This is a genomic window from Rufibacter radiotolerans (assembly GCF_001078055.1).
Taxonomy (GTDB): domain Bacteria; phylum Bacteroidota; class Bacteroidia; order Cytophagales; family Hymenobacteraceae; genus Nibribacter; species Nibribacter radiotolerans.
Window position 1 is genome coordinate 4367468 of the sequence record NZ_CP010777.1, and the last position, 57671, is coordinate 4425138.

At 50.3% G+C, this 57671-nt stretch carries 44 protein-coding genes (2 of these 44 running past the window's edge); 16 read left to right on the plus strand and 28 right to left on the minus strand.

All coding sequences use genetic code 11. The features are described from left to right. On the minus strand, positions 1–180 hold the 5' portion of the coding sequence (locus TH63_RS17760) for a carboxymuconolactone decarboxylase family protein (RefSeq protein WP_048922127.1). The gene continues 171 nt to the left of window position 1, outside the view; 180 of the gene's 351 nt are visible here — the first part of the coding sequence; the start codon lies at positions 178–180; its stop codon lies beyond the left edge, outside the window. Between the two features lie 67 nt (positions 181–247). On the opposite strand from TH63_RS17760, the gene TH63_RS17765 reads away from it, so the two are divergent. Next, positions 248–961 carry a ComF family protein gene (locus TH63_RS17765; protein WP_048922128.1) on the plus strand — a complete coding sequence of 238 codons (714 nt, stop codon included), beginning with the start codon at positions 248–250 and terminating at the stop codon, positions 959–961. Positions 962–1052: 91 nt separating this feature from the next. Here the strand turns inward: TH63_RS17765 and gldJ are convergent, their stop codons facing one another. Continuing rightward, complete coding sequence (gene gldJ / locus TH63_RS17770; protein ID WP_048922129.1) at positions 1053–2240, minus strand: gliding motility lipoprotein GldJ; 1188 nt, start codon at positions 2238–2240, stop codon at positions 1053–1055. Positions 2241–2312: 72 nt separating this feature from the next. After that, positions 2313–3389 carry a PorP/SprF family type IX secretion system membrane protein gene (locus TH63_RS17775; RefSeq protein ID WP_082161780.1) on the minus strand — a complete coding sequence of 359 codons (1077 nt, stop codon included), beginning with the start codon at positions 3387–3389 and terminating at the stop codon, positions 2313–2315. A gap of 45 nt (positions 3390–3434) precedes the next feature. Between TH63_RS17775 and TH63_RS17780 the strand changes: the two genes are divergently transcribed. Together TH63_RS17780 and TH63_RS17785 are read left to right on the plus strand one after the other, a co-directional pair. Continuing rightward, a complete protein-coding gene (locus tag TH63_RS17780) occupies positions 3435–6452 on the plus strand; it encodes an AsmA family protein (RefSeq protein WP_048922131.1) in 3018 nt (1005 codons plus the stop codon). Between the two features lie 134 nt (positions 6453–6586). Beyond that, on the plus strand, positions 6587–7378 hold the full coding sequence (locus tag TH63_RS17785; RefSeq protein ID WP_231583503.1) for a DUF4382 domain-containing protein: 792 nt from the start codon (positions 6587–6589) through the stop codon (positions 7376–7378). 123 nt (positions 7379–7501) lie between these two features. Here the strand turns inward: TH63_RS17785 and TH63_RS17790 are convergent, their stop codons facing one another. The 3 genes from TH63_RS17790 to TH63_RS17800 form a co-directional block, all read right to left on the minus strand. Then, complete coding sequence (locus TH63_RS17790) at positions 7502–7987, minus strand: DinB family protein (protein ID WP_048922956.1); 486 nt, start codon at positions 7985–7987, stop codon at positions 7502–7504. Positions 7988–8067: 80 nt separating this feature from the next. Next, positions 8068–8457, minus strand: a complete 390-nt coding sequence (locus TH63_RS17795; RefSeq protein ID WP_048922132.1) for a diacylglycerol kinase family protein — start codon at positions 8455–8457, stop codon at positions 8068–8070. A gap of 292 nt (positions 8458–8749) precedes the next feature. Further along, positions 8750–9862 (minus strand): acyltransferase family protein, encoded by a 1113-nt coding sequence (locus TH63_RS17800; protein WP_048922133.1) that lies wholly within the window; start codon positions 9860–9862, stop codon positions 8750–8752. 646 nt (positions 9863–10508) lie between these two features. On the opposite strand from TH63_RS17800, the gene TH63_RS17805 reads away from it, so the two are divergent. The 6 genes from TH63_RS17805 to TH63_RS17830 all read left to right on the plus strand — a co-directional run bounded on the left by TH63_RS17805 (position 10509) and on the right by TH63_RS17830 (position 21946). After that, entirely contained in the window at positions 10509–13574 is a 3066-nt protein-coding gene (locus TH63_RS17805; RefSeq protein ID WP_231583504.1) for a SusC/RagA family TonB-linked outer membrane protein, read from the plus strand. 11 nt (positions 13575–13585) lie between these two features. After that, positions 13586–15181: a SusD/RagB family nutrient-binding outer membrane lipoprotein gene (locus TH63_RS17810; protein ID WP_076606532.1), complete on the plus strand. Its 1596-nt coding sequence runs from the start codon at positions 13586–13588 to the stop codon at positions 15179–15181. 11 nt (positions 15182–15192) lie between these two features. Then, positions 15193–16053 (plus strand): DUF4397 domain-containing protein, encoded by an 861-nt coding sequence (locus tag TH63_RS17815; protein ID WP_076606533.1) that lies wholly within the window; start codon positions 15193–15195, stop codon positions 16051–16053. A 511-nt stretch (positions 16054–16564) separates the two neighbouring features. Then, positions 16565–19612 carry a SusC/RagA family TonB-linked outer membrane protein gene (locus TH63_RS17820; protein ID WP_048922136.1) on the plus strand — a complete coding sequence of 1016 codons (3048 nt, stop codon included), beginning with the start codon at positions 16565–16567 and terminating at the stop codon, positions 19610–19612. A 14-nt stretch (positions 19613–19626) separates the two neighbouring features. Beyond that, positions 19627–21189, plus strand: a complete 1563-nt coding sequence (locus tag TH63_RS17825) for a SusD/RagB family nutrient-binding outer membrane lipoprotein (protein ID WP_048922137.1) — start codon at positions 19627–19629, stop codon at positions 21187–21189. 82 nt (positions 21190–21271) lie between these two features. Next, positions 21272–21946, plus strand: a complete 675-nt coding sequence (locus tag TH63_RS17830; protein WP_048922138.1) for a peptidoglycan recognition protein family protein — start codon at positions 21272–21274, stop codon at positions 21944–21946. A gap of 129 nt (positions 21947–22075) precedes the next feature. Here TH63_RS17830 and fumC read toward each other — a convergent pair whose 3' ends face one another. The 4 genes from fumC to TH63_RS20425 form a co-directional block, all read right to left on the minus strand. Continuing rightward, the gene (fumC, locus tag TH63_RS17835) at positions 22076–23473 is read right to left on the minus strand and encodes a class II fumarate hydratase (protein WP_048922139.1); all 1398 of its coding nucleotides are present in this window, start codon (positions 23471–23473) and stop codon (positions 22076–22078) included. Positions 23474–23839: 366 nt separating this feature from the next. Beyond that, a complete protein-coding gene (locus tag TH63_RS17840) occupies positions 23840–25384 on the minus strand; it encodes a glycoside hydrolase family 10 protein (protein ID WP_048922140.1) in 1545 nt (514 codons plus the stop codon). A gap of 141 nt (positions 25385–25525) precedes the next feature. Further along, a complete protein-coding gene (locus TH63_RS17845; RefSeq protein WP_053093846.1) occupies positions 25526–26233 on the minus strand; it encodes a M15 family metallopeptidase in 708 nt (235 codons plus the stop codon). Continuing rightward, positions 26230–26394 (minus strand): hypothetical protein, encoded by a 165-nt coding sequence (locus TH63_RS20425; protein WP_156180698.1) that lies wholly within the window; start codon positions 26392–26394, stop codon positions 26230–26232. Before TH63_RS20425 ends, TH63_RS17845 begins: the two co-directional genes overlap by 4 nt. Positions 26395–26770: 376 nt before the next feature. Here TH63_RS20425 and TH63_RS17850 point away from each other — a divergent pair, with 376 nt between their 5' ends. From TH63_RS17850 to TH63_RS17865, 4 genes are all read left to right on the plus strand, one after another. Further along, positions 26771–29644 (plus strand): M16 family metallopeptidase, encoded by a 2874-nt coding sequence (locus TH63_RS17850; protein ID WP_231583505.1) that lies wholly within the window; start codon positions 26771–26773, stop codon positions 29642–29644. 242 nt (positions 29645–29886) lie between these two features. Beyond that, positions 29887–30588, plus strand: a complete 702-nt coding sequence (locus tag TH63_RS17855; protein WP_048922141.1) for a hypothetical protein — start codon at positions 29887–29889, stop codon at positions 30586–30588. Positions 30589–30679: 91 nt separating this feature from the next. Then, the gene (locus TH63_RS17860) at positions 30680–30997 is read left to right on the plus strand and encodes a thioredoxin family protein (protein WP_048922142.1); all 318 of its coding nucleotides are present in this window, start codon (positions 30680–30682) and stop codon (positions 30995–30997) included. A gap of 7 nt (positions 30998–31004) precedes the next feature. After that, a complete protein-coding gene (locus tag TH63_RS17865) occupies positions 31005–31247 on the plus strand; it encodes a DUF6952 family protein (RefSeq protein WP_048922143.1) in 243 nt (80 codons plus the stop codon). 76 nt (positions 31248–31323) lie between these two features. Here TH63_RS17865 and TH63_RS17870 read toward each other — a convergent pair whose 3' ends face one another. The 5 genes from TH63_RS17870 to TH63_RS17890 all read right to left on the minus strand — a co-directional run bounded on the left by TH63_RS17870 (position 31324) and on the right by TH63_RS17890 (position 36462). Continuing rightward, positions 31324–31932, minus strand: coding sequence for a TetR/AcrR family transcriptional regulator (locus tag TH63_RS17870; protein WP_076606689.1), 609 nt, complete (start codon positions 31930–31932; stop codon positions 31324–31326). A gap of 321 nt (positions 31933–32253) precedes the next feature. Continuing rightward, positions 32254–33714 carry a hypothetical protein gene (locus TH63_RS17875; RefSeq protein WP_156180700.1) on the minus strand — a complete coding sequence of 487 codons (1461 nt, stop codon included), beginning with the start codon at positions 33712–33714 and terminating at the stop codon, positions 32254–32256. Between the two features lie 28 nt (positions 33715–33742). Further along, on the minus strand, positions 33743–34408 hold the full coding sequence (locus TH63_RS17880) for a carotenoid biosynthesis protein (protein WP_048922146.1): 666 nt from the start codon (positions 34406–34408) through the stop codon (positions 33743–33745). After that, positions 34405–35892, minus strand: coding sequence for a 1-hydroxycarotenoid 3,4-desaturase CrtD (gene crtD / locus TH63_RS17885; protein ID WP_048922147.1), 1488 nt, complete (start codon positions 35890–35892; stop codon positions 34405–34407). The genes TH63_RS17880 and crtD overlap by 4 nt, the downstream gene beginning before the upstream one ends. A gap of 126 nt (positions 35893–36018) precedes the next feature. Continuing rightward, entirely contained in the window at positions 36019–36462 is a 444-nt protein-coding gene (locus TH63_RS17890) for an SRPBCC family protein (protein WP_048922148.1), read from the minus strand. Between the two features lie 97 nt (positions 36463–36559). Here TH63_RS17890 and TH63_RS17895 point away from each other — a divergent pair, with 97 nt between their 5' ends. Both TH63_RS17895 and TH63_RS17900 read left to right on the plus strand, forming a co-directional pair. After that, a complete protein-coding gene (locus tag TH63_RS17895; protein ID WP_048922149.1) occupies positions 36560–37294 on the plus strand; it encodes a hypothetical protein in 735 nt (244 codons plus the stop codon). Between the two features lie 137 nt (positions 37295–37431). Next, positions 37432–38061 (plus strand): DUF2939 domain-containing protein, encoded by a 630-nt coding sequence (locus tag TH63_RS17900; RefSeq protein ID WP_048922150.1) that lies wholly within the window; start codon positions 37432–37434, stop codon positions 38059–38061. Positions 38062–38400: 339 nt separating this feature from the next. Here the strand turns inward: TH63_RS17900 and rlmF are convergent, their stop codons facing one another. From rlmF to TH63_RS17940, 8 genes are all read right to left on the minus strand, one after another. Then, the gene (gene rlmF / locus TH63_RS17905) at positions 38401–39378 is read right to left on the minus strand and encodes a 23S rRNA (adenine(1618)-N(6))-methyltransferase RlmF (RefSeq protein ID WP_048922151.1); all 978 of its coding nucleotides are present in this window, start codon (positions 39376–39378) and stop codon (positions 38401–38403) included. A 33-nt stretch (positions 39379–39411) separates the two neighbouring features. Continuing rightward, positions 39412–39651, minus strand: a complete 240-nt coding sequence (locus tag TH63_RS17910) for a PLDc N-terminal domain-containing protein (RefSeq protein ID WP_048922152.1) — start codon at positions 39649–39651, stop codon at positions 39412–39414. 135 nt (positions 39652–39786) lie between these two features. Further along, positions 39787–40170: a DUF2255 family protein gene (locus tag TH63_RS17915; RefSeq protein ID WP_048922153.1), complete on the minus strand. Its 384-nt coding sequence runs from the start codon at positions 40168–40170 to the stop codon at positions 39787–39789. Positions 40171–40278: 108 nt separating this feature from the next. After that, positions 40279–40710: a hypothetical protein gene (locus TH63_RS17920; RefSeq protein ID WP_048922154.1), complete on the minus strand. Its 432-nt coding sequence runs from the start codon at positions 40708–40710 to the stop codon at positions 40279–40281. Between the two features lie 204 nt (positions 40711–40914). Continuing rightward, positions 40915–43854, minus strand: coding sequence for a DEAD/DEAH box helicase (locus tag TH63_RS17925; RefSeq protein ID WP_048922155.1), 2940 nt, complete (start codon positions 43852–43854; stop codon positions 40915–40917). A gap of 278 nt (positions 43855–44132) precedes the next feature. Next, on the minus strand, positions 44133–45356 hold the full coding sequence (locus TH63_RS17930; RefSeq protein WP_048922156.1) for an ABC transporter permease: 1224 nt from the start codon (positions 45354–45356) through the stop codon (positions 44133–44135). Positions 45357–45605: 249 nt separating this feature from the next. Next, positions 45606–46418, minus strand: coding sequence for a class I SAM-dependent methyltransferase (locus tag TH63_RS17935; protein WP_048922157.1), 813 nt, complete (start codon positions 46416–46418; stop codon positions 45606–45608). A 36-nt stretch (positions 46419–46454) separates the two neighbouring features. Further along, a complete protein-coding gene (locus TH63_RS17940) occupies positions 46455–46925 on the minus strand; it encodes a ribosome-binding factor A (protein WP_076606534.1) in 471 nt (156 codons plus the stop codon). 117 nt (positions 46926–47042) lie between these two features. On the opposite strand from TH63_RS17940, the gene TH63_RS17945 reads away from it, so the two are divergent. Further along, positions 47043–48431: a hypothetical protein gene (locus tag TH63_RS17945; protein ID WP_197088591.1), complete on the plus strand. Its 1389-nt coding sequence runs from the start codon at positions 47043–47045 to the stop codon at positions 48429–48431. Between the two features lie 181 nt (positions 48432–48612). Here TH63_RS17945 and rpiB read toward each other — a convergent pair whose 3' ends face one another. The 5 genes from rpiB to TH63_RS17970 all read right to left on the minus strand — a co-directional run. Next, a complete protein-coding gene (gene rpiB, locus TH63_RS17950; protein WP_048922159.1) occupies positions 48613–49041 on the minus strand; it encodes a ribose 5-phosphate isomerase B in 429 nt (142 codons plus the stop codon). 11 nt (positions 49042–49052) lie between these two features. Further along, positions 49053–49907 (minus strand): twin-arginine translocase subunit TatC, encoded by an 855-nt coding sequence (gene tatC, locus TH63_RS17955; protein WP_048922160.1) that lies wholly within the window; start codon positions 49905–49907, stop codon positions 49053–49055. A 126-nt stretch (positions 49908–50033) separates the two neighbouring features. Continuing rightward, a complete protein-coding gene (gene glyA, locus TH63_RS17960; protein ID WP_048922161.1) occupies positions 50034–51308 on the minus strand; it encodes a serine hydroxymethyltransferase in 1275 nt (424 codons plus the stop codon). A 174-nt stretch (positions 51309–51482) separates the two neighbouring features. Further along, positions 51483–53900: a T9SS type A sorting domain-containing protein gene (locus TH63_RS17965; protein ID WP_082161781.1), complete on the minus strand. Its 2418-nt coding sequence runs from the start codon at positions 53898–53900 to the stop codon at positions 51483–51485. 570 nt (positions 53901–54470) lie between these two features. Further along, positions 54471–57671, minus strand: the 3' portion of a protein-coding gene (locus tag TH63_RS17970) for an IPT/TIG domain-containing protein (protein WP_082161782.1). Its footprint extends 342 nt past the window's final position; only the last 3201 of its 3543 coding nucleotides appear in the window; its start codon lies off the right edge, out of view — the gene reads right to left on this strand; the stop codon is at positions 54471–54473.

The following is a 57671-nucleotide window of genomic DNA, read 5'->3' on the forward strand; positions in this document are numbered from 1 at the left end:
ACAGCGCAGTACCATAGAACAGGCCAGGCCTAGCATTTCCTTGGTTTTTACGTCTATGGCTCCGTCTGCGTAGGCATTGGTGTCCAGGTTGAAAAAGCGTTTGATTACTTTATTATCCGCGGCCATGATCTTCTCGTTCATGCGGGTGCGGTAGTCGTTGAATTCTTTTACTTGGCTCATTGTTGTGCGAAATTAAATGGGCTCCTGTGCCCTACTGTAAAGTTACACCAAAATCAGCAAGAGTGCTATGCCCCCAGTGCAGATGACCCTCCGTACGCTCCTCCATGACTTTCTGGCCTTGCTATATCCCGAGGATTGCCGGGCCTGTGCCGGGGAACTGGCCATGGGCGAAGAGGTTATCTGCAGCCATTGCCGCATCAAACTGCCTTATACCGATTTTCATACGGCACCTTTCGATAACGCCCTGCATCCGGTTTTCTGGGGAAGAGTGCCTGTGCAAGCAGCAGGAGCATACCTTAAGTTTCAGGAGAAGGGCCGTGTGCAGCGGCTTCTGCACCAATTGAAATACAGGGGCCAGGAAGAGGTGGGCGAAGTATTGGGCCGGTGGTATGGCGCCCTGATGCAGAACCAACCGGACTATAAAGGCATTGAGGTAGTAGTGCCGGTGCCACTACATAAAAGCAAACTGAAACAGAGAGGCTACAACCAGGTGGCAGCTTTCTCAAGGGAGTTGGCGACAGCCTTGTCTGTTCCAGTAGCGGAAGATGCTCTGCAGAAGAATAGGAACAGCCTTACCCAAACCAAGAAAGACCGGCAGGCCCGATGGGAAGCCATGCAACAGCTGTATAGTATATATAATAAGGAGTCAATCCAGGGCAAGCACGTGCTGCTGGTGGATGATGTGATCACTACCGGGGCTACGCTGGAGGCCTGCGCTTCCCTCCTATTGCAGAATGGAGCCAGTGCTGTAAGCATTGCGGCTATTGCCTATACTTTATAAAGCCTATACTTTATAAAATCATCAACACCCTATAAAACAAAAAGGGCCGGTTACTAACCGGCCCTTTTTACTTATGCTTTAGAAACTGTTCTTATTTGTTGGAGCCAGTGTTAATCATGGCGCAACGGAAACCGATAGTAGAGGTAGCAGAATCCTGCTCCATGAATCTACGGGTACCAGGAGACAACCAGTAAGCCACATCTTTCCAGGAACCACCTTTGTATACACGAACGGTGTTGGTGATCAAGGACTGGAAGCCAGCTACGTCATACATTGAAGAGTCATCCAACACGCCGTTTCTACGAACCGGGTTCAGATCTTCCACGTCCTGGAAGGAAAGCGGACGGTACACGTCTTGTACCCACTCGTTCACGTTACCTGCCATGTTGTACAGACCGAAGTCATTTGGTGGGTAAGCGTACACATACTCGGTGATCATAGCACCGTCATTCAAAGAACCGGCAATACCGGCGTAGTCACCACGGCCACGTTTGAAGTTAGCCAGGAACTGACCTTGGTTCTTACCGTATGGATTACGCACCTGGTGGCCGTCCCATGGGTAGATACGCTTGTTGGTTTGGTTTTCTTCTTCGCTCAATTGGGTACCAATCAAGGCCTGGGCAGCATATTCCCACTCAGCTTCTGTTGGGAGACGGTAGTTGGGCAGAATGGCGCCAGACTCAATAGGAGGCGTAGCGCCTTCGGCTAAGTCACCTTTGTATTTGGAGGCAAGGCCTTTGTTTACCATGGCCGTCCGCCATGTACAATAATCCTGGGCCTGCAACCAGCTTACGCCTACTACTGGGTAGTACCGGAAACCTGGATAACGCAGGTAATAGCTTACGTAAGGGTCATTGAAAGATAGTTCACGCTCCCACACGGTGGTGTCAGGTAACGCTTTGGCATAGATCTCTTCAGAAGAGTCTTTCCGGATGTAGTGCAGGTACTCCAGCCAGTGAATGTTGGCTACCTCTGCCTCGTCCATGTAGAAAGACGCAATAGTAACAGTACGCTCAATGTTATCACGGGTCATGGCCACATCTTCTTCAGAAGAGCCAAGGGTTGTTCTACCACCTTCAATAAAGACCAGACCTGGTCCTTCAGGTACGTCGCTGTAGTCTGCTACCGCAAAGCCTCCCTCTTCTTCATCAAACTCAATTCCGGTGGCAGTACTTTTGTTGCCCGGGTCTTGGCTGGTGGGACGTTTGTTCTTGGAGCAGGAGGAAAACACGATCATCCCCGCGGCCAACACATACATTAATTGTTTAGACAGCTTCATAAAATTGGTAACTACCAGATAAATTGTATTCTTAGATCAAATATACCTTTTAACACGCAATATTATAGAAAATTAGAACGCTGGGCAAGCAATCCGATTGTATTTTTTATCGGAACCTGACCTTTTAAAAATCTTCTCGTAATCCACTTTCTCAAAGGAAAGGACCAGCTCGTGCGTAGGGCCTAAGGCCACCGGGTTTTCAGACACCGGGTGCCGGTACCCATACCCAATTTTAAATCCTTTATGTGTAACGCCTGCTACCCCCTGAATAGTACTTGCCAGGGGCGTATTTTTTGTGCCCGGTAGCATGGTGGCGCCCACGCCTACAGTAAAGGGAGTGAAATTGGCGTAAATACTTGCATCCAGGCGTTTAAAGGCACGTTGGTGAATATACGAAAGGGTAGGCACAAAGCTAATCTCCTCAAATTTATTTTCTGAAAAATAGCTTTTCAGGTAAAACCGGTAGCCCGTCTGCAGTTGGAAAGTAGGGGCCACGGTGCTGGTGGAAGCTTCACCTACAGTAGGGTTATTTAATTGAAAGCCAGAGAGCCCCACCCAGAATTGACGGGTAAAAAGAAGCAGACCGGCCCCTAACGTGAGGTACTGCTTTCTTTCAAAGCTAAAATTCTCTGTAGTAGGCTGAGTAACAGTGCCATCGGGTCCTAACTGGTCCTCAAACACAAGATGGCTTAGCCCTGGTTTCTCAGCACCATACCCTACCTGCAGGCCGGCACTCAAATCCAGTTTTTGTTTTAATTTTGTATGGTAGGCATAAAGGGCGTTGGCCTGCACTTTCTGGTACCCGTTGCCCGGTGCTTTGTCTGATAGAAACGTAGCCCCCACCGCATTCTTGTTTTCCAGGAAACGGTACTCGCCGCTCACCCATTGTGTGCTGAACCCCGAACTGACGCCGGTCCATTGGGAGCGGTGCCCGGCTATGACGCTGTAATCAGACAATAAACCTGTAAAAGCGGGGTTAAGGAAAAGACGGTGGGCATATGGCAATGCGCTGGCTCCTTCCTGCGCCCGGGCCGCCATTGAGCCCATACAAAGCACAGCCGTCAGCGCAACCAGACGGACGCTACTTAGAATAGTACAGCAAAAGAGACGGCACATTAATTGCAGAAGCATGACCAAGCGCATAATCATTTGAAAATGCCTAAACTTACAACCTGAAAATACATCATTACCAATATGAGGAAATTAATTATAGGTCTGGCAGTATTTGTAGTAGTGTTGCTAGCCGCCGCTGCCCTGGTTCCTATCTTCTTCAAAGATAAGATCAAAGGCCGGTTAGATAAAGAGATTGCCAAAAGCGTGAACGCTCGGGTTATATACGAGACAGATAACGTAAGCCTGTCCCTTTTTCGCACATTCCCAGATCTGGCCCTGAGCGTGAAAGACCTCACCATTGTGGGCAAAGACTCTTTTGAACGCGATACCCTGGCCTACCTGCCGGACTTCAGCCTGGGCCTGGACCTGATGAGCGTGATTACCGGCGACCAGATGAAAATCAAGTCGGTGCAGATGGACGAGCCGCGCCTGAAACTGCTGGTGCTCAAAAGCGGGAAAGCCAACTGGGATATTTTCATTCCAGACTCTCTGGCCGCCGCCCAGGACCAGGACACCACCGATTTCAAAATGGGGATCAAGGAGTGGAAAATCAACCAGGGCCAGATCATCTACCAGGACCTGAGCATTCCTTTCGGCATAGCCGCCAATAACGTAGACCACACCGGTAGCGGCGACCTGGCCAAGGATATCTTTGACATGACCACCAAAACCCAGGCCGAGCGCTTTACCATGACCTATGACGGGGTCAACTACCTGGAGAACAAGAAGCTGGACGCCGACGTGACCATGGCCATGGACCTGAACAAGTATCTCTACACCTTTAAAGACAACAATTTCCGGCTGAATGATTTCGCCTTCGGGATGGCAGGTTCGGTGGGCATGCATACGGAGGATATCAACCTGGACCTGACTTTCAAAGCCCTGGAGACCGATTTCAAAAATATCTTCTCCCTGGTACCGGGGGTTTTCACTGAGCAGTATAAAGACGTGAAGACCGACGGAAAGGTAGCCTTTAACGGATACGTGAAAGGGGTGTACAATGAAACCACCATGCCTGGTTTTGGGGTAGACCTTAAAGTGAACAACGGTACGTTCCAGTACCCAGACCTGCCCCAGGCCGCCCGCAACATCAATATTGACATGAGCGTGAAAAACACCGATGGCAATATGGACCACACCTTTATAGATGTGCGCAAGATGCACCTGGACCTGGGCAAGAACCCGGTAGACGGACGTGTGGTGATTGACGGGTTGGACCCGATGAAAATTGACGGTAACCTGAAAGCCAAGCTGGACCTGGCCGAGGTGACCAAGGTGTTCCCGCTGGAAGGAACTACCCTGCGCGGGCTGCTGGACGTAGACGCTCAGGCCAAGGGTGTTTACTTTGAGAAACACATGCCCATGGTGACTGCCAAGCTCAACCTGACCAATGGGTACGTGAAGTCCTCTCAATTTCCGGCCCCGCTGGAGCAGGTGACCGTGATTGGCAACGTGAGCAACCGCACCGGTAACGCAGCTGACACCGATATCCAGATCTCCCGGTTTAAGATGCTCCTGGACAAAGAGCCGCTGGAAGGCCGCGTTTCCATCAAGAACCTGGCGCAGCCCCAGTTTGACGCTGATATCAAAGGAGTGCTGGACCTGACCAAACTCACTAAGATCTTCCCTATTGAAGGCACTACCCTTAGCGGTCGCCTGAACGGGAACATTCTGGCCAAAGGCAAGATGACCGATGTAGACGCTGGCCGTTACGGCAACGTACAGGCCAGCGGCACGGTCCAGATTGCCAACCTCAACTACAAGAGCACTGACCTGCCGCAGGGCATGAAGATCAACTCGGCCAAGGCTACCTTCAACAATGAGCAGGTAGCGTTGCAGCAACTGAACGGGTTCCTGGGCAAAAGCGATGTGCAGATGAACGGTACCGTCTCTAATTACATGGGCTACCTGTTCTCTGAGAACCAGCCCCTGCGCGGAAACTTCACCCTGAACTCCATCAACTTCAATGTAAACGAATGGATGGTAGACGAGCATACGGGCCAAACCGTGCCGTCTTCTACCAAGGAGGCGCAAGGCGTAGTGCAGATTCCGGCTAACCTGGACATGGTGTTAATAACCCAGGCCGGTACCGTGCTCTATGATAACCTCAAGCTCCAGAACCTGAAAGGCAAAGTGACGCTTAAAGACCAGATAGCCAGGTTAGAGAACGTTACCTTCAACACGCTGGGCGGGAAGTTCTCAACCACCGGCTCTTATGATTCAAGAGACCTTATTCACCCTAAATTCTCCTTTGGGTTAGACATTGAGAACCTTGATTTCCAGAATGCCTTTAGTGCTTTCAACACCATTCAGAAGATAGCGCCCATTGCCCAACTACTCAAAGGCGAGTTCTCTACCAAGTTTAACCTAACTGGTGAACTAGGCAGCGACATGATGCCCGTCATGAGCACCCTTACCGGGAAAGGCATGATTGAGGTGGTAGAGGCAGTGGTCGCGAACGTGAAAGCCCTGAGCAAGATCAGCCAGCTGACCAGCCTGAACGAGGTGCAGAACTTCTCCATCAAGAACCGGGGTTTCGCGGCCGAGGTGGTGGGTGGTAACCTGGTGGTGAAACCGTTTGACTTCACGGTGAAGGATATCAAAATGACCGTGGGCGGCACCAATAACCTGAGCGGGAAGATAGACTACGTGGTGGCTCTGGATGTCCCCTCTGGCAAGGTAGGGAATGCCCTGGCTAGCAAGCTTACCAGTCTCTCTGGCGTGCAGAACCTGAAAGGCCTGGAGCGGGTAACCCTGAACCTAGGCGTAACCGGAAACTACAATGACCCGGCCGTGGCCCTGAAAGGCAGCAGCCTGAAGGCCGAGGCCTCTAACCTGGTAAAGGAAGTGGTAAGCTCCAAGCTGGAAAGCGTGAAAGAGAAATATAACATTACCACGCCCACCAACAAAGACAGTATCAAGGCCGAACTAGTGAAACGCCAGCAGGAAATGGAACTGAAAGCCCGCCAGGAACTGGACAAGAAACGTGTGGAGGCCGAGCAGAAGCTGAGAGAGGAAGCCAAGTCCAGACTGAACAGGTTGCTTACTCCCCGCAAACCGGTAGCCATCCCTCCGGCAGACACCACCAAGCAGCAATAGCATTTTAGAAAGTTGTTTTAGGCCCGTTTTAAGAAAATGAGGCCTAAAACAACTTTTTATATACTAACCTGGTAGCTGCACGTTAAAGGTCTGCTACAGAGAAGTAGCCTCATCAATCCCCTTATTTTTTAACTATGAGAAAGAGTGTATTCTTTGCCATGATGTGCCTGTCCGTACTTGGTTTTACGGCTTGTTCAGAAGAAAACGATCCCTCCGGCACTTCCCGTATGGAAGTAAGATTGACAGACGCCCCCGGCGACTATGATGAAGTGAACATTGACATTAAGTCTGTGCAGGTGCACAGAGACGCCAATGATGACGGTACTGGCTGGACCACTCTTGAAACCATTAGACCAGGCGTGTACAACCTGCTTGACTTCGCCAATGGCCGCGACACGCTGTTAGCCAGCTCTACCCTGCCGGCCGGTCGTATTTCCCAGATCAGATTGGTATTAGGAACAAACAACACCCTTAAATTGAAAGGCAGTAACACTCTGGTTCCGCTTACTACCCCCAGCGGGCAAACCTCTGGCGTGAAGCTGCAGATAAATGCTGACCTTCAGCCAGACGTGACCTACGTGATGCTGCTTGACTTTGACGCCGCCAAATCGGTGGTGCCAAGAGGCAATAGCGGTGCTTATAACCTGAAACCGGTGATCAGAACCCTTACCCAGGCCGTGGCCGGGGGAATTAGAGGTACTGTTACCCCCGCTGCTGCCAAGCCAGGTATTTTCGTGATCTCTGCGGCCAATGACACCATTGGTGGTTTTGCAGATGACGCCGGAAATTACCTGATCAAAGGCATTCCGGCCGGTACCTACAAAGTGCAGTACAGCACCGTGGCTCCTTACAAAAACAAAGAAGTGACCGGTGTAGTAGTGACCAATGACCGTATCACTGATATCCCGGCGGTAAACCTGAACTAAGGAATACCCAGCTTACTTTATTAAAAAGAGAGGAGACCTATAATGGGTCTCCTCTCTTTTTTTGTGCTAATGTCTAAATCTGTTTTAGAGCCGTTTTCAGGAAAACAGGCCTGAAACGCAAACTTACAGTTCCAGGTCCTGGCCGTACTGAATGCGCACGTAGGTCACATAGTCAGAGTTGATGGGCTCATGGCCGGCCAGTCTCAACTCCCGTGATACCTGTCCACGGTGGTAGGTGGCGTGGTTAATAGCATGGGTGAGGATATCCTGCACCTTGGTAGAGTAGGCTTTGCCTTGGGTGTTAGTGTAGTCAATGGTACGGGCCAGTTCTGCGGCATCTGCGTTGGCGTACAGTTCCACCAGTTTAGGAGAAGTCTGCGCATGCAATTGGTGCAGCTCTTCCAGCGAGTGCACCTGCAGCACTGTTACCGGGCTTTTTGTGCCGGTAATCCGCGCAATCCAGATGGCTTGGGCATTGAGTAAATGGCTGAACATGAGCTGGGCGTAATCTGGCAGCTCTCCTTCAATACGGTCCAGGCTTTTAAGGATGCGTGTGTTGGCCCAAACGTTATATTCGGTAAGGTTCTTAAGTACGTCTGTAGTAGTCATGGTAAGAAAAAAGATAAACAAAGAGGCAAGTGCCTCAGAAACCGGGCAAAAGTACTAAACCTGCCGGTTAGAACGAATGTTTACGATGACTTTAAGAGAAGGGTCCAGAGATAAGGAAAGAAAACCAGAGCTCCTATAAGCGCAGCCGTGATCGCGGCCACCAGTACCGCGCCGGCCGCAATGTCTTTTACCTTGCCCGCCAAGGGGTGCCGGCCCGGCGACACCAGGTTCACTAACACCTCCAGGGCTGTGTTGAAAAGCTCTGCCGTCCAGACCAGCCCGATGGCGAAAATGATGAAGGCCCACTCTATGCGCGAAATGCCCAGGAAAAAGCCCACCGCCACCGCCACCACCGCCGACAAGACATGCCACTGCAAGTTCTCCTCAGACCTGAACGCCGAGGCCATTCCCTGCAGGGCGTACCCGAAACTGTTCAACCGTCTTCTGATATAGGTAGGTTTCCTTTCCATTTGGCAGGTAATACACAATACATCTACTTGGTGTCCATCTGAAGCCTAAAGATGAGATTTTACAGGCGTTTTCAAAAACCCAGACCAACCAGGATTACGCCGTCTTGGCTTCTCCTCAAGTAAGAATCAGCTCTCCCTGCTGCCTGCTGTTGGGTGGTCAGGCCAAACCCAGAAAAGTGACTCTATCAACCAGTTTTCCTTAAAAACCAGTTTCGGGCGTTTAGGGGCCGTTTTTCGTAAACCAGCCCTAAACGCCCGAAAGGTAAATGGATGCTTCCTTTCCGCTGCAGGCTTATACTTTAATGATGATGTTCTTTCTGTACATCACATACAGAATAACCATCCAGAAGAAAATCCAGGTGAGGGCCCAGGCCAGGGAAGCGTTGTACGGCGAAAGCCAGGTGGTGTAAAAGGCATTGTACAGATAGGTTTTGCTGTCTACCTCGCCGCCGGGGGTGTCTACCTTGATCATGCCCATAATACGCGGGATAAGCCCAGACAGGAAAAAGACGGTGATAGCGTTCACGCCATAGACCAGGAACGGAGTAGTGAGTTTCCGGTAGCCTTTCACGTCAATCAGCCAGTAGCACAAGCCCAGCCCCAGCATAGCCAGACCACCGGAATACAGCACATAGGAGCTGGTCCAGAGGCTTTTGTTGATGGGGAAGTGCAGGTCCCAGATAAGACCCAGACACGTACAGATCACACCCCACACCATCAGCCAGGCGATTTTATTGCCGGGTTCGTCTTTCCGTTTCAGCCATTGGCCTACCTGCACGCCTAATAGCGCAGTCACAACAGCGGGTAACGTGCTGAGAATGCCTTCCGGGTCCCAGACCTTGGTTTGGCTCCAAAGGTGACCGGGCAGCAGGGTATTATCCAGCCACGCGGCCAGGTTGGTGGTGGGTTGCAGGTTGGCCTGGCCAATGCCAGACACCGGGGCATACATCATTACCAGCCAATAGCCCACCAGTAATACCGCCATGATCAACAGCTGCATGCGCTTTTCGGTTTTTAAAAAGATAATGGCCGCCAGAATGAATACCACCCCAATGCGCTGCAACACCCCCGGTATACGCACGGTCTCAAACGCAAACTTAGGGAACAGTGACAGGAACAGACCCAGGGCAAACAGGGTAAGCCCCCGCCTTACAATTCTGAGCAAGGTCTTGTTGTGCGTCTCGGGGTGCAGTTTGCTACTAGCTAAGGCATAGGCAATAGATACCCCTACTATAAATAAGAAGAAAGGAAATACCAGGTCGGTGGGGGTGCACCCGTTCCAGGCGGCGTGCTTAAGCGGAGCGTAGATCTTTCCCCAGTTGCCCGGGTTGTTCACCAGAATCATGGCCAGGACCGTAATGCCCCTGAACACATCCAGAGACCTTAGCCGGGTGTTAGCAACCATTCCAGAAGGTTCTTCAGTGAGTATTTCTTTTGTAGCAGGTGAAGAGATTTGCACGGCTTATAGAGTAAGAAGTGAGGAAGTCAGTGAGGCAATGTTACTTTAAAAAAAGCTGACGGAGTACATAAGTTTTCTTTTAGGAAATCGGCCCTTAAAACAAGTGTAAATTATACGCGAATAATAAAGTGGCATTAAAAAACACCAAACAGTAAAACATTTTTAAACTATTAAAGGATAGTAATTAAAAATATTAAATAACTCTTGTTTTCGTTAAACAGCTTCTCTATATTTTCCACTTCGAACTTCCCACAAAAGGGAAATATTACCAATAAGAATAGCGCTTGCGACAGAGTGAAGTTGCTGATTTTTATTGAAAAATTTAACAAGATTCTGATTGTCACTTTAAAAAAGCTTAAAAAGTTGAGCTCAATACTCAATTTTTTTACTGATTCCTTATTTTACCTTTCTGACTTACCTGAAATAGCATTAACTTGCAGTACTTTACACCTACTCTAACTCCTTTAAAAATAAGTGCCTATGTAGTAGAATTGGCTTCTGATTCAAAACAGACAAATCAACCAACAAAAATCCATTCCAGTACCCTAAATCCTTTTTTATGAAAATAATGTTACGGCTAATGTTATTTGTCTTGAGCTTATCCATAGCTCAGGCAGGTTTTGCCCAAAGCAAGACAATTACCGGGAGGGTGACTTCTTCCGATGACGGCTCAGCCATGCCTGGCGTGAGCGTGGTAGTGAAAGGTACCACCATAGGTTCTTCCACAGACGGAAACGGTCGTTATTCTATCCAGGCCCCGGTGGGCGGTGTGTTGGTGTACAGTTTCATAGGAACTGTTTCCCAGGAAAAAACCGTGGGTGACAACAACAATATAGACGTAGTGCTGAGAACAGACTCCAAGGCCCTGGATGAGGTGGTAGTAACCGCCTTGGGTATTCAGGAGGAGAAAAAGTCTCTTGGTTATGCTATTACTGAGGTAAAGGGTTCTACCGTAGCCCAAACCCAGCGCGAAAACTTTGTGAACGCATTGGCAGGTCGTGTGGCAGGGGTTGAAGTAAACTCTACTTCTGGTTTACCTGGTTCTTCTACTTCTATTGTGATTAGAGGGCAAAGCTCTTTGAGCGGCAGCAGCCAACCTTTGTTTGTAGTAGACGGGTTGCCTATCAGCAATGACGTTACCTCCACTGGTACATTTGCAACAGCCGGTGTTTCTGGTAAATCTTTTGAGAACCGGGGTATTGACTTTACCAACCGTGCGGCAGACATCAACCCAGAAGATATAGAGTCTATTACCGTATTGAAAGGACCAGAAGCCTCTGCTCTTTATGGTATTGAAGCAGCATCTGGTGCTATTGTGGTTACCACTAAGCGTGGCAAGGCAGGACAAGGCAAAATCAACTATTCCTTCAACTCCAGAATTAGCTCTATCACTAAGTTGCCAGAGCGCCAGAAGGTATTCAACAGAGGTGTAAACGGCTATACCTCAGAAGGCGAAGAGACCCTTACCTATTTTGGGGCCCCTTATCCAGAAGGTACTCAATTTTATGATAACGTAAGCAAGTTCTTCCAGACTGCCTTCCAGCAAAAACACAACCTAACCTTCACCGGTGGTAGTGAGAAAACCACTTACCGTGTATCTGGTGCCTATACTAACTCAGAGGGGTATATTCCTAATACCGGGCTAGACCAGATAAACCTAAACTCTTCCATTACTACAGACCTCAATAAGTACATCTCTACCGATGTGTCTTTTGACTATACCCGGGCTGACAATGACAAGGCCTTTACAGGAGTGAACGGTGCTTTCCTGCACTTGCTGCTGTGGCCTATGGATGATGATGCCAGCGTGTACCTAAACCCAGACGGTACCAGAAGAGATTATGCCACATTTGCCAACGGCGTGGAGAACCCCTTCTTTAACGTAAACAAGAACATCCTTAACACCTTAACTGACAGATACAGAACCAACGTACAGATGTCTGTTAAGCCAGCTGCCGGTTTAAGGTTTGTCTTACAAGGTGGTGTAGATTATTACACAGAGAAAACGACTATTGTGCGCCATCCTGAGTCTAACACCGGTAAATCATATGGTGGTCTCTTTGACCAGGTATTATCTACTACCAGAAACCTTACAGTACAGTACTATGGTCAATACACCAAGCGTTTCTTTGGTGACAAGTTTGGCATAGACCTGAAGGCAGGTAGCATGGTACGTGATAACAACCGCTTTAGCGCTGCTGCCTCTGGTGAGAGATTTCAGGCCCCTGGGGTTTACTCCATTAACAACACCCTGCTTACCTCACAAAGAGCTTTCAACAACCTTAACCAGTACCGCAATTTAGGGGTATTTGGTAGCGTGGGCCTAAGCTATGATGACATTGTGTACCTTACCGTAACTGGCCGTAATGACTGGAGCTCTACTCTTCCTGTAGAAAATAACTCCTTCTTCTACCCTTCTGCCGCGATGAGCTTTGTCTTCACAGAGTTGACTCCACTTGCCTCTATCAAAAATATCTTGTCTTATGGTAAGCTAAGAGCTTCCATTGCCCAGGTGGGTAAAGATGCCAGACCATATAGCATCCGTCCGTTTTATGAAAACGCGCTTACTACTGGTGGTGGTTACAGATATGGTTTCACCGGGCCAAGTTTGAACCTACGCCCAGAAATGACCACCTCCTATGAGTTTGGTACTGAAATGAAGTTCTTCAATGACCGCTTTGGTATTGACGCTACCTACTTCAGTAAAACTTCTGTTGACCAGATTGTGCAGAACCTTCGCCTGAGCTATGCAACGGGCTTCGTGTTAATGACCTTCAACGCTGGTGAGATCAAGAATGAGGGTGTTGAATTACAAATGAATGCCACTCCCCTGCAGATGGATAATTTCACCTGGGATGTTTCTGCCAACTATACCAAATTCTGGAATGAGTTAGTGAAACTGCCTGGTGATGTGACAGAGTTCTACAACTCAGATACCTGGTTGTATGGTAACGTGAGAGCAGGTTCAAGAGTAGGCGGACCTTTGTCTACCTTCACAGGCTATGATTACTTCAGAAACAAAAACGGAGAACTTTTGATCAACCCAACTACTGGTTTACCCACCGTAAATACTGCTGAGTGGGTAGTGGTAGGAGACAAAAACCCTGATTTCACTGTAGGTTTGACCAACACGTTCTCTTACAAGAACATTGGTTTGAACTTCCTGCTTGACTTTAGAGTAGGCGGTGACGTTTACAATGCCACTGAGCATTATATGGTTACCCGTGGCTTAAGCCCAAGAACACTTAGCCGTGACCAAACCAGAATTGTAGAAGGTGTATTGCAAGACGGTCTGGAGAACACAGACAACCCAACCAGAAACAATCTCCCTATTGATGTGTCACGTAATTCCTCTTACTGGAGCTCTATCTACAACTTCAATACTTTTATTGAGAAGGACATTAACTGGATGCGCCTGAGAGACGTGACCTTGAGCTATCGTCTGCCTTCTACCTTATTAAAAAGAGCAGGGTTTGTAAAAGACCTGAGCCTTTCAGTAACTGGTACAGATCTATTCATATTAACTAATTATTCTGGTCTTGACCCAATTGGAGCAGGTACTTCTGCCGCAACTGGTGGTGCAGGTGGTGGTGGAATTGACTACGGTAATTTCCCTACGCCAAGAGGATGGAATTTTACTTTAAGAGCAGGATTTTAATTTAAGCTACCATGAGAAAAATATTATATGCCACGCTTATAGCAGCCAGTGTGTTTACCACCTCTGGCTGTGAGAACTGGTTGGATGTAAATACCAACCCTAATGGCCCTGATCAATTACTTCCCTCAGAGTTGTATTTACCGCAAATCCAGTCTGAACTGGTCATAGGTATGCAATGGGATGGTAGATATGCCGGCCAATATACCCAAGGTTGGACTTCTACTGGCGTAGACAATACCTTTGATCTACATGGTCACCCTGCCTCCTCAGATTCTTATTCCCAACTTTGGCGGGCAGTATACTTTAGTATGGGCTATAACCTATCAGATATGATAGCGAGCGCTGAAAAAGATGGAAAGTATGATTTTGTAGGAGTAGGTCATATTATGCGCGCCTTAGGGTGGCAGGTATTGACAGATTACCATGGTGAAATCATTGTTTCACAGGCCTTTGACCCAGCTAAAAGAACCTTTGACTATGACTCGCAGGAGTTTGTGTATGGTGAGATTAAACGCTTACTGGAAGAAGGGATCAAAAACCTGGAGCGCACAGATGGGGTGCAACCTTCTGGTTTGAGCAAAGGAGACTTGATCTATGCTGGAGATAAGGAAAAGTGGAAGAAGTTTGCGTACGGTTTACTGGCTATTAACGCACACCGTCTTTCCAACAAAAGCAGCTATGACCCTAACGTAGTGCTTAACTACCTGTCAAAGGCTTTTGGTCCAGACAATACCTTCCCAGATGCCCTGATTACCTTTGCCGGTACCACCACAGCTGACGCCAACTGGTACGGACCTCTCAGAAACAACCTTGGAACCTTAAGACAGAGCAAGTTTATCCTTAACCTGTTGAATGGAAGCAATCCTGCCTTAGATACAACGGTACCCGATCCGGTTATTACAGGGGAAACCTTAAATGACCCGCGCATTACTGCCATGATGGCTCCTGCCACTGACGCCGCTTATAGAGGATTGGAGCCTGGAAAAGGAACTACCTCAGCCGGTGGGGCCGCCCCCAAAACCTTCTGGAATACAACGTCAGGCAATACGGTGGTACCCGGAAGCTTACCTGTCTACCACTTTGGAAATGACATGAAGCACCCGGTATTAACAGAAGCGCTCCTGAGATTTGTACAGGCAGAAGCCGAGCTTAAAAAAGCAGGTACTCCTACGCAGGCTGCCTTAGATGCCTACAAGAAAGGCATAGAGTCCCATATGACCTATGCCCGTCAGTTTGCCGCAGACAAGACGGTTTTCGATCAGAGAAAAGCCTTATATTTAACAGATCCTGCTGTAGTTCCTGCCGCACCTGCTGGTCTTACCCTTTCTAAAATTCTGCTTCAGAAGTACATTGCTACCTGGGGCTGGGGCTTTGGTTTCTTAGAGACATGGTCAGATTTGAGAAAGTACCACTACAGTAGCAGTGTCTACACTGGTTTTATGTTACCGGCAACCTTAGACATTGTTAACAATGGCAATCCGGCTTACAGAGCCAGACCAAGGTATAACTCAGAGTATATGTGGAACAGAGCAGCCCTTGATAAAATAGGTGGTAATGACCCAGCTTACCATACATTTGAAACGTGGTTTAGCAAGCCTGGCCAATAATCAGAAAAGACATGAAAAACATACTTCATAGAACATTAGTACTTCTGGCTACGGTTTTCATGCTGGGAGCCTGTGAGAAGAATGAACTTCCAGAAATCACAAACCCGTATGATGCAAGCAAAGAAGCAAAGGTGAAATTCTTCTTCCATGTGGAAGGCGCCCCTGCGGCGGCCTTTTATATGAATGATACAAAAGTAACGGCTATTGCCCCGTTAACCAGTGGTTCTACCGCAGGCCAGCCCCGTGGACAAGTGTTTGGCACCATCTATCCTAACAACAACTACGCAGAGATACCAGCTGGTAAATTCAATATGCGGGTTGTTGATGTAGGGGCCTCAGCAACCTCCGGTAAGTTAGTAGACTTGGTAACTAAGGAGGTGACTTTAGAGCCAAATACCTACTATTCAGCCTACTTTGTAGGCGTTCCGGCAACGGGTACAACAGCCGCCACCTATGAAATTCATGTAGCTAAGGACAACCAGCCACCTTTAGATTATGACAAAGTGTGGTGGAGATTTGTGCATACCATGGCAGGCACTCCGGCAGGTTTCAAGGTAGATGCCTACGCGGTAAAAGCCAAGATAGCAGCCACTGCCACCAAGCCTGAAGTTCCTGCGGTCATCATTCCCCTGGGCATGAACCTGGAATTTAAACAGCAAGGTGACTATGTACAACTGCCGGCAGTAGGTACCTGGGTTTTCAAAGTTTTCCAATCTGGTACTACGTACAATCCAGAAACCAGCACGCCATTTATTTCTCATTCCCTGGGAATAACCAGTTCTTTATATGGACGGGTGTACACCACGCAAATAAGAGGTACTTATAGTGCTACTGTTAAAACCGGTAAGATTGACTACTGGAGAGAAAGGTAAGATCCCTCCGCTTTAAGAAAAGGAGCTTCTTTAGGAAGCTCCTTTTCTTTTACCCTTCAAAACAGAAAGGCCCTTCTGCAGATGCAGAAGGGCCTTTCTGTTTTGAGGCCGTTTTGGCCAAAACAGGCCGGAAACGGAAGATAGCACCTTTTCAGGTGGCTCTTTTTAAATTGCAAGATTCACGTTTTCCAAGCGCTTGAATAATAACCAGTTTAATAATAGTTATCATTAAAGAAAGGAAGTGTCAAGGAGGAGAAAGATAGTGAAAGGAATGCTTGTTTCTGAAAATTCAAAACCTAAACTTAAAGCGGGTATTACTTACAGCCACTTAGCTTAAAGAGCGGTTCTACCGCAAACATTTTAAAAGGCTATTTAAACCTAAAGTAACGCACAGATTGTAATGCTCCTCTTCCACCCCAAACAAGACGCCTATGATTAAAATGTAAAACCCAATGTCTTTTCCCTAACTCACAACTACTAACAAACCTTATGAATTGCTAATCTCTTTTCTATGAAAGAAATAATACGTTTAACCTTGTTTGTCTTGAGCTTATTGGTAGCTCAGGCCGGTTTTGCCCAGAGCAGAACAATTACCGGAAGGGTGACCTCCGCAGATGACGGTTCCGGGATGCCAGGCGTCAGCGTGGTGGTGAAAGGTACCACGGTGGGTGCCTCTACAAATGGTGAGGGAAACTATTCAATTGAGGCGGCACCCGGAAATGTATTGGTGTACACCTTTATTGGAATGGTGCCCCAGGAGCGTACCGTAGGCACCAGTAACACCATCAACGTGGTGCTTAGGTCAGATGCCAAGGCCTTAGATGAGGTGGTAGTTACTGCGTTTGGCGTAGAGCAAGAAAAAAGGGCCTTGGGTTTTTCTGTGCAGGAAGTGCAGGCGAAGGAAATCACAGAGTCCCAGCAGGCCAACATAGTGAACGCGTTACAGGGGAAAGTGGCAGGGGTGCAAATCACCAATTCAGGGGGTGCGCCCGGGGCTTCGGCCATCATGCTCATTAGGGGAGGGACTTCCCTAAGCGGAAACAACCAGCCGCTGTATGTGGTGGATGGGGTGCCCATTGACAATAGCACGCCCGTTACCCAGGGCGGACTTAATGCCGGTACAGCGCCAGCTTCCAACCGGGCCATAGATATTAACCCAGAAGACATAGAAAGCCTGACGGTATTGAAAGGGCCCGCGGCGGCGGCCTTATATGGTTTACGGGCAGCCTCCGGGGTGGTGGTCATCACTACCAAGAAAGGGTCTGCCGGGGCCACTAAAATATCTTACTCCAACAGCTTCTCCTTTGACAAAGTGAACAGGCTGCCAGAACTGCAGTCTACCTATAAACAAGGGGAACAGGGCCTGTTTGATGCCACCTCAAATGACTCCTGGGGACCTCGGTTTGAGCCTAATGAGACGGTGTATGATAACGTGGAAAGCATCTTCAAAAGAGCCTTCACCCAAAAGCATGACCTGACCATAAACGGGGGGAATGATAAAACTACTTTCTATGGCTCAGCCTCGCATTATGACCAGGGAGGGATTGTGGATAACACAAGCCTGGAGAGAAACACTTTCCGGCTGACAGCCGAAACGAAAGCGGGCGAGAAACTACGGGTGGGAGGTACTGCTAACTACATTAAGACCGGCCGGGAGTACGTTTCCCAGGGAAGTTCCAACGGGGTGATGGGCGCCGTCTATTGGCCCCGCAATGATGACATGAGCAACTACCTTAACCCAAACGGCAGCCAGCGCACCTTTCCGGGTATGGATAACCCACACTGGGGAGTGCAGAACAAACCCATCACCAGTGATGTGGATCGGGTGATGGCGGTGGGCCATGTCATGTATGATCCTTTTGAGTTCTTAAATATCACTTACCGGCTGGGAACAGACTATTATACAGACAACTTTAAGAGTGTAAGAATGCCCGGTACCACCATTGTAGGAGAGGAGAAAGGCGCGCTGTCACAGTCCACCACTAACAGCCAGATCACTACCTCTACCCTGTTGGTGACAGGTAAGAAGTCTTTTGGGGAATCCTTCAATACCAGCTTAACCCTGGGCCATAACACAGAGGATTCCTACAGACAGACCACCAACTGGTACGGCAGGAATTTCATTGACCCTGGCTTTGCGGGTATCAACAACGTGGTGCAAACAGACCGCACCATCTCCCAGTCCATTGCCAAACGCAGAATCATTGGGGTGTTCGCAGACTTGAACCTTGACTGGAAAGGAATCGCCTTCCTTAACTTCAGGGGCCGCAATGACTGGTCTTCCACCTTGCCGGTCAATGCCAGGTCATTCTTTTACCCGGCGGTAAGTACTTCCATTGTAGTCACAGACCTGTTAGAAGAGCTGGGGATTACGTCTGGCGAGGGCATTGTATCCTTTGGTAAGTTAAGGGCCTCCTGGGCCAGGGTAGGGAAAGACGCGCCTCCGCACGTGCTGGCCACCACGCTGGCCACGGCCACCAACACCTTCACCATTGCCCCCCGGGGATTTATCTCCAACGCCAACGATTACTACGGTAACCCGGCCCTCAAGCCAGAGTTCACCAACTCCATTGAGTTTGGGGCCGATGTGCGTTTTCTGCGTAACCGCCTTGGCTTAGACTTCACCTACTACAAGACCAGCACCGATGAGCAGATCTTAGGTACCCGCACCCCACCTTCTTCGGGAGCATTCCTGGCCTATCTAAACGGTGGACAGATTGACAATGAGGGCGTGGAGTTTATGCTGAATACCCAGCCGGTCACCCGTGATAATTTTTCCTGGGCCTTAGACTTCAACTTCGCTAAAAATACGGCTACGGTAAAAGATCTGCCAGGTACCCTGGACAGGGTAGAACTGTCAGATGCCTGGGCGGCTAACAACGTGGCACAGGGGGCGGCTTTCCTGAACGGTTCACTGTTTGGAATAAACGGCAACGTTTGGAAGCGCAACGCGCAGGGCCAGCTCTTGTTAGACCCCAACGGGTATCCGCAGGTGCAGTCCTTGCTGCAGTCTATTGGTGACCGTAATCCAGACTGGACCGGCGGTATTACCAACACCCTCACCTATAAAACCTTGTCCCTTTCCTTTATGTGGGATGTGCGCATTGGCGGTGATATCTATAATGCCACAGAAAACGTGCTGGTTCGCTCAGGCTTGAGTACCAAGACCCTTGCCAGAGGGGAGACCAGAGTGTTTGAGGGGATTATTGAGTCAACGGGCCAGCCTAACACCAAGCCAGTGGTCCTTAACCAAAACTATTACCAGACGATCTACCCGTTCCAGGGATATGATTTCGTGGAGGACGGCAGTTGGACCCGTTTGCGCTACATTACCCTTACCTATAGCCTGCCCAAATCGTTTATAGAAAAGACGCCTATCAAAGGCCTGCAGGTGTTTGGAACGGGCCGTAACCTTATTCTGATCACAGATTATTCCGGCGTAGACCCAGAGGTTTCTGGTAGTGGTGCAGGGGTAGGCGGTTCTGGCTCCTTCGGGTTTGACAACCTGGGCGTTCCGGCTACCAAAGGGTTTGACATTGGATTGAAATTAACGCTTTAACGTGTGCCTGAATCATGAAAAAGAGATATATAAACATAAAGGCTTTTCTTGTTGCCACCTTGCTGGTAAGCACTTCCTGTGATGACTACCTGGATGTCAACAAAGACCCGAATCTGCCAACCATAGTGCCGGCGCACAGCCGCCTGGTGGGCGCTATTACCACTACCAACGGGGCGTCTATGTGGCGCGGGGCCAGGGAGATTGCGGCGGTGACGCAGTACGCCTCTACCGCCAACGTGGCCACCGGTACCAACCGCAACGCCGAGCAGTGGCGGTTCACGGCCAGTTACTTCTTCTGGCAGAATGCCTATGTCTTTACCATGCCCAACTGCATAGATTTGATTGTGCTGGGTGAGAAAGAGGGCAATCCGCACTTTGTGGGGGCCGGGAAGACCTTGCTGGCCCTTAACTATGGCATGCTCACAGATCAGTACGGGGCTATTGTGGTAGATGATTACTATAATGGGCAGGACCAGATCAACCTCACGCCAAAGTTCAACACCCAGGAAGAGGTATACCAGAGAATACAGACCCTGTTAGATGAAGCCATTGCCGCCTTCAGCAGCCCAGATAATAAAACGCCTCTCAATTTTAGCGGCGGCGATATTATGTACAAGGGAGACGTTGACAAATGGAAGCGTTTTGCCTGGTCTCTGAAAGCCAGGTACATGAATCACCTTGCCAAAAAGGGGAATCTGTACAAACCCCAGGAGATCATAGCGGCGGCCCAGAAAGGCTTTAACGCAGATGGCATGGATGCCGAGTTCTCGTATTTAGCCGGCGGGCAGCAGACAGATGAAAACCCCTGGTATAGCTGGGGCGGTTTTACCAGTGCAGACCGGAAGCAAGACCGCTATTTCACCTGGACCCAGTTTTACATTGACCTGCTGCAGAACTTCCCGGTAACTGAGACCGACTACCAGGACCCACGCATTAGCCGTATCATGACCCCCGCCCCAGACGGGCAGTACCGGGGCCTGAGATCCGGCTTAGGCCTGGCAGGCGGACAAGGCGGAAAAGGGACCTTTACCACAGAAACGAGCTACGGTCCTTTTAAAAACAGCGGTTTCTACACCAGAGCCACCTCGCCTTTCCCTTTCATCACCTATTCTGAAGTGAAGCTGATTGAGTCTGAGGCCAGGCTTAGGTCAGGGGATGCAAGCGGGGCGCTGGCGGCCTATGAAGAAGGCGTAAAGGCTAACATGCGCAAACTGGGGGTACCCGCAGGCGAGATCAACGCATACTGGCTGGCCCAGTTAGCCGATGGGGTGGCGCTCCATTTCAATAACCTTACCCAGGGGCTCAGCCACATCATGCGGCAGAAATACATCACGCAGACCCTTAACCCCGAAACGTGGGTAGATATGCGCCGCATGGACTACAGCCAGGCCATCTACGGGCCTACCTTGCAGCGGCCGGCTAATTTGAACACCGTGGTGTTTGACGCCAATAACCCAAGCCAATGGATACAGGCCATGGTCTATGAGACCAATGAGCAAAACAGAAACGGTGAAAACATAGGCGATAACTCAGAGCGCTACCGCCTGTTAACGCCTCTATGGTGGAATACCCAATAAGTTACTGATGCCAAAAGGGAGGATCACCGTAGTGGTCCTCCCTTTTCTTTTATGAGCCTTAAATCGCCAAACCATGTGTAACATGAAACCCTCCCTCCTCTCTTTTTCCCTTGTCTTGACGGGGCTATTTTCCTTGATAGGGTGCTCCGGCCCCACCTTTAGAATTCTTGACAAACCGGTGGTCTTTGATGAAGAAAGGAAAAAACTGTCTCTGGAATATCTGGAAAGCCGGCATGGCCTGCAGCAAGCGGCCCCTTACATCACCCCAAGAATGGTGGTGCTCCACTGGACGGGCAGCCAAACCGCAGAGCAAGGCTTTGACACCATGAACCCGGCGCTGCTACCCACCAGGCGCCAAGCCATAGCCGGGGCCAGCGCCTTGAACGTGGCGGCCCAGTTTCTGGTAGACCGTGACGGTACCATTTTCCGGCAGTTGCCAGATACCGCCTTTGCGCGCCACGTGATTGGCTTAAACTACTGCGCCATTGGCGTGGAGAACGTAGGAAGCGATGATGCACCCCTCACCCGGGCCCAGCTCAAAGCCAATGAGGCCCTGATCAGGCACCTCAAAAAGAAATACCCCATTGAGTATGTGATCGGGCATTATGAGTACAAAGATTTCTCTGGCCATGAGCTCTGGAAAGAAGCCGATTCTACCTACAGGACCATGAAAACGGACCCCGGCAAATCCTTCATGCGCAAAATCAGGAAAAGGACGGCAGACCTTAAACTCAAAGGCTCGCCTCTTCCCGCTTAAGGTAGGATAAATTATCCGGCAGTTTCATAAAATCGATTTACTTTCCTACAACAGAAAGGCCCTTCTGCAGATGCAGAAGGGCCTTTCTGTTTTGAAGCCGTTTTGGCCAAAACAGGCCAAAAACAGTAATTACTTCTTCAAAGAACCGATCATATCCTCGGGGCGAACCCACTCGGTGAACTGCTCATCGGTCAATAAACCAAGGTCAAGGGCGGCCTGCCGAAGGGTGGTGCCTTCTTTGTGGGCTTTCTTGGCAATCTTGGCGGCGTTGTCATACCCTACGTGCGGGTTCAGGGCGGTCACCAGCATCAGGGAGTTATCCAGCTGGCGTTTGATCACCTCGTAGTTCGGCTCAATGCCTACGGCGCAGTGCTTGTCAAAAGAATCACAGGCATCACCAATCAGGCGGGCACTCATGAGCAGGTTGAAGATCATCACGGGCTTGAATACGTTCAGCTCAAAATGGCCGTTCATCCCTCCTACTGAAATAGCTACGTCATTTCCCATAACCTGCGCGCAGACCATGGTCATAGCCTCAGCCTGGGTAGGGTTCACCTTGCCGGGCATGATGGATGAGCCGGGCTCATTCTCAGGGATGATGATCTCCCCAATACCAGAACGCGGGCCAGAGGCCAATAGACGGATGTCATTGGCTATCTTCATCAGGCTCACGGCCAGTTGCTTGAGCGCGCCGTGGGTTTCCACCATGGCATCATGGGCGGCTAAGGACTCAAACTTATTATCAGCGGTTCTTAGGTCCAGGCCAGCGAACTCAGAGATCTTTTGGGCCACCTTCTCGGCGTAGCCTTGCGGGGTATTCAGGCCGGTACCCACGGCAGAACCACCCAGGGCCAGCTCACTCAGGTGATCCAGGGTGTTTCTAAGGGCCCGCATGCCGTGGTCCAACTGAGACACATAGCCAGACAGTTCCTGGCCTAGGGTAAGCGGGGTGGCATCCATTAGGTGCGTACGGCCAATCTTCACCACGTGCATAAACTCCTGAGATTTGGCGTGCAGCGTATCGCGCAGCTTCTGTACCAGGGGAAGGGTATGCTGGGTCACGATCTTGTAGGCCGCAATGTGCATGGCCGTAGGGAAGGTATCATTAGAAGACTGTGACTTGTTCACATCATCATTGGGGTGAATCTTCTTTTTCTCGTCCATCAGGTCGCCGCCCAGCAGTACGTGCGCGCGGTTGGCCACCACCTCGTTCACGTTCATGTTGCTTTGGGTACCAGAACCCGTCTGCCACACTACCAGCGGAAATTGGTCGGCCAGCTCTCCGGCCAGAATCTCATCGCATACGCGGCCAATGATCTCGGCTTTGTCCTGGGCCAGTACGCCTAGCTCGGCGTTGGTGTAGGCGGCGGCTTTCTTAAGAATAGCGAAAGCCTCAATTACCTCCGTGGGCATTAACTGGCCGCCAATGGTGAAGTTTTCTTTGGAGCGTTGGGTTTGGGCACCCCAGTATTTATCGGCGGGTACCTCTACCGGCCCCATAGTGTCTTTCTCTATGCGTACGTTCATATCTTTTGAGAAAATAGTGAATAGGTTAGATGCCTTAAAACTACGCAATAATTCATAAAAAACGGGAGACAAACCTTGCCTCCCGTTTTACGCCTGTTTTCCGAAAAACGGCCTCAAAACGGCTTTTCTAAAAAACTGATGGCTTGTTAGTAAATGAACCTTTAGCCTTTTAGTGCAAAGACAGGAATACTTTATAGGGCTGTGTCATCTTGAAAAGATCTTATGGGCGAACCAAAATGGCCTTTAATACCCTTGGTTACCGTTCGCCACCAAAATCCTTTCAGGATGACAAAAGAAGTAGTCAACTCATATTGCTCTAAAAGCTCATTCGCAAATCAGCACATTGAATCATTCGCACATGAATACTTACTTCTTCCGCTTGCCGGTGGCTTTAGCAGACAGGCTGCTTTCATTGTGGAGGCGGTCAACGGCGGTTACCGCATAGATATACCGCTGCCCGGCCTGGGCCGAGGTATCTGTATAGGTGGTGCCGCCGTTGTGGATAGCCAGGATGTGCGCCGGGTTCTCTGGGTTCATAATCTGGCCTTGCGGCACGCGGTATACCACATAATAGCGAGCCAGATTACCGTCTGGGGCCGCGGAAGGCGCTTTCCAGCGAAGAGCCACTGCATCTGTGGTGTTGATAACTTTTAACTCAGAGGGGGTGTTGGGGGCTATACTGTCCAGCCAGGGCATGGTGGGCAACAGGGCCAGGTTCTGGTAGTAATGCTGCCGCAGGCTGTCCTGAATGCCGTTGGGGTTGGCCATTACTGACTTGGAGCTGAAGAACACGCTGCCCTGTACGTCTGGGGTCTGGCGGTTGAGCCTGATCTGGCGGCCGGTCTCCAGCGGGTCACTCCACTGCTTGTACACGCGGTCATTGTTGATCTTGTAAGGCCCCTGCCCTATGTACAAATGCTTGCCAAAACTGTTCTTGCTCCACCAGTCCAGCAGCTTGCCGTAATCGGCGTTGGGGTGGCCCAGGTGGAAGTAGATCTGCGGCACGTTGTAGTCAATCCAGCCTTTCTCCAGCCAGCCCCTGATGTCGGCGTAGAGGTGGTCATAGTTGGTGATGCCGCCTTTAGAGTCTGAGCCGCGCGGTTCCAACTCGGTTTTGTTCCGCCAGATGCCAAACGGGCTTACCCCGAATTTCACGTACGGCTTCTCTTTCTTGATGCTATCTGAGAGTACCCTGATCACCTCATCTACGTTGTAGCGGCGCCAGTCATCTTTGTTGGTGAAGTTGGTGCCATAGGTGGCAAAGTCCTCATCATCTGGGAACGGGTCTTTGGTGGGGTACGGATAGAAATAGTCGTCAAAGTGGATGGCGTCTACGTCATAGTTGCGCACCACGTCCATGATCACGCCAATAATGTAGTGGCGCACCTCGGGCAGGCCCGGCTTAAAGTAGAATTTACCGCCGTACTGAATAAACCACTCGGGCTTCTTGCGGGTGATGTGGTCTTTGGAGATGGTAGCGCTCACGGTGTCATGGGTAGCACGGTACGGGTTGAACCAGGCGTGGAACTCCATGCCCCGCTTGTGCGCCTCCTCAATCTGGAACGCCAGCGGGTCATATGGCGGGTTGGGGGCCTCGCCCTGCTTGCCGGTGAGCCAGTGTGACCAAAGCTCTTTCTGGCTCCGGTACAGAGCATCTGTGGTAGGGCGCACCTGCACCACTACGGCGTTAATGCCAGATTTCTGGTGCTCATCCAGGATATACCGGAACTCGTCCATCTGCACTACCGGCGACAGGCCTTTCTGGCTGGGCCAGTCAATGTTAGCCACGGTGGCAATCCAGACGCCCCTGAACTCGCGCTTAGGCGACGGCTGGGCATGGGCGGTAAGGTGAAGCAATACAAAGAGAACCGCCAGAACAGCAGTCTTCCGGAGAGGGTAAAAAAGATGCATAGGGAGAAGAGGGGTTTGTTTGTCTGAGTAGGCAAGTTAAAGCCCTTTTTGTTTCCTCTGCTCTTTTCTTTGCAACAATTCTTGAAGCAGCGGCCGTTTTAGGGCTGTTTTTCTCAAAACGGTCCTAAAACAGGAGACCTTTTATCTTTTAAGGGCTTTCAGGTCTTCAAACCTGATATCCATGAGCGGGAACTTGCGCCAGTCATTGAAGTCATAGTGCCACCATTCTTCGGCGTACACGGTAAAGCCGTGGCGCTGCATGGTCTTCTTGAGGAGCTCCCGGTTCTTTTTCACTTTTCTGGGCACGTCTTTGAAATTGGCGTGGGCCCTGGGGATGGTGGCGTCATAGGCGGTGGGCATCTCCAGTTCCTGTCCGTCTTTGAGGCGCACCAGCGTCACATCCATGGCGCAGCCCCGGTTGTGGCGGGAGCCATTGCGCGGCGAGGCCACGTACACCGTGTCTTTGATCTTCTCATAGAAATGCACCGTGACCTGGTACGGTCGGTACCCGTCAAAAATCTTGAGTCCCAGGCCCAGCGGTTTCAGGTCGGCCTGGATCTTGCGCAGGGCATCAGCTACGGGCTTGCGGGCATAGGCGGTGGCCAGCGTATAGACCGGTTCGCCTACCAGGTTATCAGCGGTGGCGTATTTTATGTCCAGCACCACCCCCGGCACGTAAGAGGCCAGCTCCACCAGTTCATGGTCTGGGATTTGGGCCACCAGCTGTTGGTACAAGGCCGTGTTGGTGACCACCGGCAGGCCATAGTGGTTTTTAGGAATGACCGGGGTTTGCGCCCAGGCAGCCATGGATACCAGAATACTTAACAAGGCGCTGAGCAGGGGTTTCATTTGCGGGTATAGATAATGTAGGCCAAAATTGCTGAGAACAGGAACGTGACTAACCGCAGCCACTCAATGCGGCCCGTGAGGTAGAAGGTGAGCGACAGCGAGGCGAAGGCCAGCAGGGCGGCTATGCTGAACAGAATAACAATGAGCTTACGGTTTTTCATGCCAAGACAGGTAACAGAACACCTTTACAACAGGTTAGCGGGATAAAAAAATCAAGCCAGAAAATTGATATTTCTCCGGGGCCAGAAAAAGCTGGCGTTTTAGGCTTGATTTCAGGAAAACAGGCTTAAAACAGAAAGTTAACGGAAACAGGCGCTTCTGGTGGCAGCCACGGTTGGCTAAGATAATCCAAAATCTGAAAGGGCCCAAAACCGAAGCCCCAACCGTACGGGCTAAATCATTGATCTGGAGGCTTTTATTTCTCGCTCTTTTTTATCAATATTAACTGTAAGAAATCCTCTTTTATCCAGACAAATTAAAAGTCAACATATTATTTTGGTCTCGGCCGGAGCATTCACGTCAAAAACCTCCCATTTTATGCACCACAACCTAAAAACTGTTTGCCTTACCGCATTGCTGGGCGGAATGGCTCTTAGCCCGTTGCAGCCTGTAAACGCCCAGGCCACCCAGAAACCGGTAGCCAAAGCCGCTGCCAAGCCAGCCACCAACACGCCAGGTCAGTTCAACCTGCCATTTGAGAAGTATAAGCTGGCCAATGGCCTGGAGGTGGTGCTGCACCAGGACAAATCAGACCCCAAGGTGGCGGTGGCCATTATGTATCACGTGGGCTCTAACCGCGAGAAACCGGGCCGCACCGGCTTTGCGCACTTCTTTGAGCACATGCTGTTCCAGAACTCAGAGAACGTAGGCAAGGGCAACTTCATCAAGAACGTGAACCAGATTGGCGGCTCCTTTAACGGCGGTACGTTCACAGATGGTACCGTGTATTATGAGACCGTTCCTAAAGACGCCCTGGAGCGCATTCTCTGGATGGAGTCTGACCGCATGGGGTTCTTCATCAATACCGTAAGCGAGTGGGGCCTGGAGAACGAGAAGCAGGTGGTGAAGAATGAGAAGCGCCAGCGGGTAGACAACCAGCCCTACGGCCATACCAATTACGTGATCCTGAAAAACCTGTACCCCGCCAGCCACCCCTACAACTGGGAAGTGATAGGCTCTCTGGAGGACCTGCAGAACGCCACCCTGGCCGACGTGAAGGAGTTCTACAACCAATGGTACGGGGCCAGCAACGCCACCCTGGTACTTACCGGCGACTTTGAGACGGCCAATGCCAAAGCCATGATTGAGAAATACTTCGGGGAGCTTAAGTCCAAGCCCGAGGTGAAGAAACTGGCGCCCATGCCGGCGAAACTCACGGCCTCGAAGTCACTTTTCCACGTGGATAACTTTGCCAACCTGCCTGAGCTGACCATGGTCTACCCCACTGTGGAGCAGTACCACAAAGATTCCTACGCCCTCAGCATGCTGGGCAGCTTATTGGCTGAAGGAAAGAACTCTCCTTTTGAGCGCGTTATTGTAGAGGAACGCAAGCTGGCGCCTGGCGCTTCTGCCGGGCAGAGCTCCCAGGAGATTGCGGGCACGTTCAGGGTACGGGTGCGCACCTTTGACAAGAAAGACCTGGACGACGTGCAGGCTGCCATCTTCGCCGCCTTTGACCGCTTTGAGAAAGAAGGAGTAAACGAAAAGGACCTGGAAAGGCTGAAGATACGCCAGGAGACGGCCCTTTATAACGGCATCTCCAGCCTGCAGAACAAAGCCTTCCAGCTGGCGCAGTACAATGAGTTTGCCGGTGACCCGGGCTACGCCAGGAAAGACATTGCCATGACCCAGGCCGTTACCGCCCAGGACATCATGAACGTGTACCTAAAATACATCAAGGGGAAGCCCTACGTGGCCACCAGCTTTGTGCCCAAAGGGCAGGAAGAGCTGGCCCTGAAAGGTGCCGTCAAAGCCGAGGTGGTGGAAGAAAAAGTAGTGGCCGGGGCCGAAGGGGCCAATACCGGGAAAGAGCCTACCTCTTTTGCCAAAACCCCCTCTAAGATAGACCGCAGCAAACGCCCTGCCCTAAGCAACAACTTCAAGTTCACGCCCCCTTCCATCTGGACGGGCCAGCTCAAGAACGGCATGAAAGTGTACGGCATTGAGCAGAATGAACTGCCCCTGGTGAACTTTAGCGTACAGATAAAAGGCGGCATGCAGCTGGATGACCCCAAGAAGATAGGCACGGCCGCCTTGCTGGACGCCATGCTGCTGGAAGGCACCAAAAACAAGACGCCACAGCAACTGGAAGAAGCCATTGGGCAACTGGGCGCCTATGTCAATGTGAACGCCTCCACCGAGGACATTACCCTTACCGGCAATACGCTTTCCCGAAATTTCCCGCAGGTCATGAAACTGGTGGAGGAGATCCTGCTGGAACCCCGCTGGGATGAGGCCGAGTTCGGCAAGGCCAAAGAAGCCGCCCTGAACCGCATCAAGCAAAACCTGGCCAACCCTAATGCCATCGCCTCTCTGGCGTTCAACAAAGTGCTATATGGCCAGGGCAGCCGCTTTGCCTACCCTACCAGCGGCACCTTGGAAACCGTGCAGGGCATTACGCTGCAAGACCTCAAAGACTATTACCAGAAGAACTTCTCGCCTAGCATTGCCAGCTTCCAGGTGGCGGGCAACATCAAGCAGGCCGACGTGACCAAAGCGCTGGTCGGGTTGGAGCAAAGATGGACCCCTAAAAAGGTCACCTTGCCTTCTGTGGTCTCTTCTCCCGCCAAACCCGCTGCTCGCCTTTACTTCATTGATCAGCCAGACGCCAAGCAGTCAGTGATCTATGCCGGGTACCTGGCCGTGCCGGCGGGGTCTAAAGACTATATGGCGTTGCAGGCCATTAACCACAAGCTGGGGGCGGGTTCTGCCTCTACCCTGTTTAGTGTGCTCAGGCTGCAGAAAGGCTACACCTACGGGGCCGGGTCTGGCTTCTCCCGCAGGCCTACCGCGCCAGGTCCTTTCATCACGTCTTCCAGCGTGCGCACCAACGTCACCAAAGAGTCTCTGCAGACCATAGATGGCATCTTGAAAGATTACGGCACCAGCTACTCAGAGAAAGACCTGGCCACCACCAAAGGCGCCATGTTCAAAGAGACGGCCCTTAGCTTTGAGACCCTGGGCAGCCTGGTAAACCTGCTGGAAACCATCAGTACCTACAACCTGCCCCTGGACTACCTCAAGCAGAACCTCACCTCGCTCCAGAGCCTTAGTTACGCCCAGGCCAAGAGCCTCATCAGCAATTACATTAATCCCAATAAAATGGTGTATGTAGTGGTAGGCGATGCCAAAACCCAGCTAAGCGGTCTTAAAGACGCAGGCCTGGGTAAACCGGTGGTGCTGCAGCCCTAATAGCAAGACGTTTTCATTTTACCCCAACAGAGCCCGCTGCCCCCGCAGCGGGCTCTTTCTTTGAAATCCGTTTTAGGCCTGTTTTCCGGAAAACGGCCTTAAAACAGGAAAATGAAACCCGCTATCCCTTTTGCTACCACTATCCCGGGAATGATACTGCCTATTATTGCGTTGTGAATAACCAAGGCATACCCCATCTTTGTTACACCTAACGCAACGGGTATCTTTGAGAAAATCTACTTATGACTAAACATACGCTATACCTGCTCTGCCTGGCCCTTGGGTTCTTTATCTGGGGCTGTGAGCCAGAGAAACTGGAGCGGGGCAAGGAAATGGCCGTAGAGGCAGAACGACACAAGGTGAAACGCATCATGCCTGAAGACATGGAAAAACAGGCCCGGGCCGCCGGTGACACCATCACCAAACTAGTGGAAGGGGCGTTCCTGCAGCTAGCCGAAAGCCAGCCCAAAGAGCAGGCCCTGTTTGTGGCCCAGCCAGACAAACTGCCTACGGTGAATGCCATTCTTAAACGCTACAACGCCACCCTGGAACGGGTTACGTTTGCCTCTGCCACAGAGGCCCGTACTTTCTTCCCTACCAAAACGTCGTCGCTTAAAAGCGAAGCCCCGGGTACCCGGATAAAGCTTACCCCGCAGGCCACCTTCCAGTACCAACGGCCCATTGTGATCAGAAGGCGTAATTGCGCCAGCTGTGATGAGCCCAGCCTGCTGGACTTCACGGCCCAGGAGTTAGATAAGCTGCGGGTGTTTTCGGCGCAAGGGCAGCCAGACGGGTATGAGGAAGAGCAGTTGCGTGGCGCATGGCTTATCTCCTTCCCCAAAGAAAAGATCATTGAGCAGATCACGCTCAAAACCAAGCCGTCTAGGCGCGGCAAGCTCTTTGCCAGCGCGGCAGACTCCACGGCCAAACCTACCAAAGATTAACTTTCCAGTTTCGCCTTGTTTTCTGAAAAGTGATGCATAAACGCTAATTTTGCGTATTGATTTTCATTTTAATGTACTTACATAAATTGTTATGGCTATCATTCAAGCAACAGATACAGATTTCCAGGACGTGCTCCAGAATAATGAGCGCGTAGTGGTGAAATATTTTGCCGATTGGTGCGGGAACTGCCGCCTTTTTTCGCCTAAGTTCAAGCGCATGGCCGCCAACGAGGAGTTTGCCAACGTGGCCTTTGTAGACGTGAACGCTGAAAACAGCCCCGAGGCCCGTAAACTGGCCGGGGTGACCAACCTTCCTTTCTTTGCCGTGTTCAAAAACGGCGAGCTGGTAGAAGGCGCCGCCACCAGCAAGGAAGAATACGTGGTAAGCATGGTGCAAAAACTAGCGTAAGACAGACATGAAAATACCTGCCATTAAAAAGCTGGTGGAAACCCAGACCATAGAAAACCTTCGCCAGGCCGAAGAGCAACTCCTCAACGAGGAAACCCCGGCCTTTGACATTGAGGGCGAAGACGAGGGCGAGAAACTGACCCACGTGTTTGGTGCCATCTGGATCCTCAACCACATGGGTGACCATAAGGTAGATTTCAAGACCGCCCTGCGCGAGTTCACCCAAAAAGTGCGGGTGTCTATTAACTAACCTGCCTTCATTCAAAAAAAGAGGGGCTGCCAGTTGTGTCTGGCAGCCCCTCTTTTTTATCCGGCAACGCCGAAGGTTATTTTAACTTGGAGAAGAAGTCCTCCACTTTTTTCATGCCCTCCTCTGAGCAAAGCCCCCGTATGTAGTACAGGAAAATGCTGCGGAACACTTCAGAGATGTTGTACTTATCTGGCGGGAAAATACCGGGGTTCACCAGCATTGACAGTTGCTCCAGCATGATCTTGGTCACCAGCTGAATGTTGAGGTCGCTTCTGAGCTCTTTGGTTAACACGCCGTCATTCAGGATATTATAAAGCACATGGGCCGTATAGTCATTGGAATGATTCCAGTACAGCGTCCAGGCATTGGGGTAATATTGCTGAATCTCCATCAAAAGCGACGGCTTTGATTCCTGAAGCGACTCCAGGCCCATTTGTACCATGATCAGCAGGCGGCGTACCGGGCTGGGTTCACGGTCAAACAGCCGCTCGTGCTCTTGCTTACGGCTTTCCAAGTCAAAGGCCACCACTTGGGTAACCATGTCTTCCATGCTTTGGAAAAACTCTTTGAAGGTAGCCGAAGAGATGTCAATGCGCGAAAGGATCTCCTGCTCATTTAAATCACTGAGGCCTTCTTGCCTTATTAAGCTGAACAACTCCTGTAAGACGGTTTGCTTGAAGGTCATGTAAGTAGACGGATAAATATCTGTGAATCTGTTTGGGGCAAGGTGCCACAAAGCTACCTGAATTCTGCTTGAGGTGTGCTGTTTTCCCACATTATTAATTTTAAGCTTGCTTAAAGGAAGAACAAAAGTTCCCTTCCCTCCTGCCGGCCCAGAAGCAACCCGGCCCGGGGTAAAGAGTTTCAGTAAAGCCACCCCAATTTTTAACTTTTCCAGTGGTTTTCAGGCCTGTTTTGGTCCAGGAAAATCCTCGTTCTTAAAGGGACCCAAAGCAGCGTACGGCCATAAGGAGGGGAACGGTTAATTCACCTCTGGAGAAGGTGCTCAAAAGGAAATAGGCACCCCCTGGTAGGTAGAAACCTTCTTCTGGTAGAGCCGCATATACACCTGCCCTGCGCGCACTTCATGCAGCACTACCCACTTTTCCTGCAGGTCTTCCAGTTCTTCATTAGTGAAGCCGTTAAAGACATTGGAGTACAGAATATATGACTGGGCGGCCAGGTTCTTGGCCGGAAAGGTGCGGTGGTCCTTATTCAGGTCTGTGTCTGACGGGGCGGCCAGGTTAGGGAAATCACTGCCTACCTCTTCCCTGGGAATCTGTTGCTGGTCCAGATAGGTGAGCATTTGCTGCCGGAGCTCAAAGTACGGCAGGTGCGCCAGCGTGGCATCCCAGCCTTTGGCCACCCGCTGCGGGTACAGCCAGAAATGCCCGCTTACCAGGCTAACCAACAGCAAGGCATATATACCAGCCCTTGCCTCCTTTCTTTTCACCGTCACCTGCAGCAGATGCGCGGTAAGGAGCCCTAGCAGGACAAATTCTACCAGCCAGTACCGGTGCCCGATGGGGTTGGTAAACCAGACCAGCACCGCACTAAGCGTGATCAGGGGCACCGTCAGGAGCAGGAGCAGTTCTTTGGTAGCCTTAGGTAGGCTCCGGGCTGATAGGCCTAGCAGCACACCGCCCGTGAGCCACAGCGCCACCCGGCCAAAGTCTAACAGGCGCCAGGCAATGAGGCCCAAGTTCCGGAAAAACTGCGGGGTAGTGACTAAGGTACTATAGGTGCCCCAGTCTGAGGACCTGGAAAACCCTATCCACCCGAAGTGGCGGTAATGCAACCCCAGCCAACCTAGCAGTAGCAACCCCGCGGGAAGATAACGCAGCAGCATCTTACCCAGCATTGGCTTGGAAAGCTGCCGGTACTCGCGTACGTGCCACAGCAACTGCGTGAGAAAAACCGCGATGATTAAGATTTGGCTACGGGGCGTGTGCAGGGCCATGAGCGCCAGGGCTATCCCCAACAACCAGGGCCGGTGGTGCAGTATCGCGTTCAGGCAAGTCAGGTAGAGAAAGAGAAGCAGGATATCTGGCGCCACCTGCGCGCTTTGGGCCAGCAGCGTAGGGTCCAGAAAAACAATGAGTATGCCCAGAAAAACCCAAGTGCCTGAAAGGTACCGTTTGGCGAGTAAATATACCTGCCAGACAATGCCCAGCAGAAAAGGCAGCATGAGAAAATGGCTTACCGGTAGGGTCTTGCCAAACAGGTGCCAGCCTGCGGCCAGGTACATGCCAAATAAGGGCGGGTAACCAGCCATTTCCTGGGGCACGAACAAGGTGGAGAAACTGGTTTGGTAATACCATTGCCCGTATTTAGAAGCCAGCAAGATGCTGTCCCAGAAGAAACCGTTGCGCTGCACGTACCACGTGAGGCCCAATAGCAGCGCCACAAACGGAGCCACCACTGGCAGAGCGGTACGCAAAGAAGACGCAGCAGGCGGCGTTGGCACAGGGTAGCTGTTGGGTTAGATTTGTGTCTTACACCATGAAAGACAGGCCTGCAAAGAACAGCAATTGCACCAGAAAAACCCACGGGGCCATGGGGTTATCTTTCAGGAAAGAGGACCGGTGAAAATACACCTGCAACAGCAGCGCCACCAGAAACCAGCCAATAAAGTTAGAAAAGGGAATGGCCTCGGCGTGCCACGACCAGAAGTCAAACCGCACGGCCACGGGCTCAATAAAGTAATCCAGCAACACCATATGCGCAGCGCCCAGCACCGATTTTACCAACCAATGCGACGCCACTTTCTGCACCACGTGCCCCGAGGCATATACCAGCATCAACCAGTTCACGCCAATGAGCACCGGCACTTCCCACAGTTTCAAGCCCAGCGTAGGGCCATAGACGTACTCGCCAAACATAAGGCCCGTGTGCACCCCCACCCATTCAAAGGCCATGCCCACCCACCAGGCCGTAAAAGCAAATAGCCAGAAAGAGCGGGTCCAGCCCCGGTGGAACAGGAAAAGCAACGTGTTAGTCAGCAACAGATTAAATGGCACCAAGGCCTTGAACCAGTCTTCATAGGCACTAAAGCCCATCCCCCAGAAACCCACGCAGTAAAACAGAAACAGCACGCCCACCGCCCAGGGCAGGTAGCGGGCCCTGAAAGAAGAAGCCGGGGCAGAAAGCGCGGAAATCATGCGGGTACGTTAGGGGAAACAACAGGAACCAAATCGGTGGCAATCTTAGCCGAGAGCAGACACAGCGGAATACCGCCCCCGGGGTGCACGCTGCCGCCTACAAAATAAAGGCCTTTGAGCTTACCGGTAAAATTGGGGTGCCGCAGGAAAGCCGCCATTTTGTTATTGGAAGAGCTGCCGTACAAGGCCCCGGCAAACGAAGACGTGTCTGCCTCAATACCCTTCGGGTCCCAGACTCTTTCCGTGGTGATCAACTCCTCCAGATTTACGCCCAGGCTCTGGCTTACTTTCTGGACCACCCGCTGCCGGGTTTCCTGGATGAGCGTTTCCCAGTCCTGGCCGGCGTTGTGGGGCACGTTCACCATCACAAACCAGTTCTCATGCCCCGCCGGCGCATCTGAAAGCGTAAGTTTGGAGGTAATGTTCACGTACACAGTTGGGTCATGGGTTACAGTGCCCTTCTGGAAGATATGCTCAAATTCCTGCCGGTAGTCCTGGCTGAAGAAGATGTTGTGCAGGTCCAGCTCCGGGAATGTGCGGGAAATGCCCCAGTAATAAATGAGCGCCGAGCTGCTGCGTGGTTGCCTCAGCGTTTTCTCAGGCGCCGGTTGCTTAGGCAACAGTTTGCGGTAGGTAGGCACCACGTCCATATTGCTCACCACTATACCTGCGAAGTACGTGCCCTGATTAGTGCGCACACCCGTAGTGCGACTGCCCTCCGTAATGATTTCCTGCACCGGTTCGTTGTATCTGAATTTGACGCCCAGCTCCGTGGCCAGTTTGACCAGGCTTTCGGCAATGGCGTAAATGCCGCCCTCGGGGTAGTACGCGCCAATGTTGAACTCCAGGTGTGGGATAAGGTTAAGCGTGCCGGGGGCCTGGTACGGGTCTGAGCCGTTGTAGGTGGCGTAGCGGTCCAGGAGCTGCACCAGGCGCGGGTCTTTAAAGGCGCGTGCGTTGGCGGCGTGCATAGTGGTGGTCAAGCCCAGTTCGGGCAAGGCCGGAAGCGTCTTGAGCACATCGGGGCTCAGAAAGGTGCCCAGCTTGTGCAGGGACTTGTGCAGGAACGTGTCTGCGGTGGCGTGGTACAAGCGGGCCACTTTCTGCAGGTGTTTGAGTAGTTGCTCTTGGGGCACACCCAGTTTGTCTTCCACCTCCTGCGCAAAAGCGTCTGCGTTGGCATGGGCCGTGAGCCTGGTACCATCTTGCCAGAAATACTGCGTGACAATGGGCAGGCGCTGGTACCGGAAATAGTCTTTGGGCGTACGGCCGGCCAATGTGAACAGGTCATCAACCAACTGGGGCAGCGTGAAGAGCGAGGGGCCGGCATCAAAGCGGTAGCCTCCCGGCAGCGTGAACTGCGTCATCTTACCCCCGAAGGTGGCGTTGGCTTCCAGCACGGTCACGGCATAGCCTTTCACCACCAGCCTGATAGCTGCCGCTATGCCGCCTATGCCTGAACCAATCACTACTGCTGTTGCCATGCTGCCAATCTACGCTTTTCCTGCTTTTTTTCTGGACATAACCGCCCATTACCGCAATTGTTTGCTTTGCTGTAGTTGGGTAAAACCTGTTTTGAGCTTGTTTTTGTAAAAACGGCCCTAAAACGCTTAACCCACCTTCCCGAAGAACCGACGGTACACCGGGCCTCTTTGGGCAAACTGCGCATAGAATATGGGGTAAAGCAACCTGTCTAGTATGGGAGAGCCGGTACGGTATTCTATCAGTTCATGGATGATACTATGGTTTCCCTGGCGGGTGATAAGGTGTTTGTGCCGCCAGAATTTAAGGGGCGGCGGCAATTCCTGCCCTTCGTCTACAAACCAAACCTCGTTTTCCCGTTCTTCCCGCTCAGTGATAAGCGAGGTCCAGCGGCGGGCCAGCGGGCCTGCCTGCAACTCTATCTCCACATGGTCTCCGGGGAAACTTCCATCAAATCTTAAAATTTTTAATTTAGGGAATGGGGGTGACAGGGCCCTGAACAGGTCTACTGTAAAACCTGCCAGCACGGCCTGCATATCCTGGGCCACTGCAAATTGAAGATGGAGTTTCATAGCGCAACTGTTGGTTCTGATAGGTAACCCGCTCCCAGAGGTAAAGTTATCGGCCAGGGGCCGGAAGGTGAAAAGAAGGTCTGTAACATCAAGACAAATGAAGAAAAAGATGAAGTATCTGTGGGTGGTGCCTGCCCTACTGTTAGCGCTAACCGGTTGTGACCAGTCCCGGCATATTTATACGAGCCCTACTTTCTCAACGGTGGCCCGGCAACATAAAACTATTGCCATTCTGCCTTTTGATGTGCAAGTGGGGCTTCGGCCTAACCAGATGAAGCGCCTTACCCCGGAGCAGCACTATGACCTGGAACTGCAGCACGGGCGGGCGGTGCAGAGCGCGTTCCAGATCCATTTCCTGAACAAGATCAACAAGGAGGCGGAGAAGGTAGCCGTGCAGGACGTAATGGTGACCAATTCTATTTTAAAGGAGCATGATATTCAGCCGGAGGAGATCCAGGCCATTGCGCCCTCTGACCTTGCCCAAATGCTGGGCGTAGATGCGGTGCTGGTGGGCACCCTTGTCACTGAAAAGCCGCTCTCTAATGCCGCCGCCGTAGTTCTGGCTATTTATACCTTTCTCTACACCCCAGATCTGGTAGGTAGCCAGCCTACCAACGTAGGCAACACCACTATAAAAATCTATGACGGGCCCACCGGAAGCCTGCTCTGGAGCTATGACAAATTCCTGACCCGCGGGGTAGGCAGTGATACCCATTCAATTGTCAAGGCCATGACCCGCAAAGCCTCCAAGACGCTGCCGTATGCTAAACTGAAAGTAGCCCCAGATTCTTCTGCGCATGCGGGCGGCGTGGCTGTGGTGGAGAAACAGTAACCGGTGGCATTTTTCCTGCATTTTTTCGCCTGGTCTGGGGCATAGGTAACAAGTAAAATCTTTTTAGTAATATTACTAGCCTGCTCTCAGACAGCAGGCTTTTTACTAACCCATCAGTTTAAAACAGAAACCCAGAAATGAAAAAAATCCTTCTTCTTTTGGTGGTAGTGGCTATTGCCGCAGGCGGATATTGGTTTTATAACAGAGCCAAAACCGGCCCCGAGGCGTCTATTGTAGAGATACGGTCGGCGTTGGAAACCAAAGACATGGAAAAGCTGCAGAAGTACGTAGACTTTAAGCGCACCTCGGCCAGCATAGTGGAGGAAAGCCAGAACATGGCCGTTGACCTGTTACCTCAGGAGCTACAGGGCGCTGCAAACCTGCTCAGACGCGGCCTCAAAGCCAGAAAGCAATTGACCTCTACCGTTCGTAACCAACTCATCCAAAGCGCCGAGACCGTTTCTGGACAGAAAGTACCGGAGATTGGCGACGTGGTAAAACTGCTCCCTATTGGCAAACTCATCAACACCAAAATGCTTCCCAAGCTGGAGTTTGAAGGCGTAGACCACATTGACCGTCAGGATTCCACTGCGCTGGTAGGGCTGAACGTAAAGCCTGTAAATGGCGATGAGACTATGGTGATTGAGCTGCGCATGCTTCAAAAAGAAGACTACTGGCAGGTGGTGGGTGTAGAAAACTTCAAAGAGGTATTGCCCAAGCTGATTTCCATTGGCAAGAAAAAGAAAGAAGAGGAAGCCGCTCTATAGCGTTTCTTAACTAGCAGAGATACTATTACCTCTTTGTCATCCTGAAAGGATCTAGGTGGCGAGGAGCAGTGGCTTTTAATCAACGCTTTTCAAGTTCGCCCACAAGGTCCTTTCAGGAGGACAGAATATTGGAGCTACTCTAACTTTTTGCTCACCAAAAGGCCCGTGCAGATCATTCTGCACGGGCCTTTTGATGAATTATCCGTTTTAAGCCCGTATTTGTAAAAACAGGCTTAAAACGGAAAATTTGACTTCTATTAATTCTCTCCTTAGTAAAATAGGAAGGCCTTTTCTGGTAAAGGTGCTGCCCTTAAATCGCAGATTCTGCCTGTGCCCGGTTTATTTCCACCTGGTAGCTACCCATTCTTGCTTCTGTTCTGGGGTGAGAAAAGTCCAGGCCACAAGGCGGCTGCTCTTGTTTCCCTGGCTCATGTTAATTGTCTTTACCTCCACAGCCTTTGATAGTTCCAGAGCTTTGTAGGTGCTCTTCAGGCTGGCTGATTTTGACACTAGGGTAGAGAACCAGAAGCAGGATTGGGCAAACTGCTTGCTCTGGCGTACCATGTCGGCAATGAATCTTTCCTCCCCTCCTTCGCACCACAGTTCATTATGCTGCCCCCCAAAGTTGAGGACGGTCTTGGTCACCTTCTGCTGCTTGAGGTTCCTGAGCTTACGCTGCGTACCCGCCTGGGCATCTGCCGCCGACGCGTGAAAGGGTGGGTTGCAGATAGACAGGTCCACGCGTTCGTCCTTTTGCAGAATGCCTTTAAAGATATCCTTCGGGTTGGGCTGCAGTCTGAGCTTAATGTGTTCTTTTAAGGCTGGGTTCTTATCAAGGATGCGTTGCGCAGAGGCGATAGAAACCGGATCAATGTCTGCGCCTATAAAAGACCAGCCGTATTCCTGGTGGCCAATGAGGGGGTACACGGCATTCGCGCCCACGCCAATATCCAGACAGGTGATCATGTTGCCTCGGGGTATCTTGTCTCCCTTACCGGTGGGGTTCTGGCTGCCCAGCAAATCGGCTATGTGGTGAAGATAGTCAGCCCGGCCGGGGATAGGCGGACATAGGTAATTCTGAGGAATGTCCCAGTCCTTGATCTGGTAGAAATGCTGGAGCAATGCCCTGTTCAGCATTTTCACCGCCGCTGGGTTGAAAAAATCTATGGATTCATCCTGGTACTCGTTCCGCTTCACAAACTCCCTTAAGGCTGGAAGGCTGGCAATAAGCTGCTTGAAATCATAGCGCTCCCTATGCTTGTTCCTGGGGTGTAACCTTGATTTCTCCTTGGGGTGTTCTTTCTTTTTAGGAAGCATGGAAGCGTACTATGAGGCGTTAGGATGCCTTAGCTATAAAAACGTTTTTACTTTCTGTTTCCGGCCGAGCACTAAATAGAGGATAGCGCCCAGAACCGGCACAAACACAATGGTTGCCAGCCAGATGAGTTTTTCAATGCTGTTCGCAAAGATGCTGGTGAGTACATCAATCAGTGCCCATAGCAAGAGAAGGACCGGAATGCCTGCAAAAAACAGAAGCATCAGTATTTCTGAGGGACCAATGCCAATGAACAAAAGATTCTGGTGTTGCATGTAAGTAGCATTAAAAGTCTCAAATGCGGTACTGATATGTTCTCTTTATAGAAAGCAGGTATAATCTGTTTAACGTATTCATCGGCTTTTTTGACCTGCCACTTCTTCTTTCCTGGCTCCCTTATCTAGCGAAGATTAATTAGCCCTTAAAATGAACTCCATGGTATAAGCATGGTACTCTGGCTGAGTAATGCCTTGGACATATATTAGATTATGTTCCTGGGTGTACTTCTTCTTATAGGCTTGGTCTACCAAAAGGTTCATGTGGGCATCGGTTAACTGTTTGCCGGTTACCTTTAGAACCTGATCTCCCAACTTTAATTCTCCCACGCCCTGCTCCTGAAAGGCCGTAAACCAACTTCTGTTGCTTTTGGCCCAGCTTCGGGCGAACACTCTTCCCTCTACCGCCACCATCCAGATGTCTAGGAATTTGTCACGGTCTGTACCGCCTTTTACGCCTGCTAGGGTATGACTCTCTAAGTAATCTAAGCCTTCTTGAGGGAAGTGAAGATTGTTCATGGATATAAGGGGTTTAGAGTTTCGTAAAAGAAAAGCAGCATTGTATAAGCAATGGTGAAAGCTTTCTGCAATGGTAGCGTTTACAAAGTGTTAGGTATGATTATTAGCTTATTTGAATTCATCTGTAAAAGAATCATCCCATTTAAAGGCGTTTACTATCCAACCATTAGAGTTTTTGTAATAAGTAAAGATTAACCTTATGGCAGAATTCTGATAACGTACTAAATAAGTTTCTTTAAGCGCAATATCACTTATCGACTCGGTTCTAACTTTTAACGCGCCTATTGGTTCTCCAAACCTTTCATTTAATAAATTCAAATATTTAATAGTTTTTTCTTCCAGGCCTTCAAGTTCATTTTCAGGAATTGGCCAATAGGAGGACAATTCTTGAAAGGATTCGGAAATTTTATTGCTATTGAATAATTCGGCAACCTTTTTAGATAGTTGTTCAGTTTGAGCCCTATCTTTTAAAAACTTATTCTGTGCATTTGCACTAATTGTAAGAAGGAAGAAAAATAAAAAGGTAAATGTTGTTCTCATTTTTACTCTATCTAATTTTGATTAACGTTAGGTAATATGCCATTTTATATCTTATAAATACAAGGGCTGAAGTTTGTATAAGGGTATTTAATTCTTGATAAAGAGATGTAAGCCACAAATATTAGCTAAACGTAGCTAAGCATTTAACTGTACAATCGCCTTCCCATTTCAAGCCCATTTTCTCAAAAACAGGCTCAAAACAGCCTAGCTCAACAAGCTCTCAATATCTTCCTTGGTCAACCGTTTAATGACGGCTTCATCAGTAGAAATAAGGTCTGAGACCATTTGCAGTTTCTTGTCCTGCAGGGCCAGGATCTTCTCTTCCACGCTGTTCTTGGTGATGAATTTGTAGGTGAAGACGGTATTCTGCTGGCCAATGCGGTGGGCACGGTCAATGGCCTGGGCCTCTACGGCGGGGTTCCACCAGGGGTCCAGAATGAACACGTAGTCGGCGGCAGTGAGATTAAGGCCTACGCCCCCCGCTTTTAAAGAGATAAGGAAGACGGGGAGTTTAGGGTCGTTCTGGAAGTTGTTGACCTGGGCCTGGCGGTCTTTGGTGGAGCCGTCCAGGTAGGCGTATTTGATCTTGCGCTCGTCCAGGGCGGCGCGCACAATGTCCAGGTGCTTTACAAATTGGCTGAAAATAAGCACTTTGTGGCCTTCGCTCACCACGTTGCGGGTAAGGCGCATCACCTCGCCCAGCTTGCCAGATTCTGCCTCTGAGGCCGGGTCTGCCATGCGTGGGTGGTTGGCTATCTGGCGCAGCTTCATCAAGCCCTGTAAGAGCATGAACTGCGACTTGGCCGCGCCCTGCTCCTCTATGTTCTTGAGGATCTTGTTGCGGTAGTAAGACTTGGTTTCCTCGTAGGCGTGCTCCTGCTCCTCGGTCATCTTGCAGTACGTGACGTGCTCAATCTTTTCGGGCAGTTCTTTGGCTACTTGGCTTTTGTGGCGGCGCAGGATAAAGGGCTTGATGAGCGCGTGCAGGCGGTGCGTCTTCTGCTCGTCTTTCAGCTTCTCAATGGGGCGCAGGAACTCCTTCTTAAAGAAGTTCTGGGTGCCCAAGAGGCCCGGGTTAATGAACGACATCTGGCTCCAGAGATCCAGCGTGCTGTTCTCTACGGGCGTACCGGTCAAGATCAAGCGGTGCTTGGACTTGAGCTCGCGTATGCTGATGGAGGTATTGGAATTGGGGTTCTTGATGGCCTGGCTCTCGTCCAGAATCACGTAGTCAAAGATGTATTTCTTCAGGATCTCATGATCCAGACGTACAATGCCGTAAGACGTGAGAATAAGGTCATAGTGCTTGAACTGTGATACGTTCTTATTTCGGTACGTGCCGGTATAAGTGAGAATGCGCAGCTGGGGCGTGAATTTCTGAGCCTCGGCTAACCAGTTGTAAATCAAAGAGGTAGGCATGACCAGCAAAGACGCGCTTTGGGCGCCGTTCTCTTTACGGTGCTGCAGCATGGCCAATGTCTGCACGGTTTTGCCCAGACCCATGTCATCTGCCAGGCAACCCCCGAAGTGGTATTCCTGCACAAAATGCAGCCAGTTATAGCCCGCTTTCTGGTACGGCCTGAGCTCGCCTTTAAAGCCGGCCGGCAAAGGCTTGTCTTCCACAGACTCAAACTCGCGCAGCTTCTCCAGTTTGCGGCTCATGGTCACATGGGCCAGGTTGCCGTTCTGCAGGTCGCTTACCAGGGAGAGGTGGTGCTTGCGCAGCTTCATCTCGTCTTCGCCCTCAGAGAAGGCAAACAATTCCAGGTACTGGGTAAACCACTCCTCCGGAATGATGGCAATCTGACCATTGGGCAGTTTGTACTCGCGGCGCTTGGTTAAGATGTGGTTACGCAGCTTGATAAACGGAATCTCATAGGGCCCAAACCGAACCGTGCCGTAGATGTCAAACCAGTCATTGGACTCGTTGATGCCTACGTTCACGCTGGTCTCGCCAATAAAGTAATTCTTCTCAGACTGGCTTTGCTTAAGCGTAAAGCCCAGTTCTTCCAGGGCCTTGGCATAGGTGTTAAGCCACCCGAAGGCCTTGGGTTTTTCCATGACAGCCTTGCCGTTCCTGATCTCCAGGCCGCGGCTGGACAGTTCGCGTAGAAAGGCTATCTCCTTCTCCTGGTCGCGGTGCAGCCTATGGAAAATGTAGGAATCCTCGGTCTTCTCCACGTTCACGCTAATATTCCGGGTTTCCTGCGTGCCCACCTGGTAGGTGCCGTACTGGAAACTCAACTGGAAGACAATCTTGTCGCCGTCTGAGAGCTGATGGGTGGGTTCTTCCTCCTCGTCTGAGCCGGCGGCGGCAAACAGGGCCGGGGCTGGTTCGCCCACGGTCAATTCAGAGAACTGCAGTTGCGGCTGTGGCACGTAGCGCTCAGACTTAATGTCAAAGCCTTTGGCGTAGACGTCAAACTGCTCTACCAGCGGGGCCACAAACTTGCGGTAATAGCTTTCCTCCACGTTGCGGGGCACCACAATGAATTTTTTGTTGAGGAAAGGCAGCAGTTTCTTGCCATCTACCTGTTTCTCAAAGCTATACATTACGTCATTGAGCAGCAGCCAGGCAGGTTCTTTGCAGACAAGCACGGCGTCCTGGTACTGGAACTCCAAGCGCTCACCCTTGTATTTTATGGTAGGGAAATAATGGGTGTTTTCCTCGTTTCTCCGGAAATGGAACAGCACGGTGGCTTTCTCGGGGGCCATCTGCACGCGTTTCCAGGTAGGCTCACCGTCTTTGCCCATGATAAAGACCATCTTCTCCTGGAGCAGGTCCAGAATTTTGGACATGCGGCTCTGCACGTAGTGGTCTATGTTTTCCTGCAGTTGCTTATCGCCTTTGGCGGGGTCATAGGTCTTCAGGAAGAAATCTGCCAGGGTGGTTTTCTTGACGGCAAAGCGCTTGAAAACCACATCCTGCTGGATCTGGTCTATGAGCTCAATTAGTTTGAAGTCTGTCTTGTCAAGACGGGCGGCAAACTCATCTGCGTTCTTGCTGGAGATGTTCTGGTGCTGGAGCGTGAGTTGCTTCTTGGAGTTGACCTGCACCACAAAAGACTCAAACAAATAGCCCAGGTATTCATGCTCAAAAAGAGAATAAATAACTTGAAAAGGCTGTGTAGTGAATACTTTCATGGCTGAAGCTTTCTATCCCAACTTTGAAAGTACAACAAAAAGTTTTTTCTACCCAGGGAAAGACAGAAAATTTAGCAGACTCTAATTTCCTTGGCACCGACCCGTCTGGTTTCCACCTGTTTTCAGAAAAACGGGCTATAAACGATAATATATAAATTCTGAAATATTTGATAAGGGAAAGGAGGAGTGCTTGGCGGGTGATTAGACGTGCGGGCAAAGGCTCCGCTTGGGAAGCCGCCTGTTTTAAGGCTGTTTTCCAGAAAACAAGCCCAAAATGGCTATAGGTTCTCCCTAATGGAAAGGGCAGCTGCCCGCTGCGCCGGCTTGATGGAAACCAGGAAAGTAATGAAGATGATGGCCGCGGCCGTGAACGCGAAATCCAGGGGGCGCATTAAAACCGGGTACGCCTCTACTACTGACGTGCTCATGCCCATAGACACCCAGCCGTAGGTCTGCTGCAGCCAGCAGATCAATCCGCCGGTAACCAGGCCCACCACCGCACCGGTGAACGCCACAATGGCGCCTTCCAGCAAGAAAACCTTTCTAATGGTGCCCGGGTCGGCGCCCAGAGAAGCCAGAATGGCAATGTCTTTCTGCTTGTCCAGCACCAGCATGGAAAGGGAGAAGAAGATGTTGATAGAGGCGATGAGCAGCACAAAGGTGAAGGTCACAAACACGAACAGCTTCTCTACCTTCACGGCCCTGAGCAGGCTCACGTGCTGTTCCTCGCTGTTCTGCACGTTAAAGCCCGGGCCCAGCTGCTCCTGCAGGGCGGCCTTCACGTTGTCAATGTCTTTGGGGTCTTCGGTTTTCACTTCCAGGGCCGTGCGTTTATTGCCGTAGCTTAGCAGCTCCTGCGCGAAGGTCAAGGGCACAAACACGTACTGGTCATCATACTGCCGCTCAATGGCAAACACGCCCCCCGCCTGTATACCCTCCTGCCGGAAGGCGTTCTCTGGGTTGATGACCGTTTTCTTGCCGGCCTTGGGGTACAGGAACTGCAGCGGTGAGAAGGGGTTCTCCGTCCGGATGGACAATTGGTACTGCACGCCCCGGCCAATAAGCGCGTATTGCGTTTTGCCTTTCTTGAGCCGGTAACTGCCCTCTACAATAGCGGAGTCAATCTGGTTCTGCAGGAAGAAGTTGTCACTCACCCCTTTCACCTTCACCACCATCTGGCGGTCATTGTAGCGGAGCAGGGCGTTGTCTTCAATCACCTCGGTGAGAAGGGCCACGCCCGGAGTTTTGCGTATGCGCTCCAGAAACTGGGCATTGGTCTCAAAGGACTTGCCTTCTATGGAAGTGATCTTTATTTCGGGGTCAAACTTGCCGTACAGCGACCTGATCAGATCCTCCAGCCCGTTGAACACCGACAGCACCACAATCAAGGCCATGGACCCCACGCCCACGCCAATCATGGCAATAATGGAGATGATGTTGATGATGTTGCGCTTCTTCTTGGAGAAGAAGTACCGCCGGGCGATAAAAAGGGCAACGTTCATCTTTGGGTGAGGGAGGTAGTGGTTAAATGATTGCGTGAATGGCTTCTCGTGCTATTCAGGTCGGTTTACTGTTCTGCGGGCAAAGGGTTTTATTTCTTTCTAGTTCCTATGGCGTTTTTGGTAGCATACCTTAACGCGTGTTTGGGGAAAAAGCCGCTAAGTGGTATCCTGCTTTTAAAGAATGAGCCTTCCCCATTCTCTCCATCATTCAATCACTCAACCACTCAGCCACTCCTTCACTCATTAAACCTACTTCCAGGCCTTTACAATGAGGCCGGTGCCGGTGGGGTGGTTGCCGTTGGTGTCCAACCAGTTAAGCAGTAGGCAGAACGGGTACACCAGCAGGTAGTAGAACGGCAGGATGATGAAGAACAGCTTGGAGGCCCCCAGCATTAAGATAGGGTACTTCATGCTCAGGCGCCAGGAGATCTTACCAGGCGTTCCGTAGGAATAATGGGCCTGGGTGCGGCTGAAACCGGCGCTCTTCAGTTTGTCCTGTATTTCCTGGATGTTGTAACCGTCGCGTACGTGTTCTTCAATGAAAGAGCTTTCCTCGCCGCCGTGCACGTCTGAGCCGCCTTGGTCTGAGGGCGTGGAGATCAAGACCATGCCGCCGGGCTTCATGGAGGCATAGAAGTTCTTGAACACCTCCACGTCTTCCAGAATGTGCTCCATCACGTCTACAGAAAGCACCAGGTCAAAGGTCTCCTGCGGCTCGCGGTACGTCACCAGATCCTCCTTGCGGAAGTTCACGTTGTTGCGGCCTATCTTCTGGAAGAAGTTGTGGCAATCCGCGATCTGCTCGTCCTTCACGTCTACGGCCAGAATGCGCCATTTGTCGCTCATGCCGGAGAGGTAGTAGCTGTACTGGCCAAAGCCCGAGCCGGCATCCAGAATACGGATGGGTTGCTGGCGCTTGCCCTTGGCCCAGGCCCGCAGTTCTTTATGGATGTGCCACGTGCGCAGCAGCAAAAGGTCTAACAGGTTGTAAAACAGCTTGCGCAGGAAAGGGGTTTTGTTGAACGCCTCGCCCAGAACGCGTTTAATAGGATCGTACTGCATGGGTGGGTTTAGTAGCTGGCTATGAGAAAGGCAGAATTAGCGGCCTTCGGTGTCTTCTTCGTGGTCGTCAATGTCTTCGTCATAGAAGTCATCTTCCTCCTCGCCGGTCTCGTCCTCAGGGTTGGTGAAGGGATTGGTAGGATCTTCCTTAGACTCAGAGGGGATATCCAGCGTAGCCAGGATTTTGTCCATTTTGGCGGCGTACTCGGCGGTGTCGTCCAGGTAGAAGATCAGCTCGGGGATTACACGCACCTGGTTCTTGATGCGCTTGGCCAGCTCGTGCCGAATGGTCTTGGTGTGTACCTGAATCTCCTTGAGCATTTCGCGGCCATTGGGGTTGAGCAACAGGCTCAAATGCGCTTTGGCCACGCCCAGGTCCGGGGACACTTGTACCCCACTTACAGATATATAGGCGCCATGAAACAGATGGGAAACATCGCGCTGAAAAATATCAGCGAGCTCTTTCTGGATCAGACGGGCGAATTTTTGTTGGCGTTTACTTTCCATGATTCAGCAAATATCGCATTAATTTCACATTTTTACCCCACAAACCGCTGCCCTCTTTGACACAAGGTCCTGGGGGCGGCTCAGCCGCACATACGTTTGATACGATTCTTCCGCAGTTTGTTTCCGTCTAGATGGGTGGTGTTGGGACTGCTGTTTCTTCTTATCCGGCTTCCGCTTATCTTTCTGGAGCTTCCTATGACGCTTTCTGAGCTGCACCACCTGCTGCTGGGCGAGCGCCTGCACGACGGTTTTATGCTCTACCAGGACGTGTATGACACCACCGCCCCGCTGTCTGCGGGAATCTACTGGCTACTGGAGACCCTGTCGCCGCGGCCTTTTCTGCTGCACCGGTTGTTGGCCACTTTCCTTATTGGCTACCAGGCCTTCCTGCTGAATTATATTTTCAACCGCAACCAGGTGCACCCCTACCGGTCTTACGTTCCGGCGCTTCTGTACATGCTCTTTGGCAGTATCTTCTTTGAGCTAGACGTGCTCTCTCCGTTGCTGCTGGGCCATACGTTTGTGCTGCTCGCCGTGTACAGCCTCACGGCCATCTCCAAGGAGGCCTCTAACGGCGGTCGCCTGTTTAAGGCCGGTTTCATGCTGGGGCTGGCGGCCTTGTGTTACCTGCCGCTTATGTGGTTTCTGGTGCTGGGCTTCTTCGCCATTATCTACTTTGCGTCGGTGGCGTTCAGAAGTACCCTGCTCATGCTCACGGGCTTTGCTTTCCCCTTTAGCGTGGTCATCACCTTCTTCCTGTACCAGAATGCCTTGATACCTTTTCTGGAGGAAGGACTGGCGTGGTCGTGGCAGTTTGGCTTTGCGTTTGGCTTGCCCATGAAACAGGTGCTCACCATTGCGGCCCTGCCCCTGGCCTTTCTGGCGCTGTCTCTCCTTAGCTTGCCCCTGATCACCTTAGGCCCCAACTACCAGGCCCGTTTCCTGCAGTTTATGCTCATCTGGACCATTGTGGTGATTCCGGTGCTCATCAGTGGACATGACGGGTCGGCCAAAGGCCTGATTGTGGTGCTGCCGTTGATCTCGTACTTCGGCATTTTCCTGTTCTCCTGGTGGGGTAAGCGTATCTGGATAGCCGAAATTCTCTTTCTGGTGATTGTGGCCGCCGTGGTGGTGATCAGGTATAACCCCTTCGGGATGGTGTACCTGCCCCTGGGCATTGACCCCGAGCTGGTGCAGGTGCGCGAAGCCCCCCGCTACCGGCAGGTGCAAGGCCAACGGCTGCTGGTGCTGGGCCCCGACCTCAACTATTACCAACACAACCGCCTGGGCTCACCTTACCTACGCTGGGACCTGGCGCAGCCCTATTTTGGCCAGTTAGATAATTACCAGTCACTGTTCACCATTCTCCAAGACCTTCGGCAAAGCCCCCCAGACTATATTGTGGACCAGAAGAACCTCATGCCTGAGCTGCAATACAAGCTACCGGTGGTGTTCCAGCGGTACGAACGGGTAGAGAACGGGCCTTTCTATAAGCGGGTCAGGTAGAAGGCTTTGGCTGTTTTAAGGCCGTTTTACTGAAAGCAGGCTTAAAACAGCTTTTGTCTTCATTGCCTTTCGTAACCTCTTCCGTTGTGATATAGGTGAAAAGACAATTCCCGTTTTGGGCCTGTTTTCTGAATAACAGGCCCAAAACGGGAATTGCTTTTTATGGCTGACTAGGTTGTTCTTAGCAAGTGATCTTGTCTACGCGGGTCTGGTGTCTGCCTCCTTCAAAGGGAGTGGTTAGGAAAGCGTCTACCATGTCTTTGGCCACGTCTTCGGTCACAAAGCGGGCCGGAATACAGAGCACGTTGGCGTTGTTGTGAGAACGGGCCAACTGGGCCAGTTCTTTATCCCAGCAAAGGGCTGCCCTGATGCCGGCGTGCTTGTTGGCCGTAATGGCTACTCCGTTGCCGCTGCCGCAGATCAAGATTCCCATTTCATACTCCTTGTTCTCCACGGCCGTGGAAAGCGGATGCACAAAGTCTGGGTAATCTACCGAGGCATCTGAGAACGGACCGAAGTCTTTCAACTCATGGCCCTTCTTCTCCAGTTCCTGCTTTAGTATTTCTTTGTATTGGAAGCCGGCATGGTCGCCGCCTAGTGCAATTTTCATGGCGTAATAGGTTAAGAGGTCGCTTCTTTGTTTAAACGGGCCAGATCATTTTTACGCACCATCCAGGAGATATGGATACTTACCTCATAGAGTAACAGCAATGGAATGCCCATGAGCGTCATGCTCAGCACGTCTGGCGGTGACAGGATGGCAGCTACCAGGGCAATCACCACAATGGCGTGCTTGCGGTAAATCCGCATTAACTCTGGGCTTACCAGTCCAGCCTTAGACAGGAAGAACACAATCATGGGTAGTTCAAACATAAGGCCGCAGGACAAAACAATAGTGATGAGGGTAGACACGTACGAAGACAAGTCAAACTCATTCACAATGCTAGGATCTACCTGGTAAGAGGCCAGAAAATTGATAGACAGCGGCGACACAATGAAATACCCAAACAGGGACCCTACCAGGAACAGCGCTGACACAAAGAAGACCGCGCCCCTGGAATTTTCCCGTTCATTGGGGTAGAGGCCCGGTTTGATAAAGCTCCAGATTTCCCAGAAAAGGTACGGGAAGCCCAGCAACAGACCAATAATAAAGGAACTGGTCAAGTGCATGGTGAACTGCGAGGACAGTTCCCGGCTTTGCAACGTGAACGGTAGTTCTGTGATACAAAGGCCGGGCGAGTTTAAAGCCGCGCCCACTTCGCACAGTTTCCGGTACGTGAGGAAATCTACCCTTGATGGGCCCAGAATGATCTCATGGAAGACAATCTCCGGGAAGCTGAAGGCTATACCGGTAAATACCACCACCGCCACCGCCGAACGGATCAAATGCCACCGTAGAACCTCCAGGTGGTCCAAAAAGGTCATCTCATGTTCTTCTCCACTGTGCGCTGCCACCTCTCCGGAACGTTGTGCCATGTATCTGGTAAAAATTTTACAAGCTTGCTAGTCAACTAATAACCCTTCCCGGCATAGACCGGCTTTATGCATCTGCCTGCGCAGGGAAAGGTTTCTATCTAGCTTAGTGTTGCTTGGTCTGGTTATTTAGTAGTTGAACAACGGGAACTGTAACATCCAGTTGTTGATGTCTTTTCTGGTCTGTGAAATGATGGTCTCGTTGTCATGGTTCATGAGCACGCGGTCAATGTACTCCACAATGCGATCCATGTCTTGTTCCTTCAGCCCGCGGGTAGTTACGGCAGCCGAGCCAATTCGGATTCCGGAAGTCACAAAAGGTGATTTGTCATCAAACGGCACCATGTTCTTGTTGATGGTGATATCGGCTTTGATCAAGGTGTTTTCCGCCAGTTTACCGGTCAAGTCCTTAGATCTGAGGTCAATCAGCATCAGGTGATTGTCTGTGCCGGCTGAGATAAGCTTGTAGCCACGGCCCACCAGAGAATGAGCCAGCGCCTGGGCGTTTTTCTGCACCTGCGCGGTATATTCTTTATAGGAAGGCGTGAGGGCCTCAAAGAAAGCCACGGCCTTGGCGGCAATCACGTGCTCCAGTGGTCCGCCCTGCGTGCCCGGGAACACGCCGCTGTCCAGCAAGGAAGACATCATGCGTACTTCGCCCTTAGGCGTCTTCAGCCCGAACGGGTTTTCAAAGTCTTTCCGCATCATGATCATCCCGCCGCGCGGTCCCCGTAGGGTTTTGTGGGTGGTGGTGGTCACAATGTGGCAATAGTCAAACGGGTCATTCAACAGTCCGGTGGCAATAAGGCCGGCCGGGTGCGAGATATCGGCTAACAAAAGAGCCCCTACCGCATCGGCGGCCTCGCGCAGTACTTTGTAGTTCCAGTCACGGGAGTAGGCCGAGGCCCCACAGATGATCAGTTTCGGTTTCTCGCGCTCAGCTACCTCTCTGACTTTCTCCCAGTTGATTTCGCCAGTCTCTGGCTCTACGCCATAGAAAGAAGGCTTGTACAGCTTGCCGGAGAAGTTCACCGGCGACCCGTGGGTTAAGTGCCCACCGTGTGACAGGTCAAAGCCTAGAATTTTATCACCGGCGTTTAACACGGCCAGCATCACCGCGGCATTGGCCTGCGCGCCGGAGTGCGGCTGTACGTTCACCCACTCCACCCCGAAGAGTTCTTTGGCCCTATCAATAGCCAATTGCTCCGACTGGTCTACTATCTCACAGCCCCCGTAATAGCGCTTGGACGGCAAGCCCTCGGCGTATTTATTGGTGAGCACGCTGCCCATGGCCTCCATTACCTGGTCTGACACAAAGTTTTCTGAGGCAATAAGTTCTAAGCCGTGCAGTTGGCGCTGATGCTCTTTCTGGATAAGATCGAAGATTTGGGAATCGCGTTGCATGTGAGATATTGTTAGTAGGTGCCCAAAAGTACAGCCATTGCAGCAAATAACCAATGGTTTAGGGTTGAAGGCGCAAGAGAAATGGTGCGCAGTGGTTTAAAGGCGTTTTACGGAAAAGGGTATAAAAAAAGCCCCAGGCTGAACCTGAGGCTTTTTGTGATTGGGTTTGAATGTTTACTGCTTTATCAATCGTTGGGTCTGTCTTTCCCCATTAACCTCCGTTGTGAGTAAGTAAATGCCAGGCTTTACTTGTGGGCCTAAAGTAAGATCGGTTTCAGAAGCACCGGCAGAAATTTTTACCTTTTTTTCAAAGGCTACCTGGCCATACTCAGAAATAAGTTTTACTAACATCTCACCTGCTTTTTCTGCGTTAACGACTACTCTTACCTTGTTTGTGAAGGGATTGGGAGAAGCGGTGACAGAATTGGCAGAAGGCTTGAACTCTACCTCTATGGTCTGGCTGTAAGTAAAGGAGCCATCCAGGTTAACTCTTTTAAGGCGGTAGTAGTTGGCCTGCCCTTGTAATGGGCTTACATCTTCTGCATGGTACACTGCGACTGCCGCGTTGTTACTGTTCTGTCTAGGTGCATTTGTGATGATGGTCTTGAATTCGTTACTCTCTAAGCTGGTAGCTATTTCCACATCATAAGAAGCAGTGTTACGACCAGCAACCATCCACTTGAGTTTGACGGTTTTTGCGTTCCAGTGACCAGTGAAATCCATTTCTTCTACGGTAACTGCAGGCTCTTCTTTCACTGGTTGAGAAGCAATGAAGTCAATAGCCGAAGTGCCGTTATGGAGGTAATATTCAGTGAGGTCTGAAATGCCAGTAAGTTCTGCGGTAAAATAGTTACCCGTTGCAGAGAAGGTGGCATTAGGAAGATATGAGGTAACGGCGCCATCTTCTGTATTGTCTATATAGGCACAGTTTTCTGTGGTGCCTGCGCTATAGGTTGTAAACGAGAGGTCAGAGAGTGATGTCACCGCATTATTGGCGGCACTATAGGCCTCAAGCTCTGAGGCTAAACCATAAAGCCTAATGCTTACTGGCTTGTCTGCGCTTGGCTGGTTAGAAGATCTTATTCTCCAGTTCCTGGCAAAAGCATTTATAATACTCCCTTCGGCGTTTTTTAAAGCTAGGTTAGGATTGGAGTTCACGGCAAAGTCAATGGATACCTCACCTAAAATATTTCCACCGTCACGAATAGCGGCAATTACTTCTCCTTCATATTTAATTTCCTGCCAGGTATTTGAACCTGTTGAGGTGATGCTTAGGGAAGGTGTGCAAGCGTTAAAATCAGTAGGAGCCTTGGGAGAATAAATGAGAGAACCGCAGTTTAAGAAGTTCCAACCTGTAGTAGTTCCTATTGATGTGCTGGCTAAGCCTGCAAAATAATTTCCTGGGCCAGTGGCAGTAACATCAGAAATAGTAAGGTAATCTGTGCAAAAGCCAAAAGATGAAAAATTAACGTTGGCTGTTTGGCCAGCAATAGAGGATTTGATAGTAGTCAAAGATCCGGCGCCTGGGGTAAAAAGACTTTCTACAGTTTGAGTCTGGCTACTTTCTAAGGTAAGTGTATTTCCCTCGGCTAAGTCAGCTTTAGGAAGCGAAAGCCCAACAAATGTATTGCTTTGGTTGATTATGGAGTTTGACCCATGGAACGTGACTAATTTGTATGATTTGCCACCGCCATTGAATACATGTGTGTTGGGTCCGTTAAGGGTGAAAGTGGCCCCGGTTGCATCTAGGTTTAAGGACGGGTTGATATTCCAGGTGCTCAAATAATCAATGGAAGTACTCCCTATTTCCAAGGTTCTGGCGGCAGTGCCCACAGAATTAAAGGTGTTTACTGAAATTGGGTGGCCATTGGTTTTGAGGGTTCCCTCATTAAGATTAATGGTTCCGTTGGCAGCGGCTCTTATCTGGCTTTGAAGTTCCCAAATCCCGCCTCCTTCAAATGTAAGAACGGTGTTAGGGGCTAAGATCCTTGCCTCTAAGTTTACCGGAATGTTTATGCCTGAAGATTTGAATATAAGGTTGAGGCCTTTTACTCCGGTAAAGGTTAAATCAAGATGGGCCTGCAGTCCTCCATGTATATTTAATGTCTGCCCGTTTCCGTCAAAAGAGGCCCCCCGGATATTAGTCCAGGTAATGTTTTTTGTGTGTGCTTCTACGTCTAAAGTGATTTTCTGGCCTGAGAAAAGAAACGAATTCAAATCAAAGACTACATCATCTTCTGCTGTAGGCAATGATTGATGCTTTATTTTTCCTCCGCTGGTAGTTGCCCAGTGGCCTAATTCACTCCATGCGCCGCTACCGCGGTTATTCAATCCAAAAGGAACCCAATAATAGGTTTTACCAGTGGCTGTTGAATCGGCTAAGGGTAGACTAGATACTATTTTTCCTAGTAGGGCAAGATTAGTCAGGGACAGCTGAGCATGCGTGGTTGCAAAATGGCCTTCATTCATAATCTTAGTTGACCTGAAAGGGGCAGACAGGCTGCCTTTTGCAGATACCAGAGTGCGGCAGGTCAAAATCAGGCACAAGATCAGGTAGGGAATAACCTTCAAGTGAGTAATTGTTTTCTGCATAATGTTAAAATTAGGGTTTAGTAGTATTAGATAAGCTTGTTAATGGGGGTATGAAAAATAATTCTATAATTGGCTAATAAGGTAAGAGGCAGTTGTTTTATGATAATGCATAGCTATAGCTTTAAATGGTTTTGCTTAATTATGATAATAATTATAAATGATATTCTATTTTTGGCTTCTGAATGGGCAATACCTATTCTATTGGTCAATTTTATATACTAATATATGTCATAATTATATATAGGCAAGGGGTTATAGAGTATCTGAGATAAATATTTGGAAAATATAATTGCGTGGTGGAAAGTTTGCTGATTACTGCCCTTCATGCATGTTGTGTATAAGACCGCCTGTTTTTTTAGCTTATAATTTAAAAGATGGGAAGGCGAAGATTAAATAGCTCAGAGGACTTGTAACTTTTCATCTGAGGGAAGGGCTTACTAGAGGAAGTGGGCCCTTGATGAGTTGGCGCTGCGTTTGGCTGCTTACTTTGTTGAAGAGCTTGTTTGATGATTTTGAACATAAAAAAAGGGGAAGCATTTGCTTCCCCTTTTTTTATGGCTAGTGAGTAACCTATTGTTTAATCACACGTGCTGTGGTTACCTGGCCATTTAACTCTGTAGTCAGGATGTAAATACCAGAGCTTAAAGACGAGTTGTTTAATGGAAGTTCAACTGTTGATACTCCGCTTTCAACTGTAAATGTTTGCTCAAAAGCCTTTTTGCCGGTTACGTAGTAAAGTACTACTGTGAGTTCACCAGCTTTGGCAGCGTCTACTTCCACGTTCAGGTTCTGAACAAAAGGATTTGGATAAACCTTTACCTGAGCATTAGAAGGTTCGGTTACGGCTTTGTTAACAGCAATTACTTTGCTCAGTTCAGAGGCACCATCTAGGTCAACTTGCTTTAAGCGGTAGTACGTTACTGGGGCTTTTGGAGTACGATTTATGAATTCATAAGACTGTACTACTGAGCTGTTAGTTACTTTGCTGTCTACGCGTCCAATCGTTACGAAACCTTCTTTGGTAGGATTAGCACTTGTCTGCACTTCAAAATAAGCGTTATCTTTTTCAGAAGCAGTTTTCCAGGTAAGGATAATGCCTTTAGAAGTTCCTTTACCAGCGAAGTCCATTAACTCTACAGGAAGCGGCTCTGGCTCAAGTACGGTGAAAGGTGCACTTGCTTCACCGCCTAACGTTGTTACCGTCATTGGGCCTGAGGTGGCGCCAGTTGGCACGTTCATGGTAATGGTATTCGCATCTAGGTTTTCAAAAGTAGATACAGCAGTCCCATTGAAAGCAATGGCGGTGATGTCTTTCAGGTTTGATCCTTTAACAGTCACCTTAGTTCCAACTAAACCAGAATTTGGGGATAAAGAAGTTATAGTTGGTCCTACATAGAACATGGCTTGAGCTTCTCCTCCTGCGGTTGTAACCACCAACGGGCCTGAGGTGGCTCCCGCAGGTACCTTCACTTGCAGGTTGTTGGCGTCGATTTCACCAAACTCAAGGGCGGTGGTCCCGTTGAAAGTGATGCTTGTGGGGTTGCTTAGGTTAGTTCCTGTGATCCTCACAATAGTGCCTACCGGCCCGGAGGAAGGGGAAAGCGAGGTAATGGTTGGCGCAGGAGGAAGGACAGTAAAGAGAGAAGTGCTTTCTACTACAATCACTCCTTCGTCATTATCAATTGCGATCTTACCAGTCACCGCGTTTACTGGCACGTAGCCTGTGATCACGGTGCCTTCTGGCTTGGTGGGGTCTGGGTTTACCACGATATCGTCGGCGTACGTATAGTTTCCGAATTGATCAGTGAACATAAGTCCTGCATTAGCAGAGAAATCAGTGCCAGTTACAGTTACCAGCGTGCCCACCGGGCCACGGTCTGGGGTAAAGGAGGTTATGGAGGTAGCTACAGAGTAAGTAATGCTAGCTTCTCCACCTGCGGTTGTAACCACCAACGGGCCTGAGGTGGCTCCCGCAGGTACCTTCACTTGCAGGTTGTTGGCGTCGATTTCACCAAACTCAAGGGCGGTGGTCCCGTTGAAAGTGATGCTTGTGGGGTTGCTCAAGTTGGTTCCTGTGATCCTCACAATAGTGCCTACCGGCCCGGAGGATGGGGAAAGCGAGGTAATGGTTGGTGCAGGAGGCGTTACAGTAAATAAGGTTACACTTTCTTCTACAATGTTGCCCTCATCATCATCAATGGCGATCTTGCCGGTCACCGCATTAACTGGTACGTAGCCTGAGATCACCGTGCCTGCTGGCTTAGAAGGGTCCGGGTTTACCACGATATCGTCGGCGTAGGTGTAGTTTCCGAACTGGTCAGTGAAGAGAAGTCCTGCATTTGCAGAGAAATTGCTGCCGGTTACAGTTACCAGCGTGCCCACCGGGCCACGGTCTGGGGTAATAGAGGTAATAGAAGCTCCCAGAACAGTAAAGTTTACTTGTGCAGATCCGCCGGCGGTGGTAACCACTAATGGGCCGGTGGAGGCATTGGTAGGAACAATTACTCTCACCTCATTACTATTGATAGCCATTACTTCTGTAGCGATGGTGCCATTAAAGGTAATGCTTTGTAATCCATTCAGATTAGAGCCAAGGATAGTTACCTCTGCACCTATTGGTCCAGAAGACGGGCTAATGGAAGTAATGATGGGAGATGGAACCACTACTGTGAAATCTGTCTGGGCTGAACCACCTAAAGTGGTAACCACTAGTTTTCCAGCACCGTTTGCCGCACCACTAGGTACTTTAACTGTAATTTTAGTTTTGCTCTCTAAAGTATACTCAGAAGCAACCTGGCCATTTATGGAGATGCTTTGGAAATTATCAAGGTTCGTTCCATTTACAGTTACAACTGTTCCAATAGGACCAGAAGTGGGGTCAATGGAGCTAATGGTAGGGGCTGGGATAATGGTAAAGTCGTTTGCACTAGAAGTAGTCTCATTGCTGCTAACCTTAACAGTTATCTTACCAGTAACTGCACCAGAAGGTACTTTTACTGTGATTCTGCTGTCATTAACAATTGTTAAAGTGCTGCTTTTCAAGCTAGGGTTGAAAAGGACTTCAGTGGTGTTGATTAAGTTCGAGCCATAAATATCTACCGTGGTTCCGATTCCACCAGAGGTTGGAGTAAAGGAATCTATTACGGCCGGCAGAATTACACCATTACCTGATAGGTTTACAGCGAAATTTCCTTCATCACTGTCATTGTTAGCTATAACGATTGATGCAGTCTTAGTAAAAATGGCATTTGGTTTAAATGCTACTCTGAAGGACGTTTGTTCGTTTGGCTGAAGAGTGGATGCCGTTGGCTGGGTAACTATTTCAAATTGCCCAGCAGGGTTTTCACTTGTAATGGCTAGAGGAGTTGAGATAACTAGCGGTTCTGACCCAACATTTTTGATGTAGAAGGTAGTGGGGCTGCTAGTTGTATTAGCATTTTGTGGTGCAAAAGTATAGGTGCTCCCGCTATTCATGGCGTTAGAACCAGCCAAAACTTCAATTTCAGGGCTAGTAGTTCTTTTTGTTACTACCACCTGGTCCAGATAAAGGGGGATAGTACTTGAAGCAATGCTTGTCAATCTAAAGCGCACTACCCTGGTTTCAGCTTTTGGCGTAGCCAAACCTGGTACAGATCCTCCCGGGGAACTTCCAGTGAATGGGGGTAATGTCGTCATGGTTGACCAAGGTCCGGCCGTTGTTTCGGCCTCTTCTACTATAAAGTTACCGCTAAAGGCGCTTCCACTCTTAGTGTTATAAAGAAAGGTAACTTT

Bases quoted from the DNA above. Each gene is read 5' to 3' on its own strand.
- TH63_RS17870 (WP_076606689.1), bottom strand. From the start codon at position 31,932: ATGACCTTCAAGCAAACCGTCTTACAGGAGTTGTTCAGCTTAATAAGG.
- TH63_RS17780 (WP_048922131.1), top strand. From the start codon at position 3,435: ATGAGGAAATTAATTATAGGTCTGGCAGTATTTGTAGTAGTGTTGCTA.
- TH63_RS17765 (WP_048922128.1), top strand. From the start codon at position 248: ATGCCCCCAGTGCAGATGACCCTCCGTACGCTCCTCCATGACTTTCTG.
- tatC (WP_048922160.1), bottom strand. From the start codon at position 49,907: ATGGCACAACGTTCCGGAGAGGTGGCAGCGCACAGTGGAGAAGAACAT.
- TH63_RS20425 (WP_156180698.1), bottom strand. From the start codon at position 26,394: ATGAAAAACCGTAAGCTCATTGTTATTCTGTTCAGCATAGCCGCCCTG.
- TH63_RS17850 (WP_231583505.1), top strand. From the start codon at position 26,771: ATGCACCACAACCTAAAAACTGTTTGCCTTACCGCATTGCTGGGCGGA.
- TH63_RS17925 (WP_048922155.1), bottom strand. From the start codon at position 43,854: ATGAAAGTATTCACTACACAGCCTTTTCAAGTTATTTATTCTCTTTTT.
- TH63_RS17935 (WP_048922157.1), bottom strand. From the start codon at position 46,418: ATGCAGTACGATCCTATTAAACGCGTTCTGGGCGAGGCGTTCAACAAA.
- TH63_RS17900 (WP_048922150.1), top strand. From the start codon at position 37,432: ATGAAAAAAATCCTTCTTCTTTTGGTGGTAGTGGCTATTGCCGCAGGC.
- TH63_RS17865 (WP_048922143.1), top strand. From the start codon at position 31,005: ATGAAAATACCTGCCATTAAAAAGCTGGTGGAAACCCAGACCATAGAA.
- TH63_RS17880 (WP_048922146.1), bottom strand. From the start codon at position 34,408: ATGATTTCCGCGCTTTCTGCCCCGGCTTCTTCTTTCAGGGCCCGCTAC.
- gldJ (WP_048922129.1), bottom strand. From the start codon at position 2,240: ATGAAGCTGTCTAAACAATTAATGTATGTGTTGGCCGCGGGGATGATC.
- TH63_RS17815 (WP_076606533.1), top strand. From the start codon at position 15,193: ATGAAAAACATACTTCATAGAACATTAGTACTTCTGGCTACGGTTTTC.
- TH63_RS17820 (WP_048922136.1), top strand. From the start codon at position 16,565: ATGAAAGAAATAATACGTTTAACCTTGTTTGTCTTGAGCTTATTGGTA.
- TH63_RS17825 (WP_048922137.1), top strand. From the start codon at position 19,627: ATGAAAAAGAGATATATAAACATAAAGGCTTTTCTTGTTGCCACCTTG.
- TH63_RS17920 (WP_048922154.1), bottom strand. From the start codon at position 40,710: ATGAGAACAACATTTACCTTTTTATTTTTCTTCCTTCTTACAATTAGT.
- TH63_RS17810 (WP_076606532.1), top strand. From the start codon at position 13,586: ATGAGAAAAATATTATATGCCACGCTTATAGCAGCCAGTGTGTTTACC.
- TH63_RS17800 (WP_048922133.1), bottom strand. From the start codon at position 9,862: ATGGTTGCTAACACCCGGCTAAGGTCTCTGGATGTGTTCAGGGGCATT.
- TH63_RS17845 (WP_053093846.1), bottom strand. From the start codon at position 26,233: ATGAAACCCCTGCTCAGCGCCTTGTTAAGTATTCTGGTATCCATGGCT.
- TH63_RS17840 (WP_048922140.1), bottom strand. From the start codon at position 25,384: ATGCATCTTTTTTACCCTCTCCGGAAGACTGCTGTTCTGGCGGTTCTC.
- TH63_RS17915 (WP_048922153.1), bottom strand. From the start codon at position 40,170: ATGAACAATCTTCACTTCCCTCAAGAAGGCTTAGATTACTTAGAGAGT.
- TH63_RS17785 (WP_231583503.1), top strand. From the start codon at position 6,587: ATGAGAAAGAGTGTATTCTTTGCCATGATGTGCCTGTCCGTACTTGGT.
- rpiB (WP_048922159.1), bottom strand. From the start codon at position 49,041: ATGAAAATTGCACTAGGCGGCGACCATGCCGGCTTCCAATACAAAGAA.
- TH63_RS17940 (WP_076606534.1), bottom strand. From the start codon at position 46,925: ATGGAAAGTAAACGCCAACAAAAATTCGCCCGTCTGATCCAGAAAGAG.
- TH63_RS17930 (WP_048922156.1), bottom strand. From the start codon at position 45,356: ATGAACGTTGCCCTTTTTATCGCCCGGCGGTACTTCTTCTCCAAGAAG.
- glyA (WP_048922161.1), bottom strand. From the start codon at position 51,308: ATGCAACGCGATTCCCAAATCTTCGATCTTATCCAGAAAGAGCATCAG.
- TH63_RS17790 (WP_048922956.1), bottom strand. From the start codon at position 7,987: ATGACTACTACAGACGTACTTAAGAACCTTACCGAATATAACGTTTGG.
- TH63_RS17830 (WP_048922138.1), top strand. From the start codon at position 21,272: ATGAAACCCTCCCTCCTCTCTTTTTCCCTTGTCTTGACGGGGCTATTT.
- TH63_RS17775 (WP_082161780.1), bottom strand. From the start codon at position 3,389: ATGATTATGCGCTTGGTCATGCTTCTGCAATTAATGTGCCGTCTCTTT.
- TH63_RS17860 (WP_048922142.1), top strand. From the start codon at position 30,680: ATGGCTATCATTCAAGCAACAGATACAGATTTCCAGGACGTGCTCCAG.
- fumC (WP_048922139.1), bottom strand. From the start codon at position 23,473: ATGAACGTACGCATAGAGAAAGACACTATGGGGCCGGTAGAGGTACCC.
- crtD (WP_048922147.1), bottom strand. From the start codon at position 35,892: ATGGCAACAGCAGTAGTGATTGGTTCAGGCATAGGCGGCATAGCGGCA.
- TH63_RS17965 (WP_082161781.1), bottom strand. From the start codon at position 53,900: ATGCAGAAAACAATTACTCACTTGAAGGTTATTCCCTACCTGATCTTG.
- TH63_RS17890 (WP_048922148.1), bottom strand. From the start codon at position 36,462: ATGAAACTCCATCTTCAATTTGCAGTGGCCCAGGATATGCAGGCCGTG.
- TH63_RS17910 (WP_048922152.1), bottom strand. From the start codon at position 39,651: ATGCAACACCAGAATCTTTTGTTCATTGGCATTGGTCCCTCAGAAATA.
- TH63_RS17895 (WP_048922149.1), top strand. From the start codon at position 36,560: ATGAAGAAAAAGATGAAGTATCTGTGGGTGGTGCCTGCCCTACTGTTA.
- rlmF (WP_048922151.1), bottom strand. From the start codon at position 39,378: ATGCTTCCTAAAAAGAAAGAACACCCCAAGGAGAAATCAAGGTTACAC.
- TH63_RS17795 (WP_048922132.1), bottom strand. From the start codon at position 8,457: ATGGAAAGGAAACCTACCTATATCAGAAGACGGTTGAACAGTTTCGGG.
- TH63_RS17855 (WP_048922141.1), top strand. From the start codon at position 29,887: ATGACTAAACATACGCTATACCTGCTCTGCCTGGCCCTTGGGTTCTTT.